Raw genomic sequence first — 57,153 nt, 5'->3', positions numbered from 1 at the left:
ACAAAGGCGGAGCCATTATTAACGCCGTCGTAAGTGGCCAGCGCGGACTGTTCTCCACGTTGGATGGTGTACTGTAATGGCGTCACTCGCAGATGCTCATCCAGGGCTTTGACTGCCTTGGCGGCAAGCTCCTGGGAATCGAACTGCACACTGTACGCTGCCTTTCGATTGATCCTGGCCCAAAGCTCCTTGAATTCCTGCCTTTCGAAGTTGGCGTTGGGCTCCAGCTTCTTCGCCTTGCGGCCATCTTCGGGCTGCAAGATTTGGCTTTCGCTGAACACGCTGTCGATCAGCTGGAAAACCTGTTCGGCGTGCGGCAGCAGTTCTTCCGGTAACGCTTGCAGCGTGCCGTCCTTCTTGGACTGATGGTACTTCTCGGTGATGTTGCGCTTCTTATCGACGTAACCGTTCTGGATCAGGTAGAACTCGATGTCCGTGGCTTGATCGTCGGAAACTGTGATCGGCCCTTCGGCTGTGTTGAGTACCTTACCGGTGAAGTAAGCCTTATCGGCCGCACGCGGACGAGCCGATAGAGATTCGCGGATGTCCTTCTGCAAGGCCGCAACGAAGTCCTTGTAGCTCTCACTCGCCACAACGGTCAGCACGTTAATGTCGTGAACGATGGATGAATGATCCATCCGGTCGCCATGCTGGTTTACTGAAAGACGCAAGCCACGCCCCACTTCCTGACGGCGTGAAATCGTGTTGTCACTGTGCTTGAGGGTACAGATGACAAACACGTTCGGGTTGTCCCAACCTTCACGCAGGGCCGAATGCGAGAAGATGAAGCGGACAGGCTCGCTCAGGGACAGCAGGCGCTCCTTGTCCTTCAGGATCAGGTCATAGGCGTCAACATCGTTCGACAGGCCGGCGTTTTCGCCACGTTTCTCTACATCAGGGTCAGCCAATCTTTTGGTTTTCTTGTCGATTGAGAAGTAGCCGCTGTGGGTTTTCTCGACTGCAATGCCCTTGAGGTGCTTGATATAGGGCGTTTCGTCCAGATCCAGCACTTCGTTCAGGTAGAGCTGGTATTCCTCTTCGAACACGCGGGCGTGCTCGCCCTTCTCGTCGGAAGCGCTGTAGTCGCGATACTTGGCGACTTCATCGATGAAGAACAGCGTAAGCACCTTGATGCCCTGCTGGAACAGAGCCTGTTCCTTGTCGAAGTGGGCCTTGATCGCTTCTCGAATCTGGATGCGGCGCAGCGCGGCCTCGTTCACGTCGCCGTCTGCTTCGCCTACCTGCAGCTCGATGCCGTTAGTGAAGCTCAGGGTGTCGGTAATGGCATTGATGTCTGACACCACATAGCTACGGTACTGGTCCAGCTCATTCGACAACACAAAGAGGTTGTCACCCTTGGACAGCTTGCGCACCACGCGCTTGATTTGGCCGCTGGCCAGCTTCTGCTCGAACTCCACACGCGCCTCAGGCGGCTTCTTGGTGGAAACATCAATGCCTTGCAGGTAAAGGTAAGCATTGGTGCCGGCTAAGCCTTTCACCGAGATACCGCGCACGGAGATCTTCTTGACCAGCTTTTGGTTGTAGGCGTCCAACGCGTCCAGGCGGTGAATCTTGTTGTGCGTGGTCTTGTGTGTCGCGGAGTAGCGCAACACCATCAATGGTTTGAAATTAACCAGCGAATCCAGCGTCTTGCCGCCTTCCATCTTCTGGGGTTCGTCCAGGATGAGGATGGGGTGATTGGCGCTGATCACATCGATTGGCTTACGTGACTGGAAGTTGTCGAGGGCTTCGTAAATGCGGCGGTTATCCTTGCCCGTCGCATTGAAAGCCTGAACGTTGATAACCATCACGTTGATGCCGGCATCGGACGAAAAACTCTCTAGATGGTGCAGCGCCTTCGAGTTGTAGATGAAGAAGCGGGCCTTCTTATGATACGTCTCCAGAAAGTGATCTGCCGTGATTTCTAGCGACTTCGCCACCCCTTCACGGATGGCGATGCTGGGCACGACAATGATGAACTTGCTCCAGCCGTACTGTTTGTTCAGCTCGAAGATTGTCTTAATGTAGCAGTAGGTCTTTCCCGTGCCGGTTTCCATCTCGATATCGAGATGGATTTTGGATGTAGCCTTAGCGCTGTCTGTGTACTGTTTCGTGGCAGGAACGCGTTCCTTGTTTCCGTTGATAGTGAAGTAGTCATCAAGCGATCTCGAAACAGGTAGGTTCTGCAGGCGCTGCACCTGCTGGATATTGTCCAGCAGGGCAGATTCGGACAAGGCCAAATCCGCATTACGAAAGGCTGCCTCTTGGTCAGCGACCGTTTCAGTTTCTAGATCGAGATCAGATTGAGGGCTCGCCGGTGTCGCCTTCTTCACGCCAGGGTCCAGACGATAGCGAAGTCCACCATGCTGCGGTGTTTGTCCCTTGAAACAATCCACCACTGCTTGAACGGCAGCGGTTTGGTAGGGCTGCGTCTTGAATTTCAGTTTCATTGCCACCCCCCCCTTAGATGCATTTCACTTCGGTGGAAGGGGAGAGCGATCTGAAAATCTGTTCAACATTGATCTTTATGGCGCTGTCTCTGAAGCCCGCATCGCGGAAAACCACGCGCAGCGGTTGATGCTTCGCCAGTTCCTTAACGAAGCCTTCATCGATGCCACCATGGGCATCGAAGCAGGCGATCAATGCATTGCCATCGACGAAAAAGACTTCTTTCCCTTGGATCACTTGCTTGGAGATGGGCTGCGCCAGATCAACGCCCCAGTCCAGCATTACTTGGAACAGAAGGTCTTCAGGTGTGCGATCCGGCTTGATGTTGTCAACAAACATTTCGATGTTGAGCTTCTCTAACGCATCAGCCGCGTAAAAGACATCGGCCATGTTAGATGAGTCGATCTTCAGCACCCGGAAGCCTAGATCCTGCTCCCCCGTGCCATGTTGCTGTCGCAGCTCCTGGGCCACATTGCGCACGCGCTGCAGGCCCATTTCGAAGATTGAGGCCATGCCAAGCTCTGGGGTGGGCAGCGGCTCAGCGATTTGCACACCTATGAAGCGCCGGTTGCCGCCGTCTTCAGCATTTTGCTTCATTACGGCATGGGCGGTAGATGCGCTTCCGCTGAAGAAGTCGAGGACGATGTCGCCATCGCTTGGCTGTCCGGCCAACTGCAGTACACGTTGTAACAGTTCAACCGGCTTCACAGAATTCAGTACGTTTTCGGTCTGTTGGAAGTGAACATACTTCAGCAGAGTCTTCTTGGCATTCTGAGTATTGCCCACTTCCTCATGGAACCAGAGAGTTTGAGGTACGCGGCCTTGCTGAACTTCGGACAAGAACCGTTTGAGGCGCGGCATGTTGTCGCCACCTGCGCCCCACCAAATTCGATTATCCTTATCGAGCGCCGAGAAGGTTTCTTTGCTAATAGACCAATACCTTCCTGTGGGTGGGCCATCAATTATTCGACCGGAAGGACACGTGATAGGATAGAGACCCGCGTCGTAGCGGTTTCGGGCAGCTAGGTCACTCGATGTCCAAGGGCCTCGTGAATCGTTGTCCGGGTTCTTATATCGGGCAATCATTTCTTCCGTTTGCGGTAGCAAGCGCGGCGTCCAGCTATCTCCATTCTTTGCATACACTAGGACATAGTCGTGATCTTCCGAGAACCAGCGGGCGCTATTCTTTGGGGAGAATACCTTCTGCCAAATTACCTGCGCGACGAAGTTTTCCTCGCCGAACACCTCGCTGGCAACCTTACGCAGGTTGTCCACTTCGTGGTCGTCAATGGAGATAAAGATTACCCCGTCGTCCTTTAGCAGGTTGCGCGCCAGACGCAGCCGGGCGTAGATCATGCTAAGCCAGTCGGAGTGGAATCGCCCATTTGCTTCAGTATTGGCCACTAGCCGGCTTCCCGTTTCGTCCACCTGCCCGGTGGTCACTCGGTAGCCCTTGATATCCGAGCTGTAGTCATCGTCATAGATGAAGTCGCGCCCCGTGTTGTACGGTGGGTCGATGTAGATCAATTTGACCTTCGCCAAATAGGTCTCCTGTAGCAGTTTGAGCGCTTCCAGGTTGTCGCCTTCGATGAAAAGGTTCTTTGTGGTTTCGAAGTCCATGCTTTCGTCGCGACAAGGGCGAAGCGTTTTGGCAATCGGCGCATTGGCCGTCAGTAGCGCTTCGCGCTTACCCGGCCAATTCAGGTGATATCGCTCCTGAGGCCCTTCTATGATTGATTCCGATAGCTCTTGGCGCAGTTGGTCAAAATCCACGGCCAGCTTCACGCTTCCGTCTCGCACTTGGGTCTCGGTCACGCAGCCGGGGAACAGCTCACGAATACGAGCAATGTTGTCTTTCGTCAGATCGGGAGAATGCATTTTCAGTTTGTTCATATTCTTTTCTTGAACCACGGATTTCAGTGGCTCAGTTCCTCAAATTCGTTACTCAGCCGACGCAAAGTAGCATTTATCTCCACTTTGCGATTGAATTGCTTTTCCTTCGCCAGCTTGACGCGGACTTTCTCAATTTCGCGCTGCTTGGTCCTCAAAGCCTCCATGCGCTCGACCAAGGCAGCAAAGTTTTCTTGGGCACGTGGAGCCAACGGAATCAGGCGTTGCAGCAAGGCCTCGTAGAGCCCCGCCAAGTCCAGTACCACGGGCATTTCATCACGCTCGCTGTTGGCCGCTATCCATGCGGTCGAAAAGTAATCGCTGATCACCCGTTTACTGGCGTCCGCTTCACTGGGGCGCTTGTGAGCGGCGATGACCTTGATCTTGTCCTCGTGCTCCAGCTCGAACAGGATGGGGAACTGCACGGCATCATCGATGCACTTCAGCACATCGACGGACAACCCCTCCATCTTGAGAACAATGCGGAAAACCTGCACCTCCGGTACGCCAGGCTTCGCGGGGAGGTTGACGGTTTCGGGCGCGAGCTTGTACTGCCAGATGATTTGCTCGACCTGCTCCACGAACAGGTCTTTCAGGCGCGTATTAGCCCCGCTGCGTTCGTAAATTTTGCTCTTGGGCAGAACACGTCCAAAGTTCGCCTGCTTGGGATAGCTGATCAGGGCCAAGTGCTTGGCCGAAGTCACCTTTCTGTTCATCCGGCCTCCTGAATCACCAGGAAGGTGATGAGTTCGAAATCATCTAGGCCGCTGATGGTATTAGTCAGTGCCGTGGTCTTGCCCCCGCTGAACAGGCTGTCCAGGTCTTTTTCTTCCTTTACCTCAATGATGGAACGGATGGTCTTGCTCAGCAGACCGGAGTACAGCTGCATGTTCCTGCCGTCGCTCGTTTCCTTATTGAAGGATTGGCAGGCCATGGAGATGGGTTCGGGGCGGCCCTTGCAGCCGCTGCGCACAAGGTCCAGAAGGCGCTTGACCTCGGAGTGATCGCTGATCACCGCGCCGTCGTGGCCGATATAGACAAGGTAGTATGGGTGTAGCCGGTTGTGCTGGCTGACGTTCACCCCAGGGTTGCGGTTGCGCAAGGTGAAGATCACACCCGGTTCCAAGCCCAAGCTGGGATTCGCGGGGACCACGGCATGCATACCGTTAGGCACATGGCTAGGTTCATCATATGCCTTTACGTAGTTGAGCAGGTCCATGCGGAAGTCGTTGAGCCCGAGGTCGGTGATCGACACGCCAGTTTTCAGGTCTTCCAGCTCAATCACTTCCTCCTGCAAGCGGCGCAGCTGTTCCTTGCGGTAGGTGACATCGTTGGCCTGCGCGGAAAGCACGTTGTCGTCGCCTGTGGCCGTCACGTCAGCGATCATCATCCGGCTCTCGACTCGCTCTTTCAGATTGATGTACTCGTCAAGCGAGATGTCGGGCCAGTAGTTCACCAACTGGATGCTGCTGTTGGTAGAGCCAATCCGGTCAACACGCCCGAAACGCTGAATGATGCGGACCGGGTTCCAATGGATGTCGTAGTTGATCAGATAGTCACAATCCTGAAGGTTCTGTCCTTCGGATATGCAGTCCGTGCCGATCAACAGATCGATCTCCGCTGGCTCTTGAGGGAGCACTTGAGATTTCGACTTGGAGCGCGGCGAAAACAGGGTCAGCAGCTCCTGGAAGTCGTAGCTCTTCTTCAGCGTGGATTTGGGGGAGCCAGCCCCCGTGACCTTGGCACTGTGAAGTTGTTGCTGAGCCAGCAACCCCGGAGCGAGATTGGCGTAGAGGTAGTCAGCAGTATCGGCGAAGGCCGTGAAGATGATGATCTTCTTATTGCCGGGGTTGATCGGGTTAGCGATTTTTTCCAACACAAGTGCCTTAAGGTGCTGGAGCTTGGCGTCGTCCTCGGGGGTGATCTTGTTCATTGAGGCCAGCAAGGCATCGATGATCGCCAGATCAACGCTCAGGTCATGCTCCCAGGAGGGCAAGTCCATGTCAGCCAAGCTGATCTTAACTTTGCCGCCAACCTCACCGCCGTTCAGCATCGACAGATCGTCGTCTTCTGCCTCCAGGTTTTCCAAGACGTCGGTGAGGTCAGCCACCTCGGAAGAATTTGTGGCGACACCGCCGCCTTCATTGAAGCGGTGAATAGTCGCCAGCGTATTGACGTGGTTGCCACGCAGGGACTGCAATGTGAGCCGGAACGATTCGATCGAGCTTTCTAGGCGCTTGAGCAGGTTCGTAGTCATCAGTGCCTGCAGGCCCTTCTCGCGCCCGTACAAGCTGAGGTTTTCCTTCTTGTCACCCGATTGTGCGTTATACAGATCGATGTACTTCTTGACCCGGCTTTGAAGGATATAGCCGGCCGGTGTATAAACGCACAGCTTAAGTAGGGACAGTTGCTCGAAAATCTCGTTAAAGTCTAATACATCCGAGCGCTGGGTCAGCGGACAATGGAAGGAAAGCGGTTTGCGACGCTCTGGGAATTGGCCAATGTCTTTCGTGTCGTAGAAGGTCTGGATATGCTTGCGGGATCGAGCGATGGTCACACTGTCCAGCAGCTCGAAGAAATCAAAGTCCAGAGAGTCTAGGATAGCGCGAGCGGTGCGCTCCTCTGGTGGTAGCTTCGACCATACGGTGAACGCAGCTTGTGCGCTCCGGAAAATTTCTTCCACACTCGTGCTGATCTTGAGCTTCTTGCTGAGGTTTTCCGAATCACCTTCGTAGGCCAAAGCCAACTGATTGCGTAGATCGGCAAAGCGGTTGTTGACAGGGGTTGCTGATAGCATCAGCACCTTTGTCTTCACGCCTTCCCTGATGACCTTGTTCATCAGCTTCTGATAGCGCGTTTCCTTGTCCTTGTAGGCATCACTGTTGCGAAAGTTGTGAGATTCGTCGATGACCACAAGGTCGAAACCACCCCAATTGACATTGTTCAAAGGTAGGCCGAATGATTCACCTCGGGTGCGTCCCAAATCTGTATGGCACAGAACGCGGTAACTGAGGCGATCTGCCGCAAAAATATTCGTTTTGAGCGGGCTGTTATAGGTTAACCAGTTACCGGCTAGCTTCTTAGGACATAGTACTAGCACCGACTTGTTTCGCAGTTCGTAATACTTGATCACTGCCAACGCAGTGAAGGTCTTGCCCAGGCCAACGCTGTCGGCCAGGATGCAGCCGCTGTAAGTCTCCAACTTGTTGATGATGCCGGTGGCGGCATCCTTCTGATAGTTGAAGAGCTTCTGCCAGACCAGCGTGTCTTGGTAGCCAATGCGATCATTGGGGAGCACGTCTTCGTCGATGTCGTCCAAGAACTCGCTGAAGATGTTATAGAGCATCAGGAAATAGATGCTTTCGGGGGAGTTTTCTTGGTACGCCGAGGCGATGTGATCGCAGATTTGCTGCGTCACATCTTCCAGCTTCTCTGGGTCGTCCCAGATCTGGTCGAACAAGCTGAGATAAGTGGCCGCAAAGGTCGGCTCATTCATCTTGTTGACGAGGTTCGACATGGCATTGCCTTGCTGGTAGCCGAGGTCAACTGCGGTGAAACCATGCAATGGCATGTAAGCAGTATCGCCCGAGTCGCCAGCGCGGGACTGTACGCAGGCGAACTGCTGCATGGGGGCCTGAGTCCGGTTGCTCTTGAAGCGGGCTTTGCGCCGAATCCAGTCTGCACATTCCTTGGCAATTGCGCGCTGGGTCAGCTTGTTACGCAGCTGGATTTCAAACTCGCTACCATACAAGCTTCGCTCACGACCCACCTTTGGAATGTGGAACTCTCGACGCTCCTTGCGGATTTTGTCGGTGACTTCGTTAGCAACGAAGGTTGGTGAGGTGAATATAAAGTTCAGCTCCTCGAGCTTCTCGAGCTCCGCCTTCAGGGCCTCGAAGGCGTACATCGAAAAGCAGGACGCGGCGATCTTCAATCGCGCTCCCGGCCTGACCGTCTGCTTCAGGTCATCGCCAAGGAGGCGACTGATGTTATCAATGAGTTCCATCGCTTCCCTTCTTCATTCCATCCGGTGGCTGCGCATCGGCTCTGAAGCCATTCTTCTGCGCGTAGTTCAGGATCAGCACCTCGCCCATACAGCGCGATGGAGCGGCGTTTGTTTTGAACAGCCATTTGCACCGCTTGCCGCCTTATGAGCTGCGGGTAGACAGAGTCTCGTCCTAGGGGCGCTTCATGAGGCAAATGCTGGACCTATTGTCACGCAAATTTGCTGCTCTTTGCTATTGCCTAATGGCACAAGGGTGGCGAGGGGCCTGAGGGTTTGGGATAGCCCAAAGTCTTTCGTTGTCGATACTTTCTATCAGACGGCTCGCTGCCGGTTTTGAGCGCCCATGCCGTACCTGCTCTACGAGCGAGCAGTTGTATCGTGAGCATATAGTAGTACCGCGTATTTTCGCTGCGTTCGCTCAAGCGATGTTCGATAAACCAAACCAGATGCTTCCGTTTCCAACCCCAAGGCGTTTTACTCTGCCATCGCTCTGCAATTGCAGATTGGATGATTTTCGCTTGGCGCAAATGGTGTTGCCGGGTTGCGTGCGAGCCGGTCAGAACCCCAGCCAAGAACAGCTCCATGTCGAATGGCTTACTCATGCCCGCCCACCAATGTAGGCCGCGACGACGTCGATCCGACCATGCCCCAGCTCATAGCTGATTTGCCTTCTGGCCTCACGATCTAGGTGTCTATCTACCTGGCAACATTGGCCGCCACTGATTGGCGCGGGGTGTTGGGTGATTTGCTCAAAGTGCTCACCTGCGTATGCTGCTCGTAGCTGATGGAAGCCTTTGAGGTTGTGTGCATGCAGGATATCCCGCGCAGGGCCAGCACATTTACCCGCGCCGAAAAAATTATGTCCCGCCCCTCAGTTCTCTGACCCGTTCCACACTCAACCACGGACGTTTTGAGTGGATTACCCGATGGCAGTTAGCGCAAAGAAGAGCAAGCTCAGAAAGCTTCGTCCGTTCTCCGGGCTTTAAGGTGTGGACAGGCTTGGTGTGATGAACATCAATAATGCCTTCCCCTGTAGGGCCGTACGCTTCAGCGAAGTTGAAGCCACACGCTTCGCATTTCAAACATCCCTTTTTCCGCAATACCTCTTTCTTCTTGGCATCGACGAGAGCACGACTGCGCTCCCGATAACGGTGGAGGCGGGTCAGCACCTTACCTTCTTCGGCCTCCACAATATCTGGTTCGTCAGTACCGGCTAACGCTGCGGAGTCGGGCGATGCGCTTTCAATGGCATTGCGAATGGCGTTCGCTGTGGTGGCGAGCTCGTCGGGAACTCCAGCAAATTTATCCCACACCACTTTCTCGTTCTTGTTGCCTTTGGCGAGGCCCATTCTGCCGTTCTCGATGTAAATTGGGTCCCAGTGGCGGAAGTTAGCCAGCTTCATGTAAACGCCGTTGACGTTACGGAAGCTGCCTCCTTTATTGAGGCCGAGCGTCTTTCCAATCTTGCCCAGCAATTGAGAGAGCGCTTGGACCTCGGGGTGATTTTTGTCGGGCAAGGAGCGGGGATGTCTTAAATAGAGGTCAAGCGCAAGGATTAGCTCGTCGGTGGTCCAGGGAGGATTGGACTGGGATTTCTGCAGCGGCTCGTCTTGCTCCGCCTGCGGGATTGCTTCCTTGGATACCGCTTTGATTGCCACGAGTGCAGACCTTTTTCGCTGATCGATGTAGGAGTTTTCCTATCGTCGCGAAAACCGGTAAACGTTTCAATGCGAATGATGGCTTGGTGCCATTTATCTCGCAGGCCAATGGTTCGATTTCAGGCGCAAAAAAAGACGTCCGTGGACGTCTTTTCGATGGTGGTCTTGCCGTTGAGGCTCGGTGGCATGCCTGTGCTCAAAGTACTGAATTCACCATTGCAATCGCTGGCAAGCCAGCTCCCACAGTGGGCTGAACTGCGGTGCTTTCTGGGGCAGCGTTCTCGACGTAGCAGCACAGGCTAGGCGGGCAGGGCGGTTGGCTGCACTGACACGACCAATCACTTAAACCGCCGCTCCACCCCCCGCTCCACCAAAATCTTCGCCGAGATCTCCTCCACCGAAAAATGCGTGGAGTTGATATGCGGAATATTCTCCCGCCGGAACAGATTCTCCACTTCCCGCACCTCGAACTCACACTGGGCGAAGCTGGCGTAGCGACTGTTCGGCTTGCGCTCATGCCGAATGGCGGTCAGGCGATCCGGATCAATCGTCAACCCAAACAGCTTGTTCTGATGCTTTTTCAACGCCGCCGGCAGCTGCAACCGCTCCATATCGTCTTCAGTCAGCGGATAGTTCGCCGCCCGAATCCCGAATTGCATGGCCATGTACAGACAGGTCGGCGTCTTCCCGCAGCGGGACACGCCGACGAGGATCAGGTCCGCCTTGTCGTAGTAATGCGTCCGCGCCCCATCATCGTTATCCAGCGCGAAATTCACCGCCTCGATCCGCTCCATGTAGTTGGAGTTGCCGCCGATCGAATGCGATTTCCCCACGGAATACGACGAATGGGCGGTCAGCTCCTGCTCCAGCGGGGCGAGGAACGTGGAGAAGATGTCGATCATGAAGCCATTGGAGGTCGCCAGGATCTCGCGGATGTCCTGGTTGACGATGGTGTCGAAGATGATCGGCCGCACCCCGTCGCGCTCGGCCGCAGCGTTGATTTGCTGGACCATGACCCGCGCTTTTTCGACGCTGTCGATGTACGGACGCGTGAACTTGTTGAACGGAATGTTCTCGAACTGCGCTAGAAGACTTTGCCCGAGGGTCTCCGCCGTGATGCCGGTACCGTCGGAAATGAAGAAAGCAGATCGTTTCATTTGCGCCATGGGCCTTAAGCTGGTGACGATTCTTGGATATGATAGGTTCGGTTTGCCGAACGCCATCGTAACGACATCGTCGGCATTCTCACTTATTTTCCAGGTCCAGGCCACAAGCGCCCGGCCGGTCCCACGGGGGATTTGCCGGCGTCCTGAGCTTTTCCAATACAGTTAGTGGAGAGATCACCTTGGTAGAGTACGTAGTTTCCCTCGATAAGCTCGGCGTCCATGATGTGGAGCATGTGGGGGGCAAGAACGCATCCCTGGGCGAGATGATCAGTAACCTCGCGGGCGCCGGTGTATCCGTCCCCGGCGGCTTTGCCACTACGGCTCAGGCGTACCGTGATTTCCTCGAGCAGAGCGGCCTGAACGCGAAGATCCACGAGGCGCTCGACGCCCTGGATGTGGACGATGTCAACGCCCTGGCCAAGACCGGTGCGCAGATTCGCCAGTGGGTCATGGACGCCGAGTTCCCGGCGCGCCTCGACGCCGAGATCCGCACCGCCTTCGCCGAAATGGCCAACGGCAACGACAACATGGCCGTGGCCGTGCGCTCTTCCGCCACTGCCGAAGACCTGCCGGATGCTTCCTTCGCCGGTCAGCAGGAAACTTTCCTGAACATCCGTGGTGTGGACAACGTGATCCGCGCCGCCAAGGAAGTCTTCGCGTCGCTGTTCAACGACCGCGCCATTTCCTACCGCGTGCACCAGGGCTTCGACCACAAGCTGGTGGCCCTGTCGGCCGGCGTGCAGCGCATGGTCCGTTCGGAAACCGGAACGGCGGGCGTGATGTTCACCCTCGACACCGAGTCGGGCTTCCGCGACGTGGTGTTCATCACCGGTGCCTATGGCCTGGGTGAAACCGTCGTGCAGGGCGCGGTGAACCCGGACGAGTTCTACGTCCACAAGAACACCCTCGAAGCCGGCCGTCCGGCCATCCTGCGCCGCAACCTGGGCAGCAAGGCCATCAAGATGGTCTACGGCGAAGAAGCCAAGGCCGGTCGTTCGGTCAAGACCGTCGATGTCGACAAGGCCGACCGCGCCCGTTTCTGCCTGAGCGACGCCGAAGTGGCGGAGCTGGCCAAGCAGGCGATGATCATCGAGAAGCACTACGAGCGCCCGATGGACATCGAGTGGGCCAAGGATGGTGACGACGGCAAGCTGTACATCGTTCAGGCCCGTCCTGAAACCGTGAAGAGTCGCGCCAGCGCCAACGTGATGGAACGCTACCTGCTGAAAGAGAAGGGCACCGTCCTGGTGGAAGGCCGTGCCATCGGCCAGCGCATCGGCGCCGGCAAGGTCCGCGTGATCCACGATGTGTCCGAGATGGACAAGGTCCAGCCAGGCGACGTGCTGGTCTCCGACATGACCGACCCGGACTGGGAACCGGTGATGAAGCGCGCCAGCGCCATCGTGACCAACCGCGGCGGCCGTACCTGCCACGCGGCAATTATCGCCCGTGAGCTGGGCATTCCGGCCGTGGTCGGTTGCGGCAACGCCACCCAGGTGCTGAAGGACGGCCAGGGCGTGACCGTTTCCTGCGCCGAAGGCGACACCGGTTTCATCTTCGAAGGCGAGCTGGGCTTCGATATCCGCCAGAACTCGGTGGACGCCATGCCTGATCTGCCGTTCAAGATCATGATGAACGTCGGCAACCCGGACCGCGCCTTCGACTTCGCCCAGCTGCCTAACGCCGGTGTCGGCCTGGCCCGTCTGGAATTCATCATCAACCGCATGATCGGCGTGCACCCCAAGGCGCTGCTGAACTACGCGGGCCTGCCGCAAGAGCTGAAGGACAGCGTCGACAAGCGCATCGCCGGCTACAACGACCCGGTCGACTTCTATGTCGAGAAGCTGGTCGAAGGCATCAGCACCCTGGCCGCAGCATTCTGGCCGAAGAAGGTCATCGTGCGTCTGTCGGACTTCAAGTCCAACGAATACGCCAACCTGATCGGCGGCAAGCTGTACGAGCCGGAAGAAGAAAACCCGATGCTGGGCTTCCGTGGTGCGTCGCGTTACATCAGCGAGTCGTTCCGTGACTGCTTCGAGCTGGAATGCCGTGCGCTGAAGCGCGTGCGCAACGAGATGGGCCTGACCAACGTCGAAATCATGGTGCCGTTCGTCCGTACCCTGGGCGAAGCCAGCCAGGTGGTCGACCTGCTCGCCGAAAACGGCCTGGGCCGTGGCGTAAACGGCCTGCGTGTGATCATGATGTGCGAACTGCCGTCCAACGCCATCCTGGCGGACGAGTTCCTCGAGTACTTCGATGGCTTCTCCATCGGCTCCAACGACCTGACCCAGCTGACCCTGGGCCTGGACCGTGACTCGGGCATCATTGCGCACCTGTTCGACGAGCGTAACCCGGCGGTGAAGAAGCTGCTGGCCAACGCCATCCAGGCGTGCAACAAGGCCGGCAAGTACATCGGCATCTGCGGTCAGGGCCCGTCGGACCACCCGGACCTGGCCAAGTGGCTGATGGAGCAGGGCATCGAAAGCGTTTCGCTGAACCCGGACTCGGTACTGGAAACCTGGTTCTTCCTGGCCGAAGGTCAAGGCGCGATCTGATCGCCGTTGCGGGCGCGGTCGTCTGTCGGACTCCGGCAACGACCGCCCCAACCGTTTCATTCAGGGCGTGTCCATTGAAGGACGCGCCCTTTTTCGTACAAGAACACCTATGCAAAGCAGCAGCACTCTCTTTCCCGTGGCCTTGCTCAGGGCCGAACGTTGCGGCGACCTGAGCGAGGACGTCTACCGCCTGAAGGCCGGCAACAGCCCCGACCGGAGTGTCGAGCTGGCGCTGACCCGGCTGGGCCTGGCCGATCAGGGCGAAGTCCGTGGCGTGCCGGTCATTCTGCTCCACGGCAGCTTTTCCAACCGGCGCTTCTGGTTTTCGCCCAAGGGCATCGGCCTCGGCGCGCATCTGGCGCGGGCCGGCTTCGATGTGTGGATTCCGGAAATGCGCGGCCACGGCCTGTCGCCGCGCAACCGCGACTACCGCTACAACCGCGTCGCCGACTACGCCAGCTACGACCTGCCGGCGATTGCCGCCTTTGTCCATGAAAAGACCGGGCAACTGGCGCACTGGGTCGGCCATTCCCTGGGCGGCACGACCCTGGCGGCGGCGCTGGGCGGGCGGTATCTGAATGAAGAACTGATCGCCAGCGCGGCGTTTTTCGGCACTCAGGTCAGCCGCACCTACTGGCCGCTGAAGATTCCACCGGTGGAGTGGGGTGGTCGCCTGTTGCTCAAGCGCTTCGCTCATCTGTCTGGCTCGCGGCTCAAGCGCGGCCCGGAAGACGAGCCGATCGGCCTGGCCATCGAGAGCATGCGCTGGTTTGGCCTGTTCGGGCGCTTTGGCGACAAGGAGCGTGACTGGTGGGCGGGGCTCGCCGAGGTACGGGTGCCGGTGCTGGCGGTGGGCGGGGCGGGCGATCATCAGGATCCGGTGTGGGCCTGCCGCAAGCTGTTCGAGCAGATCGGCAGCGAGCGCAAGCGTTTTGTGCGGCTCGGCCAGGAAGAGGGATTCGACAACTTCGGCCATGTGGATATGCTGGTCAGCAAGCCTGCGCAGACTCAGGTCTGGCCGCTGGTGGAGCGCTGGTTGCGCGATCCCTTGTCGATGGTGGAGCAGCCGGCGGTGCCGGACGTTTCGCCTGAGCCGGTTAGCGGCTAAGATGTGACGCTTTTCGGTCTTGTGGTCACTTTGTGTTTTATGGGCCTTTGCCATGTTCGTGCCGCTTGAGCGTCTGATCAATCTTGAAGAGGGCTACCGCAAGACCTTTCGGGTGAACGGTCAGGCGCTGTTGCTGCTGGTTGTGGATAACCGTCCGGTGTTGATCGAAGACCGTTGTCCGCACCAGGGCGCGCCCCTCGGGGCCGCTACGCTGGAAGGTGACGTGTTGCGCTGTCCACGGCATGGTCTGGCGTTCAGCCTGTCTTCGGGCCGCTCGTTGCAACCGGGCTGCGCGGGGCTGAACCTGTTCAGGCTGGCCTATGAAGGTGACCGTATTGGCATCGACGTGTAGCCTCAGTGGTGCTAAAGCCGCATTGCCAGGCTTCGTCTGATCCTTGATCGTGTGAGTTGCGACATCCATTTCTTGGCTACTGACAGGAGTTTCCCATGCATTACGTAACGCCCGATTTGTGCGACGCCTACCCTGAGCTGGTGCAGGTGCTGGAGCCGATGTTCAGCAACTTCGGCGGTCGCGATTCGTTCGGCGGCGAGATCGTCACCATCAAGTGCTTCGAAGACAACTCGCTGGTCAAGGAGCAGGTCGACCTCGATGGCAAGGGCAAGGTCCTGGTGGTGGATGGCGGTGGCTCGCTGCGCCGCGCGCTGCTGGGCGACATGCTCGCCGAGAAGGCCGCGAAGAATGGCTGGGAAGGCCTGGTGATCTACGGCTGCGTGCGTGACGTGGATGTCCTGGCACAGACCGATGTCGGCGTCCAGGCCCTGGCCAGCCACCCGATGAAGACCGACAAGCGTGGCATCGGCGACCTCAACGTCGCGGTGACCTTCGCCGGCGTGACCTTCCGCCCGGGCGAGTACATCTACGCTGACAACAATGGCGTGATCATTTCCCCCAGCCCGCTGAAGATGCCCGAGTAAGTTTCGTAGACAGGTCGATGGAGTCAGGATGTTCGAGGAAGAAAACGCGCAGTGGGGGCTGGTTCATGCCCTGGTGCTCGATGGCAGGGGCGGTGCGCGTTCCATCGCACGGACGGAACTGGACGACCTGGTCCTGCAGCCGGAGGAAAGCCTCTGGCTGCACTGGGACCGCGGCCATCCGCAGACCCAGACCTGGCTGCGCCAGGACAGCGGGCTGAGCCAGTTCTCCTGCGACCTGTTGCTCGAAGAAAACACCCGGCCGCGGCTGTTGCCGCTGCCGGATGCGCAGATGCTGCTGTTTCTGCGCGGTATCAACCTCAATCCCGGTGCCGAGCCTGAAGACATGGTCTCGGTGCGCATCTTTGCCCAGGCCGAGCGGGTCATCTCCCTGCGACTGCGGCCGCTTCGCGCCACCGATGAACTGCTGCAGCAACTCGACGAAGGGCGCGGACCCAAGACCGCTTCCGAATTGCTGCTCACCCTCGCCCAGTTGCTCACCGACAAGATCCAGGCGGTGGTGTCCGACCTCTCCGAGCTGGTGGACAACGAAGAGGAAAAACTCGAGGCCGACGAACGCTACACCCCCGAACACGGCGATCTGCAGCAGATGCGCCGGCGTGCGGCGGGGCTGCGGCGGTTTCTTGCGCCGCAGCGGGAAATCTACGCGCAACTGGCGCGAAACAAGTGGCCCTGGTTCGTCGAGGACGACGCCGACTACTGGAACGAGCTCAACAACAGCCTGATCCGCTACCTCGAAGAGCTGGAGCTGACCCGCGAGCGGGTGGCGCTGGTGCTGGAAAGCGAGGATCGCCGGCTCAACGAGCGGATGAACCGGACCATGTACCGTTTCGGCATCATCACCTGCATCTTCCTGCCGATGAGCTTCCTGACCGGGCTGCTGGGGATCAACGTTGGCGGCATTCCCGGCTCCGAAAGCCCCTACGGGTTCCTGTACGCCAGCCTGCTGGTGCTGGCGCTGGCCCTCGGGCAATGGTGGCTGTTCCGCCGCCTGCGTTGGGTCTGAACGCCATGTCCTATACCGCTGGTGGGAGCCAGCTTCATCCGAGGCCGGAAAATGTTCATGTGACCGATGGCACGGGCGTCTCGTCTTTGACTGACACTGCGCGAGGTGCCCATGCACGATCCGTTTGAACAATCCCTGCGAGACATGCTGAAAGCGTCGCCATCCGGCCAGGACCGCGATGATGACGCTTGCCTCGGGCGTGTCCTGAAAACCGCCAACCGCCAGGTCGGCGCCGGCGACCTGTTCAGCCTGCTTGGCCGTTGGAGCCAGGCGCTGATGATCGCCATCAACAATGGCTCGGCGCACGTTGCGCCGGTTCGCCGCACCGCTTCCGTCCGTAAAGCTGATAAGGCCGATTGAATATGGAACTTGATCTCTGGACCCAGAGCCTGGTCACCGCGATGACCGCGTTGTGGACCAAAGTCGCGAATTTCATCCCCAACCTGTTTGTCGCGCTGATACTCGTACTGCTCGGCTTCGTGGTCGCCAAGCTGCTCGACACCCTGTTGTCGAAGCTGCTGGCCAAGCTCGGCCTCGACCGGCTGATGGCCGGTACCGGGCTGACCAAGATGCTCGGCCGTGTCGGCATCCATGTGCCGATCTCCACCCTGGTGGGCAAGATCGTCTACTGGTTCATCCTGCTGGTGTTCCTCGTCTCGGCCGCCGAGGCGCTGGGGCTGGAGCGTGTGTCCTCGACCCTGGACATGCTGGCGCTGTACCTGCCCAAGGTGTTCGGCGCGGCTCTGGTGCTGCTGGCGGGCGTGCTGCTGGCCCAGGTCGCCAATGGCCTGACCCGCGGCGCCGCCGAAGGCATCGGCCTGGAATATGCCGCTGGCGTCGGGCGTATCGTCCAGGGCCTGGTGATCATCATCAGTATTTCGGTGGCCATCAGCCAGCTCGAGGTCAAGACCGACCTGCTCAACCATGTGATCGTCATCGGATTGATTACCGTTGGTCTGGCCGTTGCGCTGGCCATGGGCCTGGGCAGCCGCGAGATCGCCGGCCAGATTCTCGCCGGGATCTATGTGCGTGAACTCTATCAGGTGGGCCAGCAGGTGCAGATTGGCGAGGTCGAAGGCCAGATCGAAGAGATCGGCACGGTGAAGACAGTGGTGCTGACCGATGACGGCGAACTGGTTTCGCTGTCCAACCGCGCGCTGCTGGAACAGCGAGTCACTAGCCGCTGACCGGGCAAATCCTGCTAATGTATGCCGCCGCAAAATCTGCCCCCAGGGGCAGGCGGCGTCGAATACCTGACTGTCGGCCTGATTTGTTTTGAATAAAGTCTCCCCGCTGCCCATGCGTTACGACCCCCGCGAGCTCACCGATGAGGAGCTGGTGGCGCGTTCGCATGAGGAGCTATTTCATGTTACCCGCGCCTATGAAGAGCTCATGCGGCGCTATCAGCGCACCCTTTTTAACGTTTGCTCACGATATCTGGGGAACGATAGGGACGCCGATGATGTCTGTCAGGAGGTGATGCTGAAGGTGCTCTACGGCTTGAAGAACTTCGAGGGCAAATCGAAGTTCAAGACCTGGCTCTACAGCATTACCTATAACGAATGCATAACCCAGTATCGCAAGGAACGGCGTAAGCGTCGGTTGATGGATGCCCTGAGCCTCGACCCGGTCGAAGAAGCCTCGGAAGAGAAATCTCCGAAGCCGGAGGAGAAGGGCGGGCTGGATAGATGGCTGGTTCATGTGAACCCCATCGACCGTGAAATTCTGGTGCTACGATTTGTCGCGGAGCTGGAATTTCAGGAGATCGCCGACATCATGCATATGGGCTTGAGCGCGACGAAAATGCGTTACAAGCGTGCGCTGGACAAGCTGAGAGAAAAATTTTCCGGTCAGATTGAAACTTAGTCTGTCGGAAAATTCTCTGACGAACTGGCGAGTTCTGCTAAACTTGCCGTCGAGTTGTCCCCCGGAATTTGTGGGACTGCTTAACAATCACCAGATGGGGATTTAACGGATGAAATTGAAAAACACCTTGGGCTTGGCCATTGGTTCTCTTGTTGCCGCTACCTCCTTCGGCGCTCTGGCACAAGGCCAAGGCGCAGTTGAGGTTGAAGGCTTCTACAAGAAGGAATACTTCGACAGTCAGCGCGACTTCAAAAACGACGGCAACCTGTTCGGTGGCTCGATTGGTTACTTCCTGACCGACGACGTCGAACTGCGTCTGGGCTACGACGAAGTTCACAACGCCCGTGGCGAAGACGGCAAGAACATCAAGGGCTCTAACACCGCCCTGGACGCTCTGTACCACTTCAACAACCCAGGCGACATGCTGCGTCCGTACGTATCCGCTGGTTTCTCCGACCAGAGCATCGGCCAGACCGGCCGTGGCGGTCGTAACGGCTCCACCTTCGCCAACCTGGGCGCTGGTGCCAAGCTGTACTTCACCGACAACTTCTACGCCCGTGCTGGCGTTGAAGCTCAGTACAACATCGACCAGGGCGACACCGAGTGGGCTCCTAGCGTCGGTATCGGCCTGAACTTCGGCGGTGGCGGCAAGGCTGCTCCTGCTCCAGCACCGGCTCCGGTTGCTGAAGTCTGCTCCGACAGCGACAACGACGGCGTGTGCGACAACGTCGACAAGTGCCCTGACACCCCAGCCAACGTTACCGTTGACGCTGATGGCTGCCCGGCTGTTGCCGAAGTCGTTCGCGTTGAGCTGGACGTCAAGTTCGACTTCGACAAGTCGGTCGTCAAGCCAAACAGCTACGGCGACATCAAGAACCTGGCTGACTTCATGAAGCAGTACCCATCGACCAGCACCACTGTTGAAGGTCACACTGACTCCGTCGGTACTGACGCTTACAACCAGAAGCTGTCCGAGCGTCGCGCTGCTGCCGTGAAACAGGTTCTGACCCAGCAGTACGGTGTTGAATCGAGCCGCGTTCAGTCCGTCGGCTACGGTGAGTCCCGTCCGGTTGCTGACAACGCCACCGAAGCTGGTCGCGCTGTCAACCGTCGCGTTGAAGCTCAAGTAGAGGCTCAAGCCAAGTAATTGGTCTGACGCTACTGAAAAACCCGGCCTCGGCCGGGTTTTTCTTTGCCTGCGATTTGTGCCTCAGCCGGCTTCGCGCTGCAGCCCGAGGCTGGCGACAGCGCCGCCGGCAACCTCGCCGATCACCAGGATGGCCGGGCTTTTCAGCTCGAACGCAGCGGCATCCAGGTCCATGTGCCGAAGCACGCTGCGGCACTCGCGCTGTTGTGGCAGCGAGGCGTTTTCGATCATCGCCACCGGCGTCCCGGGCGCCATGCCGCCGTCCAGCAATCCTTGCTGGATCTCCTTCAGACGGGCGACGCCCATGTACACCACCAGCGTCATGCCGCTTTGCGCCAGGCCCTGCCAGTTCAGGCTGCTGTCGTCCTGGGTGTGGGCGGTGACCAGCGTCACGCCACGGCTGACGCCGCGCAGGGTCAGCGGAACGCCGCAGCGTGTGGCACCGGCCAGGCCGGCGGTGATGCCGTTGACCAACTCCACCTCGACGCCACGGGCCTGCAGCCATTCGGCTTCTTCGCCGCCGCGGCCGAAGATGCACGGATCGCCGCCTTTGAGGCGGACCACGCAGCGGCCCTGGCGGGCGTGGCGCAGCATCAGGCGCTGGATGAAGGCTTGCGGCGTCGATCGACAGCCACCGCGTTTGCCAACCCGGATCACCCGGGCGTGCGGGCAGTGTTCGAGGATGGCCGGGTTGACCAGGTCGTCGAGCATGACCACCTCGGCCTCGCCCAGTGCCCGTACCGCTTTCAGGGTCAGCAGCTCCGGATCGCCGGGGCCTGCGCCTACCAGCCAGACTTTCGCGCTCATGATGGTTTCCTCGTCAGGTCAGGCGCCGTCAGCCTTTTAGCAGGCCGATCAGCAGAATCAGGTTGAGTAGCAACGACAGCAGGGCCAGCCCGCGCCAGACCTTCAGCGGCTCGCGCTCCAGCAACGGGCGCGGACGCAGGGCCTGGGGCTGGTGTTCGCCCTGTTCCAGCAGCAACAGCCATTGCTCGGCTGTTTCGAAGCGTTGCCGGGGATCGGCGCTCACGGCCTGGGCTAGGTTGCGCTCCAGCCATTCCGGCAGGTCCGGGCGCAGTCGCGCCGCGCTGGCGGGCGTGCCGAAGCGCGGGTGCTGGAAGGCTTCGATCTCGCCGTAGGGGTAGTGCCCGGTGAGCAGATAGAACAGGGTCACGCCGACGGCGTAGAGGTCCTGCTGCACCGCCGGTCCCTGGCCCTGGAAGGCTTCCGGGGCAATGAACGACGGGGTGCCGGGCAGGTCGTGGGCGCTGTCCTCGGAAAGTCCGGGGCAGTACGCCAGGCCGAAGTCCAGCAGGCGCACCTGGCCGTCGGTGCCCAGGTGAAGGTTGTCCGGCTTGATGTCGCGGTGCAGGATGTTGCGCCGGTGCAGCATGCCCACCGCCCGCAGGGTCTGCCGGGCGATGTCCAGCCATTGCGGCAGGCTCAGCGGGCCGTGTTGCTCGAACAGCTGCGCCAGGGGCTGGCCCGGATACTCACGCATCAGGTAATAGAGGTGCTGGCGCTGGCTGCCGGGATGCACCTCGGGAAAGCAGCGCCCGGCGACCCGGCGCAGAAACCATTCTTCCAGCAGCAGGCCCTGCTGCGCCGCCGTGTCCTGCTCGCGGCTGGCCGGCAATGTCTTGAGCAGCCACGGCTGTTGCTGGCGGTCGAGCACCCGGTACAGCAGCGACTGCCGGCTCTGGCCGAGCACGGACTCTACCTGCCAGCCTTCGAAGGCCTGACCGCTGCGCAGTGCCGGGGGCAAGGGCCATTGCTGCAATTGCGCCAGGGTATCGCCGAGGCTGGTCGCGCCCAGTTGCTCGATGCGTACCAGCACGGCGCTGGCGTTGTCCTGGCTGCCGGCCAGATGGGCCATGCGCACCAGGGTGCCTGCGGCTTCTTCCAGGTCCGGGGTCTCGCGCAGCACGCCCGCGATCTGGCGTTCGTCGAGTGCGCTCCAGATACCGTCGCTGAGCAGGACGAAGCTGTCGTTCGGCTGCAGCTCGCCCTCCAGGTAGTCCACCAGCAGGTGCTCGTCCAGGCCGAGGGCGCGCTTGAGCACATGCTGCATGCCGGGCTGGTCCCAGACGTGGTCCTGGGTCAGGCGGTGCAATTGCCCGTCGCTCCAGCGATAGGCCCGGCAGTCACCGACATGGGCCAGGGTGAAGCGCTGGCCCCGCAGCACCAGGGCGCTGAGGGTGGTGAGCAGGGGCTGGCCGCCGCCGTTGGCCCGCAGCCAGCGGTTCTGTGCCAGCAGCAGGCGGTCCAGGGCCTGGGCCACGCCCCAGGTGGGCGGCGTGGCGTAATAGTCGAGCGCCAGGGCCTGCAGGCTGGCCCGGGCCGCGAGGCCGCCGTCGGCGCACTGGCTGACGCCGTCGGCGAGGGCGAGCAGATAACCCTTGCTGGCGGCCAGTTCTGCCGCGGGGGTGACCAGGCGCGTGGCGTCCTGGTTTTCCTCCCGCGGACCGCTGGCGCTGGCTTGGGCGAGGCTCAGTTGCAGGGCCATGGCGTCGCCTCAGACCCGCGCCGCAGTGACGGCTGCCGAGCCCCAGGTGGTGCGCCAGCGACGCTTGACACCGTGCAGGCCGAACCAGGCCAGCACGCCGAGGCTGGCGAACAGCCACAGCCCGAGCTGGTAGTCGCCAGTGTGCTGCTTGATGGTGCCCAGGCCCGCGGCCAGCAGGAAGCCGCCGATGCCGCCGGCCATGCCGATCAGCCCGGTCATCACGCCGATTTCCTGGCGAAAGCGTTGCGGTACCAGTTGGAACACCGCGCCATTGCCGGCACCCAGACCGAGCATGGCGGCCACGAACAGCGCCAGTGCCGCCACCGAGCTGGGCAGGTTGAAGCCCACCGCGGCGATGCAGATGGCCGCCACGCTGTACATTCCCAGCAGGGTGCGGATGCCGCCGAAGCGGTCGGCCAGGGCGCCGCCCAGCGGGCGCATCAGGCTGCCGGCGAAGACGCAGGCGGCGGTGTAGTAGCCGGCCTTGACCGGGTCCAGGCCGTACTGGTCGTTGAAGTAGCCGGGCAGGGCGCTGGCCAGGCCGATGAAGCCGCCGAAGGTGACGCTGTAGAAGAACATGAACCACCAGCTGTCGCGGTCGCCCAGCGCCTTGAGGTAGTCGGCCATGGCCTTGGGTTTTGGCCGCTCCGGCGCGTTGCGGGCGAGCAGGGCGAACAGGACGATGGTCAGCACCAGCGGCAGCACCGCGAAGCCGAACACGTTGTTCCAGCCGAAGCTCGCGGCCAGTACCGGTGCCAGCAGGGCGGCGAACACGGTGCCCGAGTTGCCGGCTCCGGCGATGCCCATGGCCTTGCCCTGGTGCTGCGGCGGGTACCACTGTGAGGCCAGTGGCAGCGATACGGCGAAGGACGCGCCGGCCACGCCGAGGAACGCGCCGAGCAGCAGCGCTTGCTCATAGCTGTTGACCCCCAGCTTCCAGGCGCAGAACAGGGCGACGATCACGATCACCTGGCCGATCAGGCCGGCGGTCTTCGGCGACAAGCGATCCACCAGGATGCCCATGACAAAGCGCAGCACCGCACCGGCGAGGATCGGCGTGGCCACCATCAGGCCGCGCTGCTGCGCGGTGAGTTGCAGGTCGGTGGCGATCTGCACCGCCAGCGGGCCGAGCAGGTACCAGACCATGAAGCTCAGGTCGAAATACAGGAAAGCGGCAAACAGGGTCGGGACATGCCCGGATTTCCAGAAGCTCGTATTCATGGGACACCTCACGGGGGCTGAAACAAAAAAACGCCGCTTCCCGGCTCGCATGGGGGCGAGGGGGAGAGCGACGTCTTTGTCGTATGTTCGGGGGCAACCGCCGTTGGCTACCGGGATGAATCAAAGCAAGAGGTGGGCCAGATTGGGTCGGTGGGAGCGAATCGCAAGTGATCCGGCGCCCGAGCAACACCTCAGCCCGATATCTACACCCTCCGCAAGTGGGAGCGGCTTCAGCCGCGATTGGCCGCATGGCGGCCATAAAACCTGTATTCCCGGTATTCCAGAAACATCGCGGACTCAGGTTCTACGACGGCAGCGCCGCCGATCGCGGCTGAAGCCGCTCCTGCAAGGATTGCAGGTGGCTTTCAGCTCAGCCCAGCAGGTCGTGCATGGCAATGATCTGCTCCGCCACCTGGATCAGTTTCTGCTGCTTGCTCATGGCCTGCCGGCGCATGAGGGTGTAGGCCTGTTCCTCGTCGCAGTCCTTCATTTTCATCAGCAACCCCTTGGCCAGCTCGATGCGCTTGCGCTCCGCCAGTTGCTGGTCGCGGGCCTGGAGCTGGGCCTTGAGCGCCTGGTCACTTTCGAAGCGGGCCATGGCCACGTCGAGAATCGGCTGCAGCCGTCGGGCATGAATGCCTTCGACGATGTAGGCACTGACGCCGGCCTGGATCGCCTGGCGCATCACGCCGGGGTCGTGTTCGTCGGTGAACATGACGATCGGTCGTGGCAGATCGCGGCTGACCAGTACCACCTGGTCCATCACGTCGCGGCCCGGTGACTCGGTATCGATCAGAATCACATCCGGACGCACCGTTTCGACGCGCGCAGGCAGGTCGATGGTCAGGCCGGAGGCTTCGATCACTTCGAAGCCCGCTTCCACCAGGGCCGCCTTGAGCCGGCCGACTTTCTTTTCGGTGTCGTCGATCAACAGAATTCGCAGCATGCGCGCAGCCCTCTCAGCGACCGGTCCGCGCCACTGGCTGGTCGGCCAGGGCGTGCAGGCGGAATCCGTGGGCATAGCCCTGTGGATCGGAGCCGTCCCAGACCGTTCCGTCGATCAACTGGCTGCTGCGCATCGACGCCTCTGGGCACGCGACGCCGACGCTGGCGGCGGCATCGCGGTAGAGGCTGAGCTGTTGCACCTGGCTGGCGACGCCGAGGTAATCCGGGTCTTCGCGCAGCAGGCCCCAACGGCGGAACTGGGTCATGAACCACATGCCGTCGGACAGATAAGGGAAGTTCGCCAGCCCGTTGTTATGCAGGCTCAGGCCGTGGGCGTCGTGCCACTGGTTGCCGAGGCCGTCCTGGTAGTCACCCAGCATCCGCGGCTGGATGTTCTCCACGGGCGTGTCCAGGTAGTTGCCGGCGCTGATCAGGTGCGCAGCGGCCTGGCGGTTCTCCGGGCTTTCCTCGATGAAGCGGCTCGCCGCCAGCACCGAGGCCACCAGCGCTCGTGCGGTGTTGGGATACTGCTCGACGAAGGCACGGGTGGTGCCCAGGACCTTTTCCGGATGGTCCGGCCAGATCGACTGGCTGCTCGCCAGCGTGAAGCCCATGCCTTGGTTCACCGCGTCGGCCGACCAGGGTTCGCCGACACAGAAGCCGTCGATCCGTCCGGCACGCAGGTGGGCCAGCATCTGCGCCGGCGGCACCACGACGCTGTCGACGTCTCGCAGGGGATGAATGCCCTGGCTCGCGAGCCAGTAATACAGCCACATGGCGTGGGTGCCTGTGGGAAAGGTCTGGGCGAAGGTGAGTTTTGACCGGCTTTGGTGCACGCGGCGTTCCAGTGCCTCAGGATTGGTCACGCCTTTGCTCTGCAGCGCCGGCGACAGGTTGATCGCCTGACCGTTGTGGTTCAGCCCCATCAGCACCGCCATCGGTGTGGCGCCGACGCCACCGATGCCCAGATGAACCGCGTAGGCCAGCCCGTACAGGCAATGGGCAGCATCCAGTTCGCCGCTGAGCAGGCCGTCGCGCAGGCCGGCCCAGGAACTCTGGCGTTTCAGGTTCAGGGTCAGGCCGTGGGGCTGGGCAAAGCCCTGGGTCGCGGCCACCACCAGCGAGGCGCAGTCGCTCAGGGCCATGAAGCCGATGTTGAGGCTGGTTTTTTCCGGCGCATCGCTGCCGTGAACCCAGGCCAGGGGAGAGGAGGGAAGGTCAGTCATTGCAGGAGGTCGCCAAGGCAGATGAAGCGGTGGCCCGCGCCGGTTTGCGCAGCGGGCCCTGTGGTCGGGTCCAAGCAACGCATATGCCAAGGCCCTGTCGCGCAACCCCCGGGCTGGCTATAATCGCCGCCTCTCCAAATCTTGAGCCAAGCCCGCCCATGTATAACCTGGCCCGCCAGCTGTTGTTCAAACTGTCCCCGGAAACTTCCCACGACCTGTCGCTGGACCTGATCGGTGCCGGCGGCCGCCTGGGCCTCAACGGGCTGTTGACCAAGGCCCCGGCGCGCTTGCCGGTGACAGTCATGGGCCTGGAGTTCCCCAACCCGGTCGGGCTGGCGGCGGGCCTGGACAAGAACGGCGCGGCCATCGACGGCTTCGGCCAGCTGGGCTTCGGTTTCGTCGAGATCGGCACCGTGACCCCGCGTCCGCAGCCGGGCAACCCCAAGCCGCGGATTTTCCGCCTGCCGGAAGCCACGGCCATCATCAACCGCATGGGCTTCAACAACCTCGGTGTGGACAACCTGCTCAACCGCGTGCGGGCGTCCAGCTACCAGGGCGTGCTCGGCATCAACATCGGCAAGAACTTCGACACCCCGGTCGAGCGCGCCGTGGACGATTACCTGATCTGCCTGAACAAGGTCTACGACCAGGCCAGCTACATCACCGTCAACGTCAGTTCGCCCAATACTCCGGGCCTGCGCAGCCTGCAGTTCGGCGACTCGCTCAAGCAGTTGCTGGACGCCCTGGCCGCCCGCCGCGAAGAACTGGCCCAGGCCCACGGCAAGCGTGTGCCGCTGGCGATCAAGATCGCCCCGGACATGACCGACGAGGAAACCGCACTGGTGGCCTCGGCCCTGCTGGAGTCGGGAATGGATGCGGTGATCGCCACCAACACCACCCTCAGCCGTGAAGGCGTCGAAGGCCTGAACCACGCTGACGAGGCGGGCGGTCTGTCGGGCGCGCCGGTGCGGGAGAAGAGCACCCACACGGTCAAGGTGCTGGCGCAGGAGCTGGGGGGCAAGATGCCGATCATCGCCGCAGGCGGTATCACCGAAGGTCGTCACGCTGCCGAGAAGATTGCGGCGGGTGCCAGCCTGGTGCAGATCTACTCCGGCTTCATCTACAAGGGCCCGGCGCTGATCCGCGAGTCGGTGGACGCCATCGCCGCCATGCCGGCGCGCTGAAGGGCGGCAGAACGAGGCGCATAAAAAAGGGCCCCGCTAAGGGGGCCCCTGGGCCGCAGCCCGCCGCCCGGATAGGGCGCGCATGTTAACTCGGTTCAGCTCCTCGTTCAGCCAACGGCGTGAAGTTCGTTGAGTCTATGGATACCTGCGGTGCCGGTCATGCCATCCCAGTTGTCGCCTCGTCCCTCACGCCAGCCATTGATCCATGCCTGGCGTACGGACGGTAAGGTAAAGGGGCAAAGCTCGCGGGATTTGCCGGTGACCCCGTATTGGTAGCCACGTGAAAATGCTCTTTCCAACGGATCACGCTTAAGTCTTCTCATAGGGTACTGCCCTCATTTGTTGACTGTAATGTCCCGTCGACCCGGTGTGGGTCGGGCAGATTCTTTCTGCCGGTTATGCGCTCGCTGCCGGCGTCGCGAGCGGAAGTGTTGTCCCGTTGCGGTGACAACCTGAGTTGAGTTCTACCCATTGAAGCGAGGCCTGTGAACAAACGAATTGTCATAAGCACGTAACCTTTCCATGGGTGAGGGGATAAGTAAAAAATTGATTCAAGGCCGGGACGGGATTAAAGCCAGCTATGATCAGCACTTGCCTGACCTGTGAATCAAAACGCCACTGTTGAGAATGATTTCCGACACCTGTCGATAAAACGACGAAGGGTCACGGATGTGGCGTTTTGCCATAGAATTTTTCGATCTGCCCGACGATCAAAGCCTTTTTGCCATTGCGGCCGAAGGATTCGTCGGGTGGCCCGGCACGTTCGTCGTGCCACTCGGGTGCTTGCCGAAGGCACCCGATCAAACTTCGAAGGGCGATGCGCTCGCACCTTCACTGATGCTCAAGGCTGAATCACTCATGTCGGACCGTTTCGAACTCTACCTCACCTGTCCCAAGGGCCTCGAAGGCCTGCTCGCCGATGAAGCACGCGGCCTCGGGCTCGAGGATGTGCGCGAGCACACCTCGGCGCTGCGCGGCTCGGCCGACATGGAAACCGCCTACCGCCTGTGCCTCTGGTCACGCCTGGCCAACCGTGTGCTGCTGGTGCTCAAGCGCTTCAACATGAAGAACGCCGATGACCTGTACGACGGCGTGCACGACGTCGACTGGCAGGAGCACCTCGACGCTGCCGGCACCCTGGCGGTGGAATTCAGCGGCCATGGCTCGGGCATCGACAACACCCATTTCGGCGCCCTGAAGGTGAAGGACGCCATCGTCGACAAACTGCGCAACGCCCAGGGCGAGCGGCCGTCCATCGACAAGCTCAATCCCGACCTGCGGGTGCACCTGCGCCTGGAGCGCGGTGAGGCCATCCTGTCCCTCGACCTCTCCGGCCACAGCCTGCACCAGCGCGGCTACCGCCTGCAGCAGGGCGCCGCGCCACTGAAGGAAAACCTTGCCGCCGCCGTGCTGATCCGTGCCGGCTGGCCGCGTATCGCTGCCGAAGGCGGGGCGCTGGCCGACCCGATGTGCGGCGTCGGTACCTTCCTGGTGGAAGCGGCGATGATCGCCGCCGACATCGCGCCAAACCTCAAGCGCGAGCGCTGGGGCTTCACCTCCTGGCTCGGCCATGTGCCGGCGCTGTGGCGCAAGGTCCACGACGAAGCCAAGGCCCGTGCCGAAGCCGGCCTTGCAAAGCCGCCGCTGTGGATCCGTGGCTACGAAGCCGATCCGCGGCTGATCCAGCCGGGCCGCAACAACGTCGAGCGCGCCGGCCTGAGCGACTGGGTGAAAATCTATCAGGGCGAAGTTGGCACCTTCGAGCCGCGTCCGGACCAGAACCAGAAAGGCCTGGTGATCAGCAACCCGCCCTACGGCGAGCGTCTCGGCGACGAAGCCAGCCTGTTGTACCTCTATCAGAACCTCGGCGAGCGCCTGCGCCAGGCCTGTCTCGGCTGGGAGGCCGCGGTATTCACCGGCGCCCCGGACCTTGGCAAGCGCATGGGCATCCGCAGCCACAAGCAATACGCCTTCTGGAACGGTGCGCTGCCGTGCAAGCTGCTGCTGATCAAGGTCCAGCCCGACCAGTTCGTCACCGGTGAGCGTCGTTCCGCCGAACGCAACCAGGAAGACGAGCGTCCGCCGCAGGCGCCGGCCAGCGAGCCGGCGCGCCTGAGCGAAGGCGGGCAGATGTTCGCCAACCGCCTGCAGAAGAACCTCAAGCAACTGGGCAAGTGGGCGCGCCGCGAGCACATCACCTGCTACCGCGTGTACGACGCCGACATGCCGGAATACTCGCTGGCCGTCGACCTGTACCAGGGCTGGGTGCATGTGCAGGAATACGCCGCGCCGCGCTCGGTCGATCCGGAAAAGGCCCAGGCCCGCCTGTTCGATGCCCTGGCCGCGATTCCGCAGACCCTTGGCGTCGACCAGAGCAAGGTCATCCTCAAGCGCCGCGAGCGCCAGACCGGCACCCGCCAGTACGAGCGGCAGAACAGCCAGGGCCAGTTCATGGAAGTGAGCGAGGGTGGCGTCAAGCTGCTGGTCAACCTCACCGACTACCTCGACACCGGCCTGTTCCTCGACCACCGGCCGATGCGCATGCGCATTCAGCGCGAGGCGGCCGGCAAGCGTTTCCTCAACCTCTTCTGCTACACCGCCACGGCCAGCGTGCACGCGGCCAAGGGCGGGGCGCGCAGTACCACCAGCGTCGACCTGTCGAAAACCTACCTCGACTGGGCGCGGCGCAACCTGTCGCTGAACGGTTTCTCGGACAAGAACCGCCTGGAACAGGGCGATGTGATGGCCTGGCTGCAGGGCGACCGCGAGCAGTACGACCTGATCTTCATCGACCCGCCGACCTTCTCCAACTCCAAGCGCATGGAAGGGGTGTTCGACGTGCAGCGCGATCATGTCGAATTGCTCGACCTGGCGGTGGCACGCCTGGCGCCGGGTGGCGTGCTGTACTTCTCCAACAACTTCCGCAAGTTCCAGCTCGACGAGCGCTTGCAGGAGCGCTACGCCATCGAGGAAATCAGCGAGCGCACCCTCGATCCGGACTTCGCCCGCAACAGCAAGATCCACCGGGCCTGGCGCATTCAGGCGCGGTGAAGTAAATGGCGCATTCCGGGCTTTCGAGAGCGTGGCTACTGGCTATTATTGAAGAGAGCCCTGAGTGCCGTGCCGGGCCGACGTTGTGAGTCCTGACTATGTCGATCCCAAGCCTGCCCCAGAAGATGCTCGGTTTCATCAGCGAAGAGGTGTCCGCCTGGCTGGTCGCCTTCGTCGCGCTGGTGGTCGGCGGGTTGCTGACCGCTTTGCTGGCGCTGGCGGCCAACGCGTTGTACCAGCAACAACAGGCCCAGCGCTTCGAACTGCTTGCCAATGAGCGCTACAGTCGCATCGAGGAGCGCCTGCAGGACCAGACCCAGCGTCTGGACAGCCTGCGGCGCTTTTTCGTGTATGCCCAGGAAATCACCCGCGACGAGTTCGACGGTTACGTGCGGCCGCTGCTGCACCGCTCCCAGGCGTACTCGTGGGCGCCACGGGTCACCCAGGCCGAGCGTGCCGACTTCGAGCAGCGCACGCGGACACTGCTGGGCCGCGACTTCAGCATCCGCGAGCTGGGCGAGGGCGGTATCCTGCAGCCTTCGCGGCAGCGTCCGACCTACTATCCGGTGCTGTTCAGCCAGACCCTGAACCAGTTGCCGCCGCCGCTGGGCTTCGACCTGCTGTCGCAAGCGGTGCGCCGTGACGCGCTGGAGCGGGCAATGACGCCGGGCTCGCTGGCGGTGTCGGCACCCTTCGATCTGCTGGGGGTGGACCCCGCCTACGCCCGCGGCATGTTGATGGTGGCGCCGGTGTTCGCCGCGCAGCAGCCCGATAGCGAGCCCAAAGGCTTCGTGATGACCGTGCTGAGCATGCGCCAGTTGATGGCCGACGGCTTGCCCAGCGCCGAGGAAGACAATCTGGCGGTGCGCATCACCGACCTGTCTGCGCAGAGTCAGGCCGAGGTGCTGTTCCAGTCCGGCAATGTGCCTGGCGAATCGCCGCTGGTGATCCACAAGACGCTGCATCTGGCCGACCATGCCTTCCAGCTCGATATGTATCCCAGCCAGACCTTCCTGCGCGGCGACCGCTCTTCGGCGACGGCGGTGGCGTTTCTCGGCCTGTTGCTCAGCCTGTTGCTCAGTGCGTTGCTGTTCAGCCTGTTCAGTCAGCGCCAGCGTGCCCTGACCCTGGTCGAGCAGCGCACCGCGGAGCTGCGCATCAGCGAGGAAAGCCTGCGCGATACCCACAACCAGTTGCGCAGCGTGCTGGAGGCCGCCACCCAGGTCGCCATCATTGCCACCGACCTGCACGGGGTTATCAGCACCTTCAATGCCGGAGCCGAGCGCATGCTCGGCTACAGCAGTGAGGACGCGGTGGGCAAGCTGACCCTGGAGCAATTGCTGCTGCCCCGCGAAGTGCAGGAGCGCGCCCGGCTGATGAGCCTGCGCTTCGGTCGCGAGATCAGCAGCAGCCAGGCGGTGCTGGTGGACAGTGTGCCGAATGTCGACGAAGAACCCAGCGAGTGGACCCTGCAGCGCAAGGACGGCAGCCATCTGTCGGCGAACATGCTGGTGACCGCGGTGCTCGACGAGTACGGGTTGTGGGTCGGCCATCTGGCGATCTGCATCGACATCACCGAGCGCAAGCGCGTCCATGAAGCGCTGGAGGCCCGCGACCGGCTGCTGGAAAAGCTCACCGCCCAGGTGCCGGGTGGCATCTATCAGTTCCGCCTCGATCCGGATGGCCGTTCCTGCTTCAGCTATTCCAGTGAAGGCCTGCGGGACATCTACGAGGTGGACCTGGCCCTGCTGCGCCAGGACGCCACCACGGTGTTCGAGCGCATCCATCCGGACGACCTGGCCCGTGTGCGGTTTTCCATTCGCGAGTCCGCCGAGCAGCTTACGCCGTGGCGCGAAGAGTACCGGGTGCAATTGCCCAAGGCCGGGCTGCGCTGGGTGCGTGGCGAGGCGACGCCCGAACCGCTGGCCGACGGTGGCACCCTGTGGCACGGCTACCTGACGGACATCTCCGATCTGAAGCGGGTCGAGGAAGAGCTGCGGGCGCTGTCGGTCACCGACTCCCTGACCGGCATCCACAACCGCCGCTATTTCCAGGAGCGGCTGAAAGTCGAACTGGAACGGGCGCAGCGCGACGGTCAGGCGCTGGCTGTGATCATGCTGGATATCGATCACTTCAAGCAGATCAACGACCGCTTCGGCCACGCCATGGGCGACCATGTGCTGCAGAGCATCTGCCAGCGCATCAGCCATCGCCTGCGACGCACCGATGTGTTCTGCCGCCTGGGCGGTGAGGAGTTCATGGTGCTGTGCCCGGGCAGCAACGCCGAACAGGCGCATTCGCTGGCGCTGGAGCTGTGGCAGGGTGTGCGCAGTGTGCCGGTGGACGGCGTGGGACGGGTTACCGCCAGTTTCGGCGTGGCTGGCTGGCGCCCCGGAGAGGGCGCCGATGCCTTGTTGCTGCGCGCCGACTCAGGTGTCTACCTGGCCAAGCAGGGCGGGCGGGATCGGGTCGAAGCCGAGCAGCTCTGACCCGCTCCGGTCAGTTGGTGCTGGCCAGCTTCGGCTGCTTGTACAGATCCAGCAGCACCTGGTCGAGCACCGCCGAGGCGCCCCACGGCCGTGGATCGTTGAGGATCGCGGCGACTGCCCAGGTGGTGCCGTTGCTGTCGCGGCTGAAGCCGGCGATGGCGCGGACGGTGTTCAGGGTGCCGGTCTTGATGTGGGCTTCGCCGGCCATGGCGGTGCGCTTGAGGCGCTTGCGCATGGTGCCGTCCATGCCGGTCAGCGGCATCGAACTGATGAACTCGGCGGCGTAGGGGCTCTTCCACGCGGCTTGCAGCAGGGCCGCCATTTCCCGCGCGCTGACCCGCTCGGCACGGGACAGGCCGGAGCCGTTTTCCATGACCAGGTGCGAGGCGGTGATGCCTTTCTTCGCCAGCCACTGGCGTACCACGCGTTGTGCGGCACGGGCATCGTCGCCATCGGCGTCGGTGCGGTAGCGCGCGCCGAGGCTGAGGAACAACTGCTGGGCCATAGTGTTGTTACTGTACTTGTTGATGTCGCGGATGATCTCGACCAGATCCGGCGAGAAGGCCCGGGCCAGCAGGCGTGCGCTCTTCGGCACTTCCTCGACGCGGTCGCGGCCCTGGATGGTGCCGCCCAGCTCGTTCCAGATCGCCCGCACTGCACCGGCGGCGTAGGTCGGGTGGTCGAGCAGCGACAGGTAGGTCTGCGAGTTGCAGCCTTCGCCCAGTTGGCCGCTGACCGTCACGCTGACGCCGTCGGCCTGGACCACTGGGTTGTAGCGCACTTCACCGGTGCATTGCTTGCCCGACACGGCCTTGACCTGGTTGTCGATGCGGATGCTGGCGATCGGTGGCTCTACCGAGACCAGCACCCGGCCGCCGTCGTTGCGCGCCACGAAGCGCAGGGCCTTGAGGTTGACCAGCAGCGAATCGGGCTTGACCAGGAATGGCTTGTTCTCGTCGCCGCCGTCGTCGTTGAACTGCGGCAGTTGCGGCTGCACGAAGTGGCTGCGGTCCAGCACCAGATCGCCGGTGATGGTCTGGACGCCGTTGGCGCGCAGGTCGCGCATCAGCAGCCAGAGTTTTTCCATGTTCAGCTTGGGATCGCCGCCGCCCTTGAGGTACAGGTTGCCGTTGAGCACGCCGTTGCTCAGCGGGCCGTCGCTGTAGAACTCGGTTTTCCACTGGTAGGTCGGGCCGAGCATTTCCAGGGCCGCGTAGGTGGTCACCAGCTTCATGGTCGAGGCCGGGTTGACGGAAACGTCAGCATTGAAAATGGTCGGGGTGCCCGGGCCGTTGAGCGGCAGCATCACCAGCGAAAGGGCGGAGTCCTGCAGTTTGTTGGCCTTGAGGGCGGCCTGGACCTTGGGCGGCAGCGAGGTATTGGCGGGTTCGGCATGAGCCGGCAGCGCGAAAGGCAGAAGCAGGCCGGCGAACAACAGCGAGCGAAGGGATGGAGTCATAAGCACTGAAACCCTGCAGGCGAGGGGTGAAAAGAACGGGGCTGAACAGGATGATGGCCCCGGCTTGAAAAATGATAGCGCGCATTATGCCCCAAGCCTGTGCCGGCGTGCGCCGTGAATACGCGTCCGTGTGGCGGTTTATCGGCTTTTCCCGGGCAGGCTGCCGGCGAAACTGCTAAAGTGCCGCGCGTTATTACTCAAGAGGATTGTTTCATGGCTACCAACCGTTCCCGCCGTCTGCGCAAAAAGCTCTGTGTAGACGAATTCCAGGAACTGGGTTTCGAGCTGAACCTGGATTTCAAGGAAGACCTCAGCGATGAAGCCATCGACGCCTTCCTCGACGCATTCCTGGCAGACGCCATGGATGCCAACGGCCTGGACTATGTCGGCGGCGAAGACTTCGGTCTGGTCTGCTCGGCCAAGCGTGGCTCGGTCACCGAAGAGCAGCGCGCTACTGTTGAAGCCTGGCTCAAGGGCCGCAGCGAACTGACCAAGATCGAAGTCAGCCCGCTGCTGGATGCCTGGTACCCGGAAAACCCGGTCAACAAGGCCTGATGCAACGAAAACGGCAGCCCTCGGGCTGCCGTTTTCGTTTCAGTCTTTCTCTTCTTCAGCGCTGTCCTGAGCGGGCGGCAGGCTGGCGAGGGCTCGATCCAGGGTCTGCTCGACCCGTTTCATTTGCGCCAGCACCTGCCGCTTGCGGCGCCTGAGCACAGGCTCCGGTGCATGGCGTTCGCAGGCGTCCTCCAGTACCTCGCAGGCCTGCATCAGCGCCTCGGCCTGAACGATACGCGCGACCCCGAGGATCTGGTGGGCGGCACTCTTCAGTGCCTGCGGATCCCCTTGGGTCTCGGTCGCCTGCAAGCGTTGCTGGTCTTCCGGGCTGCTGCGCAGCAGCGTTTCCAGCAGGCGCCGCAGCTCCTGCGGGCAGTCGCCGATAATGGGCTCCAGCCCCTTGAGATCGAGCAGCGAAGCGTTGGCGCTAGCGGCGTTCGCCGTCACGCTGGCCAGGCGCTGGCCGAGGCTGTGCAGGCCGATCGGCTTGAGCAGACAGTCGTTCATGCCGGCCTGCAGGCAGCGCTGATGCACTTCCGGCTGGGCGTTGGCGGTGTAGCCGAGGATGGTGCACGGGGTGTGGCCTTGTTGCCGCTCGCGTTCGCGTATCGCCTGGGTGAACTGATAGCCGTCCATGCCGGGCATGTTGCAGTCGACGATCAGCACATCGAAGCGATTCGACGCCCACAGGTCCAGGGCCTTGGTCGCGTTGTCGGCGCATTGGTACTGCACGCCGAGAAACTCCAGTTGCTGCGCCACCAGCAGCAGGTTGGCCGGGTGATCGTCCACCACCAGCACCTTCAGGTCGGCGCCGGGCATTGGCGGCGCCGGCTCTTCGACCTGGGGCGCAGGGCACTCCGGCAGGCTGCGCAGCGGCAGGCTGACACGGATCTCGGTGCCCTCGCCAGGTTTGCTGAACAGGTTCAGGCGTCCGCCCATCATCTCGCACAGGCTGCGGCTGATGACCAGGCCCAGGCCGGTGCCGCTGCGGGCCTGGGGGCTGTCGGGCTCGACCTGGGCGAACGGCTGGAACAGGCGTTGCTGGTCTTCCGGGGTGATGCCGACGCCGGTGTCGCAGACCGACAGTTCGAGCTGCAGGTCGCCGCTGTGGGTGTCGCCGGAAGAGGGCACGCTGGAAATGACCAGGTCGATCTTGACCTGGCCCCAGGTGGTGAACTTGATGGCGTTGCTGAGCAGATTGGACAGGATCTGCTTGAAGCGCATCGGGTCGAGCAGGACATCCCGGTGGGCGGTGCGGGAAATGGCAAGGGTCAGTTCGAGGCCCTTTTGCCGGGCCAGGCCTTCGAAGATGTGGGTGGTGGACTGGACCAGCGTCGCCGGGTTGACCCGCTCGGGGCTCAGGTTGAGGTGGCCCGACTCGATGCGGGCAATGTCAAGAATGTCGCCGATCAATGCCAGCAGGTCCTTGGCCGAGTGATAGGCGACTTCGATCGCCGGCCGGTCCATCGGCCGTTCGGCGGGGCGCTTCAGGGCCAGTTCGAGCATGCCGATCAGGGCATTCATCGGTGTGCGGATCTCGTGGCTCATGGTCGCCAGGAAGGTGCTTTTGGCGCGGTTGGCGGCGTCCGCCTGTTCCTTGGCCAGGCGCAGGTCCTGCACCAGTTGCCGGCGTTCGCTGATGTCCAGCCAGCCGCCGATGATGCCTTTCACCTCGCCGAGAGAGTCGCGGTAGGGAAGGATCCAGTGATAGATGGTCAGGTCGGTATTCTTGAGCTTGAGCGGGCGGTCCTTGATCAGGGGGCGGCCCTCGTTCATCACCCGCAGGTAATCCGAGCGGATGCTGCCGGCATCGTCGTTGCCGGCCAGCGGGGCATCATCGATGGACTTGCCGAGCACTTCCCCAGGATCGGCCCCCAGCGCCCGCAGGTAGCTTTCGTTGCAGGTCTGCAGCAGGCCGTCGCGGTCACGGACGTAGATCGGATGCGGCGTGCCGTTGACCATCGCCCGCATGAACTCCAGTTGGTCGCTGAGGGCGCGTTCGGCGGTTTCCCGTTGCTTGATCTGGCGCCGCATCCAGGCATTCCAGGCCAGCGACAGCAGCAACAGGACCAATGTGCCGAGGATGATCTTGAGGATGGTGTGCTGGTGGGTCTGCCAGTACGAATGGGTGTTGCCGCTGTAGCCGCGCCAGCGGCTGTTGATGATGCCCATTTCCTCGGGAATGATGCTGGTCAGCGCCTTGTCGAGGATCGACGCGAGTTCGGGTGAATGGCGCGAGGTGGCCAGGGAGAAGGTGGCGGATATGTCGCTGACGGTGGAGCGGATCACCAGGTCGCGCTGGGTGGTGAGGTTGAAATTGGCGTTGATCAGGGCCATGACCATGCCGTCTACCTGCCGGTGCGCCAGCAGCGAGGCGGCCGCGGCGACATCTTCGGTGGCGACCAGCTGGATGTCGGGATAGCGCTGGCGAATGCTTTCGTTGAGCAGGTTGCCGCGGGTCACCGCCAGGCGCCGGCCCTTGAGTTGCTCCAGGGTGAGGGGCGCGTCCTTGCCTTCGCGGGTCACCAGGACGTAGGAGTTTTCCAGATACGGCCGACTGATGTTCAGCGTGGTTTCGCGCTGCGGGCTCGACGAGATCGCCGCGATCAGGTCGGCGTGTCCGTGGTTGATCTGGTCGATCATGTCGCTGATGCCGCTGCTGCGGCCGATCTCGAAATGCAGCCCGGTGCGCAGGCGGATCAGTTCCAGCAGGTCGGCGGCGATGCCCCGCAGGTTTCCGGCCTTGTCGAAGAAGGTCAGCGGTGCCGCGTGCTCGTCGACGGTGACCCGCACCACCGGGTTCTTCGCCAGCCACTGTTCTTCGCTGGGCGAGAGTTGCAGCTTGCGATCGGTCATCAGCACGCTGCTGCCGGCGCTCCAGCGACGGAAAATGTTGGCGCGGGTCGTGCTGGTCACCGCTTCGAGGGTCTTGTTGATCAAGGTCAGCAGCACCGCGTTGCTCTGGTGCACGGCGAAGCCGAAGCCCATGGATTCGTGCTTGGCGAAGTTGGCCATCTTGAGGTTCTGCAGGTGGCTCTGGTTCAGCAGGTAGTGCGTCGACACGGTGTCGCCGAGGAACACGTCGGCCTGGTCGAACGCGACGGCGTTGAGGGCGTGATGATAGGAACTGTAGGTGCGGATCGTGGCGTAGGGGTAGGTGGCGCGGACCTCGGCGAGGGGCAGGTAGTGTTCGATCATGCTCAGGCGCAGGCCATGCAGGCCGGTGTCCAGCGGGCGGGTCTCGTTCTCGCGGGTCACCAGTACCGGCTGGTCTTCGGCATAGGCATGGGACAACACCACACCGGCGGTGGCGACGTCGTAGCTGTTGGCGCTGCCGAGCAGGTCGATCCGGCCTTCCACCAGCGCCTGCAAGGCAAGGTTGCGGCTGGGAAAACGCTTGATCCTGACGGGAAGCCCGAGCGTGGCGCCGAGCAGGCCGGCGTAGTCGGCAGTGAGGCCCTCGTAGTCGCGGCCGCTGGCGGTCAGGTCGAACGGAGGGTAGTCGGGCGCCGAGGTGCCCAGCACCAGTTCGCGGCGGGTCTGCAGCCAGGCCTGTTGGGCCGGTGCCAGGGAAATCCGCAACGGGAACTGCACGCTTCGGCTGAGCAGTTTGTAGTTGACCGCGCCGTCCTCCTCCGCTGCCACCGGGCTTATCCAGGCCGCGAGCAGCAGCACGCAGAACAGCATAGGCTTGAGCATGGTTACCTTCACACCAGTTCGTTGCGTTTGGCCATTTCGATCAGTTCCACCAGAGAACGGGCCTTGAGTTTCTGCATCAGGCGCTTCTTGTAAGTGCTGACGGTTTTATTGCTGAGGAACATACCTTCAGCAATTTCCTTATTGCTCCGACCCTGGGCGAAAAGTTGCAGAACCATGAGTTCGCGGTCATTTACCAGTTTGAACCGCTCGATCTCTTCCGGTGTTTCGAACGGATGACGCAGCGGTGCAATGGCCTGACTGGGGAAATAGTTATAACCGGACAATACTGCCTTGATTGCACTCAGCAATTCAGTGAGGTCTTCCTGTTTGCAGACATATCCGCAGGCACCGGACAACATGCAGCGAATGGCGAAAAGCGCCGGTGACTGTGCGGTCAGCACCAGGATCTTCAGCGGCAGCGACATGGTGTTGAAGCGCGACAGCACCTCGAGGCCGTCGAGCCTGGGGATGCCGATGTCGAGAATGATCAGGTCCGGCGGGCATTCGCGGACCATCTGCATGGCATCGACACCGTTATCCGTTTCCCCGGTAATCTTGTAGCCCTCGTTCTCCAGCAGCATTCGCAAGGCGAGGCGTATGACAGGATGGTCATCGACAATAAAAACAGAGTGCATGCTCATCTTCCCAAAGCGAGTGGTGTAGAGGCCGCACCATAGCCTAGATAAGAAGCGCGTACATAAAATGAGTGGTGTTGAAGCTTAATATAGGAATTTTCCTACTTGTTATTTGGTAAATGACTACAAAGTTGTTTATAGGATTGCTTGGGATATGCAGTGGGATATGTCGTAAGACTGTCTGGGCATTGTCTTTTGTCGGGTTCAGCAGGCGCGGGAGTGGTCTCCCGCGCCGATGTTTCTACACCGGGCTGGAACGCCCGGTCATTTCCCGTGCCATCTCGCTGGCGTAGCTGTCGGTCATGCCGGCGATGAAGTCGATCATGCGCAGGAACGCCGCGTGCAGGGAGCCGTCGGGGTCGGGCGCGTTGTTGCCGAGCAGGTCGAGGATGCGCCGGTGCTTGAACGACGGCGTACGCCCGCCATGCTGCTCCAGTGCCGCGCCGCAGAAGGAGTTGAGCAGGATCTCCAGGGTGGTGTAGGCGCCGATTTCATGCAGCGTCTTGCGCTTGTCCTGAAAGATTTTCTTGCGGGCGATGTCCTTGGCCTGCAGCACGCAACGTTTGGCCGGACCATCCATGTGCTCCACCAGGTCGCCCTGCAGCGTGCCTGCCAGCAGCGCCTTCTGCTGATCGACGAAGGCCCGTGCGGCGGCATTGGTCAGGTGCTCGATGGCCTTGCCCCGCAGGATCGCCAGCTTGCGTCGGCGCGAGTCCTGCGGGCCGAGCTGGCGATAGGTTTCCGGCAGGTCGTCGCCCACCAGGCCGAGCAGCAGTGCCTCCACCTCGGCGTAGTCCAGCAGTTCCATTTCCAGGCCGTCTTCCAGGTCGATCAGGGCATAGCAGATGTCATCTGCCGCTTCCATCAGGTAGACCAGCGGATGGCGTGCCCAGCGCTGGTTATCCAGCAAGGGCAGCCCGAGCTTGTGGGCGATCTGCTCCAGTAGCGGCAGCCTACTACGGGCAATTAAACAACCATTCTGACTAATCGCTAACTATCTGATTTTATTGAATAAAATTGAAATTGGCATGAAGCGTCGATGCAGGCTGTAACCAACCTCGCTGGTGTTTTTCACTTGGCATTGGCACTGAGATTGGTTGCTCGGCAAATGAAGCTTAGAGATACTGGCGACGTGCCTCCATTCCGTGGGGCGAGAGAGTCACGCTTGGAGACAGGGATGAAGATGAAGCTAGCACTCGGCTTGGTTTGCTGCCTAGGGATCAGCGGTGCAATTGCCGCTCCGCTTAAATTTGAGCAGCAAGAGCTACCACCAGATCGCACGAGCATGGAGTACGGAACGCAAATTTCTGACTTCTCTGAGAAGGTCTTAGGGCATAAATGGGTTTCTGCCAACGGTGTGGGTTTTGTTTTCTATGAGAAAGAAAATTTAAAAAGAAAAGACCCTTCCGCCGAGCGATGGGTTAAAGATGGTTATTTCTTTGAAATCGATAAATATATGTATCGGACAAAAATCAAAGAATATAATAATGGGCTGTTCGCAAGGCAAAGTGCTCGCGTAGGGTTTATTGAATTTACTGATACCGGTGATCAGAGCTTACATTTCAAGCTCATTGATGACAAAACCCTGGAGTGGGTGCCTTACGCAAATACGGCTAGCACTCAAAGTCAACTTATCCTCAAGCGAGTTGAGGAATTTCCGGAAAACCCAAATCCTGTTCGTTTGAAAAGTGCAAAAGAGCGTGGAACATTCCAGTGATCTGTGGTTTGAGTTTTTAACTTATATCGATTTGATCTTGCCCAGTCCCAGTGGACACCCCGTTAAGCGATAAACTGCAACGAGGTGAATCATGGCAAGACAAGCAACCCCAATGAAACAGACCCGCACCCGCCATTCCCAAGCCTACAAGGACGAAGCGCTGGCTTTGGCCGAGCGCATTGGCGTCAGCAAGGCTGCCGAACAGCTCGGCCTGCATGCTTCCCAGCTCTACGGCTGGCGGAGCAAGAAGCACCAGACTCAGTCCGGCAGCGAGCGCGAGCAGTCGCTGGCCGACGAGAATGCCCGACTCAAGCGGCTGTTGGCCGAGCACGCCGAGGAGCTGGCCATCGTAAAAAAGGCCGCCGCGTACTTTGCCAAGAGCCTCAAGTGAAGTACGCCTTCATGAGGACTCATACCGCGCATTTCTCGATCCAGGCCATGTGTCGCGTGTTGGGCGTTGCCCGCAGCGGTTACTACGCTTGGTGCTCTCGCAGGCCGTCAATGCGCCAGCGGCGAAGAGCCGAACTGGATCGGCAGGTCGCTCAGGCATACAGCGCACGCAAGGGCCGCAGCGGGGCTCCACGGCTTTGCCACGACCTGCGGGAAGCCGGCCTACCCTGCAATCGCAAGACGGTAGCCGCCTCGATGCAACGGCAAGGACTGCGTGCCAAGGCCGCCAAGAAGTTCAAGGCCACGACCAATTCTCAGCACTCCCTGCCAGTGGCAGAGAACTTGCTCAAGCAGGATTTCAAGGCATCTGCGCCAAATCAGAAATGGGTGGGTGACATCACCTACCTGTATACGGAGGAAGGCTGGCTGTATCTGGCAGTGGTCATCGATCTGTATTCACGGATGGTGATCGGCTGGGCCATGAACGAACGCATGACGGCCGACTTGGTTTGCGATGCCTTGCACATGGCGCTGTGGCGACGTAGGCAGCCTAATGACGTGATCGTGCATAGCGACCGCGGCAGCCAGTACTGCTCAGCGGCTTACCAGGAGCTGATCCGCGCCCATCACTTGCGATGCAGCATGAGCGCCAAAGGCAACTGCTACGACAATGCCTGTGCAGAGAGCTTCTTCCACAGCCTGAAGGTCGAGTGCATCCACGGCGAGCGCTTCACGAGCCGCGCCCAGATGCGTGAAACCGTGTTTGAATACGTCGAAACCGATTACAACCGCCAGCGGCGACACAGCACGCTGGGGCACATCAGCCCAGAGGCCTTCGAGGCCAGGATGTGTGCTTAAACCCGTGTCCACGGCTGCTGGGCAAGATCAATTTTTATGAAAGTTTTGGCTGGTAGGAGAAGTGATGAAAATACGGATGATTGCTGGTGCTTTGCTGTTTTTAAGCTTTTCTGGCATTAATGCCGCTCCATTAAAGTATCAGGAAGTAGATCTCCCACCTGATCGCACGAGCATGGAGTACGGAACGCAAATTTCCGACTTCTCTGAGAAGGTCTTAGGGCATAAATGGGTGTCCGATAAAGGTGTCGGCTTCGTCTTCTATGAAAAAGAAAATCTGAAGCGGAAAGATCCTTATGCTGAAAGGTGGGTTAAGGATGCCTATTTCTTTAAGGTCGATAAGTACATGTATCGAACAAAAATTAAAGAATATGATAATGGCTTGTTTGCAAGGCAGAGTGCTCGGGTAGGGTTCATTGAGTTCACGGATACGGGTGACCAGAGCCTACACTTTAGACTGATTGACGACAAAACTCTGGAGTGGGTGCCTTACGCAAATACGGCCAGCACTCAGAGTCAGCTTATTCTGAGGCGAGCTGACGAGTTTCCTGAGAATCCAAAACCAGTGAAGTTAGAAAGTGCTAGCGAGCTTGGGATATTTAAGTAATCGGGAAGATTGGCAGTCCAGATATGTTTCGGCTGGACTATATGTAGTTATGCAGGAGGCGTGATGAATTTTAAAATCATAGTTGGTGCAACGTTAGTATTGAGCTTTGGTGGGGTTAATGCTGCTCCATTGAAGTATGAAAAAATCGACCTCCCTTCAGATCGAACTAGCATGGAGTATGGGACGCAAATCTCTCACTTTTCAGAGAAGGTCTTAGGGCATAAGTGGGTATCCGATAAAGGCGTTGGCTTCGTTTTCTATGAAAAAGAAAATCTGAAGCGGAAAGATCCTTATGCTGAAAGATGGGTTAAGGATGGCTATTTCTTTAAGGTCGATAAGTACATGTATCGAACGAAAATTAAAGAATACGACAACGGATTGTTTGCAAGGCAAAGTGCTCGGGTAGGTTTCATTGAGTTTACGGATACGGCTGACCAAAATCTACAATTCAGATTAATCGATAACAATACTCTGGAGTGGGTGGCTTATGATAATACTGCTACCACTCAAGATCAGTTGATCTTAAAAAGAGTGGAAGAGTTTCCTGAAGGTCCTAAGACGCAAGGCAAGCGTCTGGAAAGTGCTGAAGAACGTGGATTGATTTATTAAGGAATGGTCATGAATGATTCCCCGGTTTTTAAGTGTCTTCCTGTTACTGTTCGGGATAAGGTTGTAAGTTCTCATACCTCCGGCTCGGTAACCGCTAGCGGACAAGGCAGAAATGTATCCGTTAGTAATACCGTCAGCACCGACGTGATTTTGGATGTAGTGCTTGAGTTTCCTGATGGGGATCTTTTGCCGATCAAGCTTGTCAATGAAAGTCTCCACGCACCGGTAGGGCAAAAGATTTTAATGGCATTCAAGAGCGGCGAGCCAATTGCCTATCAGGTTACCCCTATGGGTAAGGTATATCCATTAGGATACGCTGCAGGTGTGAGTGAGTTTACTTTAAAAGATTTTGGTTATCTTGCATGTTTCGGTTCTGGAACGCTTTTTAGCGGAGCTATGATATTTATGGATCAAAGCTACTACGAAGATGGGAAGATGAAAGTATTTAGTGCTACCAAGATTGTATCAGCAGTATGCTTGGCTGGAGTAGGCTTGGCAACCTATATAACAAAGGGATGGCTTGGCTATATAGGTGGAACCGCTGTGGCATCGATTCCTATAATGATCTCCTGTCTGATTTACAACTCAAAGGAGAATGCAGGTCGTAAGTTGATGTTGCAAGATGCGGCTAAAAAATTTGAGGAATTGAAATCGTCGTTTCAACTGAAGGGGGCGATTGTTGAAGGATAGCTTAATAGTCTCGGTCGGAAGTATTTTGCAAATCTTTTGATTTTAAGGCCATCTTGTAAGGTGGCCTTTTTTGTGCTCGTCAACTTAATTTTTTTGACTTCAAATGTCTGTATTGTTTATGTCAGACACTTGTTCTATAGTAATTTGCTGGCATGATTGTTATGGGGTATTTATGAAGTCGATGAGTTGGGATAGCTTGTTGAACACCACTCGCTTAGGCGGGCGGCCCCCGAAGTCGGAGCTTGGTCGTTCCCCTTTCCATTCGGACCACGATAAAGTCATTTTCTCCGGTGCGTTCAGACGCCTTGCAAGAAAGACTCAGGTACATCCTCTGGCGACCAATGACCATGTGCATAATCGCCTGACCCATAGTTTGGAGGTGGCTTGTGTAGGTAGGACGCTCGGAGTCCGAGTTGGGCAGGAGCTTTTGAAGGAAAAGCTAATACCTGATTACTATTCAGCTTCTGACATTGGCGATATCGTACAGACTGCATGTCTCGCTCACGATATTGGCAACCCGCCTTTTGGACACACTGGTGAAGAGGCAATACGTCATTGGTTCACTAATGACGTAGGTGCGAAGATGATTGAGCACTTGCCTTTCAATGAGGCTACTGACTTTCGTAGATTTGAAGGGAACGCCCAAGGGTTCCGAGTGTTAACAACTTCAGAGTATCATCCGTATGATGGGGGTATGCGTCTAACTTATGCATCATTGGGGGCTTTTATAAAGTATCCGTGGATGGCTGGTGATGCTGTTAATCAGTTGCGACCTATTAAAAATAAATATGGTGTTTACTGCTCGGAACTTGGTTTTTTCGATGAGGTGGCGGATGCGACGGGGTTGTTAAAGCTTGGTGATGGCTGGCGTTGCCGCCATCCATTAGCTAACTTGATGGAGATTTCAGATGACTTTTGCTACGCCATCCTTGATCTGGAGGACGGTGTGGAGATGGGTATTCTCGAATGGGATAAGGTTTTTGATATTTTGTGCCTCGTTCTCGGTGAGCAACAACGAGACCAGTTGGCAAAAGAAGCTCAAGGCATGAAGGTTGGGCGTAGATTATCTATGGCTCGCGGTAAGGTTATCTCCGCATTCGTCGATGCAGGGGTGGCTGCTTTTATGAGTAATTATGATGAAATTATGGCTGGGAAGGCTCTTGGTATATTTGAACTCTGTAGTAATAATGTGCGTGATTGCGTGATTTCTGCTAAAATTCTTGCACGCGAAGAAATTTTCCAGCATCCCCGTAAGGTAGAACTTGAGATTGGGGCATACAGCACGATTTCTACTCTGCTGAATGTAAGCTGTGCTGCTGCCTTGAACTTCGTCAGAAGTGGTGGTGTTACTGATTCTAAGACAAAAAGGGTAGTGGACCTTTTGGGACTTGACCTTAATGCTTTGGGCGATAGCAAGGGCGTTTCAAGTGATTATGCGGCTATTATGCAGGTTTTGGATTATGTCAGTGGAATGACTGATAACTACGCGATACATCTGGCCCGCCAGTTTAATGGAATGGGTATGGAGCGGTAGAAGTATAATTTATATCAAGGGAGCGACGGGGATGGGCTGGCTGGATTTTTTCAAAGGAAAAAAAGAAGAAGTGGTGGTTCAAAGTGCCGTTGAATTCAAGGCGGGCGAGAAACCAAAGGCGAAAGAGGTGGTTCAACCAAAGCAACCGTTAAGGCTTTGTGGTGTTGAGTTGGAGAGAATGCCAGCGAACGCTGATGAGCTTAATAGAATGATGGCTAGGACGGCGGTTTCTATCATGCCACACCTGCCGACTGAGCAAGATGTTTATTGGTTTGTTATTGAGCAGTACGACCGGATAATTTCGTGTGGGGAAACTGTCGCATCAATAATGGCTACATATCCTTTTCATATGTATGAAATTGAGTTCTTGAATAGGAAGTCGGAGGAGTCATACGTGGGTCATAAAAATCCCGGCGTTGTGTATGTTCTCAATGTTATCTTGCCTGACTTGGTTAGGCATTATGGGGCGGTCCCGGCTCAAACGATGTTGGCTTTTATTTTTGGTGCATATTTACATGGGAATGCTCAACTGATTCAAGAATTGCGTTTGAAATATGCGGTGCATTACCACAATAATTGTATTTCAGCCGGAAGCTTCCATGCTGCGGATAAATGGGGTGAAGTGATAACGGCTTTAGATAAATAGCTAAACGCTTTGCTTGAAATTATATTAATAGTTATGGTGGATTATTATATTGCTCGATTATGAATTTATGTTATCAAGTCCGGTTTGACCACGGCTTGACTGTATGAAAGGGCGAAAAATCTAGGTGGATTGACTCTTGTGTTTGGTGGTATAGTAGCCGTCTAGCAAGATTCTTCTTATTCTTTTTTTGAAGATCAATAGCGGTTTTTATTCCAAAATAGTTTTGCTTATAACTTTTTGGCTGTTGATTTTCAAAAAATGTCTTTTTTGGCTGTTTTCTATAGCCACAGTTCGCTCTGGTAGCAGCCGAACTTGTGTTTCTTGTAGCCCAGCGAATCGGCATGACGCGCGGTCCAGGGGTACTTGAGGTAGGTGCCGAGGGTGGCGTAGGTCAGCCGGGTACCGCCGTCGAACTGGTGGTACTCCAGTTGGGTGAGCACACGGAAGCCCTGGGCATTGCCTTCGAAGTTGAGGAAGTCGGCACGCTCGGCGTCGTTCATCGCGTCCAGCCAGCCGCGCCCGGCGGCCTGCTGGAACCAGTGGCGGATGGCATCCTCGCCGGAATGGCCAAAGGGCGGGTTGCCGATATCGTGGGCCAGGCACGCCGACTGCACCACCATGCCCAGGTCGCTCGGCTCGCACCAGTCTGGCAGGGCATCGCGCAGGGTTTCGCCCACGCGCATGCCCAGCGAGCGGCCGACGCAACTGACTTCCAGCGAATGGGTCAGGCGTGTGTGGATATGGTCGTTGCTGGTGACCGGGTGAACCTGGGTCTTGCGCCCGAGGCGGCGGAAGGCGCCGGAGAAGATAATGCGGTCATGATCCTTGTGGAACGGGCTGCGACCCAGCTCTTCGGAGCTGTGCAGGGTTTTGCCAAGGCGTTCGCGAGTGAGCAGTGTGTGCCAGTCCAAGGCCGGTTCTCCATATCAAGGGCAGGCGGCTAGCTTCCCGTGTCGGCCGCCTTGCCGCAAGCTCAAAGTCCGGCAGCGTCCACGTCGATCAACAGCAGGCGGCGCCCGTCGTCGAAGAATTGCCCGGCAGTCAGGCAGTACTGGTTGGTGGTGGCATCGCGGTAGGTGCTGGAGAGAATCAGCCGGCGTTCGTTCCAGCCTTCGGCCAGCAGGTGATAGAAGTAGGGGCGCCACGACCAGTTGTGGCCCAGGTAGCTGGAGTCGACATGCCAGCTTTGCTGGCGCCACTCCAGGTTGGGCGTCAGTTGCGTGCCGTGGCGGTCGCACAGGAAAAAGCGCAGCAGCCAGGGATAGGCCCTGAGATCGGGCAGCGCTTCGATGGGCGCCTTGGCCAGGGCCCAGTGCTGCAACTGCGGCATCAGTTCCACCAGTTGCTGGCGACGCTGCATGAGCCGCCCGCGCTCGGCCAGCTTGCTCTGCACGTACTGCTCACGCAGTTGGGCGAAACGGCCGGCGAAGGTCTGCGCGGGAAAGAAGCCCGGCTCGGCCCCGGCGAAGAGAAAACCCTGCAGGTAGCGGGCGCCGCATTCGAGGGCGAAATTCAGTTCGGCCTCGGTTTCCACCCCTTCGGCGATGATCCAGCAGCCGGTTTTCTCGGCCATCTGCGCCAGTGCCTTCACCACCTCGCTGCTCGGTCCGCCGCGGGCGGCGGCCTGGAACAGGCGCATGTCCAGCTTGAGGATATCCGGCTGCAGCGACAGCACCCGGTCCAGTTGCGAATAGCCGGCGCCGAAGTCGTCGATGGCGATGCGGGCGCCGGCATCGCGGTAGTGACGGGTGACCATGGCCAGGCGCTCGCGGTCGCCGCCCAGTTCGGTGATCTCGAACACCACCCGCTGCGGATCGATGCCCTGTTGCTGCAGTTGCATCAGGCTCGGCAACGACTGGCCGGGCTGCAGTTCGCTGACCCAGCGTGGCGAAATGTTCAGGCTCAGGAACCAGTCTTCCGGGGCTTCGCGAAATTTTTTCAGGGCCTGTTCCCGCAAGGTCCGGTCGAGCTGCAGCAGATCGTCGGAGGGTATCCGCGGATCACTGAACAGCGGCCCCACCGAACGCAATTGACCATCGCTTCGGCGCAGGCGCCCCAGGGCTTCGACGCCAGCGATACGGCCTGTGGCAGTGTCGATGAACGGCTGGAAACAGGCGAGCGGTTGCTCGTCGGACACGGCGGCTCCTTGTTGTTCTTGAAGTCAGGCGCGAAACGCTTCGGGCGGGCCTGCGCCCGCCTTGAAGGGTTTCGTTCTGCAAGAATGCCGCCAGTTCCCTCAGCGCGGAGGGGGTGGCGGCTGGATGAACAGGCGAATAAGTGGCAAAAGGCTACCGGCGAGCTTGGTCATGCGGCCCAGGCCGTCGCCGCGCGCCCCTTTGCCGGTGAGGAAACCCAGCAGTACCACGGCTCCCATGCCCCATAGCGGCGCGTGCTTGATGCCGAAACCGCCCTGCAGGCTGCTTTGCAGGTTGTCGCCCATGCTGCGCAGGCGGGTCAATGGCTTGAGCGCCTGGTCCAGGGCCTGGCCGCCTTCGTGGCGGATTTCCTGACGGTGCATTTCCATGCGCAGGCGCACCAGCGCCTTGCGCAGCTCCCGGCGATCGGTGGTCTGAGGCAGTTCAGGCAGGCTCATGGCAACAGGCGCTCCCGGTCCTTGGCAAGTTCTTCGAGGGTGCCGCTGAACGGCGAACGCTCATCGTGCACCGCCGCTTTGAGGCGCACGGCGCAGAACAGCGCCGCCAGGCTGTAGAACACACAGAGCCCGACGATTCCGGCGAGGCGGTAGCTGTCCCACAGCAGCACCAGCAGCAACGCCGACAGTGCCGTGAGCAGCAGCAGGGCGAAGACCAGGGCCAGGCCGGCGAACAGCAGCAGGTTCAGGGTGCGCGCTTTCTGCTCTTGCAGCTCGATGCCGAACAGTTCCACATGGCCGTGCAGCAGGCCGAGAACGGCGGCACCCAGGCGGCGGGTGGAAGAGCCGGTGGTGTGATTTTCCATTGCCCGGCCCTCAGCGGCGGCTGGCCAGGAGACCGATCAGGAAGCCCACCCCGGCGGCGATGCCGATGGACTGCCAGGGGTTGCTCTGCACGTAGTCTTCAGTGCTGGTCAGGGCCGCCTGGCCGCGCTGGCGCAGGTTGTCTTCGGTTTCCTGAAGGGTTTCCCGGGCGCGCAGCAGGCTGTCGCGAATCTGCGCGCGAAGCTCGTCGGCCTGGTCGCCGGCGAGGGTGGCGGTGTGCTCCAGAAGTTTTTCGGTATCGCGTACCAGTGCCTGGAAATCGGCCTTGAGGATGTCCTGGGCGGTCTCTGCGGTTTTACGGGCCATACGGTTCTCCCTGAGGGGTTGGCAATCTGAAGTTTCGAGTGCGGGGCGGCGCCGAAGGTTCACTGGATGTGGCTGGTACAGCATTTGCTTCGCAGTGGTGCGCCGGCTTGGGCGCCTGCGCCGTTTCCGGGCGCGGGCCGCTCTGGATGGCGTTTCAACCATAACTCAATTCAAGACGAACCCTGGAAAAATCATCACGCAGCGGTTTTTCCGCCCATGGATGGGTGGCCAACTGATCCAGGTTGGTGCGCCCCGGAGGGCTCGCGAACTGCTTTGGTGCTTTTTCCCTTGTGCAGGCCTGCCGACCCGATGGAAAACTTGCAAAGCGCCGTGGACTCCCTGGTCCAGGGCTCCAATACCCTGTTCATTCTGCTTGGCGCGGTCATGGTGCTGGCCATGCACGCCGGTTTCGCCTTCCTTGAAGTGGGCACCGTGCGCCACAAGAACCAGGTCAATGCACTGTCGAAGATCCTCAGCGACTTTGCTGTCTCGACCCTGGCCTACTTCTTCATCGGCTACTGGCTGTCCTACGGCACGCATTTCCTGCACCCGGCCGCGACCCTGGGCGCCGAGCACGGCTACGGGCTGGTGAAGTTCTTCTTCCTGCTGACCTTCGCCGCGGCGATTCCGGCGATCATCTCCGGCGGTATCGCCGAGCGGGCACGCTTTGCCCCGCAACTGTGCGCGACGCTGCTGATCGTCGCCTTCGTCTATCCGTTTTTCGAAGGCATCGTCTGGAATGGCAACTTCGGGGTGCAGGCCTGGCTGCAGGAGCGCTTCGGTGCCGGCTTCCACGACTTTGCCGGCTCCGTGGTGGTGCACGCCATGGGCGGCTGGCTGGCGCTGGCGGCGGTGCTGCTGCTCGGCCCGCGCAACGGCCGCTACCGCGACGGTCGCCTGGTGGCCTTCGCGCCATCGAACATTCCGTTCCTGGCGCTGGGGTCGTGGATTCTCATCGTCGGCTGGTTCGGCTTCAACGTGATGAGTGCCCAGACCCTCTCGGCGGTGAGTGGCCTGGTGGCGGTCAATTCGCTGATGGCGATGGTCGGCGGCACCGTTGCCGCACTGCTGGTGGGGCGCAATGACCCGGGCTTTCTGCACAACGGCCCGCTGGCCGGACTGGTGGCGATCTGCGCCGGCTCCGATCTGATGCACCCGGTGGGCGCCCTGGTGACCGGTGCGATTGCCGGGGCTCTGTTCGTCTGGTGCTTCACCGCGACCCAGAACCGCTGGAAGATCGACGATGTGCTCGGTGTCTGGCCGCTGCACGGTATCTGCGGCGTGTGGGGCGGTATCGCCTGCGGCATCTTTGGTCAGGAGCTTTTGGGCGGCCTCGGTGGCGTGAGCCTGGCCAGCCAGCTGATCGGCAGCCTCGCTGGTGTCGCTGTGGCGCTGGTCGGCGGCTTTGCCGTGTATGGCCTGATCAAGCGCGTGCACGGCCTGCGCCTGAGCCAGGAGCAGGAGTACTACGGCGCCGACCTGTCGATCCACAAGATCGGCGCCACCAGCCAGGACTGACGGTTTCAGCGACCGGCGAGCAGCCGCGCTTCACCGGCCTCGATCGCCGCCAGCGGGCCGCACAACAGCACTGCGTCGCCGGCATGCAGGCAGGTGCCGGCCTCGGCCGGCAGCTCGTCGCCGTTGCGGTGCACGGCGCGCAGCTCGACGCCCAGGTGCTCCAGGCGCAGGTCGTCCAGCCGGCGCCCGCAGGCGTAGGCATCGGCACCGAGGTTGACCGCGTGCATCATCACTTTGGGCTGGCCTTCGCTGTCCACTGGCTGGGTCTGGGCGCCGTGGTAGAAGCCTTGCAGCAAGCGGTAGCGGCTTTGCCGCACTTCCTCGACCCGCTCGCGTACCCGCTCTTCCGGCACGCCGAGCATCACCAGTGCGTGGGAGGCCAGCATCACGCTCGATTCCAGCACCTCAGGCACCACGGCGCTGGCGCCGGCGGCGCGCAGTTCGTCGCGCAGGCTGTCGTCGCGGGTGCGCACGAGGATCGGGATCTGGCTGTTGCGCTGGCGCGCGGCCTTGAGCACGCTCATCGCCACTTCGGTGTTGTCCACGGCGATCACCAGCAGGCGCGCCCGTTCCAGGCCGATGGCTTCGAGCAGTTCGCCGCGACGGGAGTCGCCGTAGTGCACGCAGTTCTCGCCGGCGGCAGCTTCCTGGACGCGCACCGGATCATCGTCCAGGGCGATGAAGGCCAGTTGTTCGCGACGCAGGAAGCGGCCGATGGACTGGCCGACGCGACCATAGCCGCAGATCAGCACATGGCCATCGAGGTTGGCGCTCTGCGCCTCGATCTCTTCCAGGTGCACTTCTTCGTTGGGCTTGCGGTGCAGGCGCAGGGCGATGGCGGGGGCGGCGCGCAGCAGCAGCGGGGTGACCAGCATCGAGCAGAAGGTCGCCGCCAGCAGCAGGTGGCCCAGCTCTTCGGGCAGCAGGCTGCTCTGCTGCATCTGCGCCATCAGCGCGAAACAGAATTCACCGCCCTGGGCCAGGGCCAGGCCGCTGCGCCAGGCGGTTTCCGCGTCGCTGCCGCGAACCCGCACCAACGCCGCCACCACGCAGCCTTTCAACACCAGCAGGCCGAGGGTCAGGGCGAGGATTTCCAGGCCGTGGCTGGCGAACAGGTGCAGGTCGATGAGCATGCCGATGCTGACGAAGAACAGCCCCAGCAGAATGTCGCGGAACGGCCGGATATCGGCCTCGATCTGGTGCCGGTAGTTGCTCTCGCCCAGCAGCATGCCGGCGAGGAAGGCGCCGAGGGCCGGCGACAGGCCGAGCAGGTGGGTCAGCCAGGCCGTGAGCAGGACGATCACCAGCGCCAGCAGCACGAACAGTTCGGCCGAGTGCGAGCTGGCCACCTCGTGGAACAGCCGTGGCAGCAGCCAGCGACTGGCCAGCAGCAGGCCGACGAAGAGCACCACGGTCTTGGCCAGCGTCAGTGGCAGCGCCCAGTACCAGGCCTGGCCGCTTTCGCCGGCGAACACCGGAACCAGCGTCAGCAGCAATACCGCGATCACGTCCTGGAACAGCAACACGCCAATGGCGTTCTGGCCATGGCTGCTGAAGATCTCGCCGAGGCTGGTCAGCTCCTTGCTGACGATGGCCGTGGACGACAGCGCCAGGCCGCCGCCGAGCAGCAGCGCCGCGGTGCCGGGCATCCCCAGCAGCGACAGCATCCCGGCCAGCAACAGCCCGGTGCAGACCACCTGGGCGCTACCCAGGCCGAACACCACGCGGCGCAACGCCAGCATTTTCGACAGGGAGAACTCCAGGCCCAGGGAAAACAGCAGGAACACCACGCCCATTTCGGCCAGGTCCGGCAGCTCTTCGCTTTCGTTGACCCAGTCCAGCGCGGTGGGGCCGACGAACAGCCCGACGCACAGGTAGCCCAGCACCGGCGGTAATTGCAGGCGTCTGAATACCGCGATGACGACCAGCGACGATGCCAGGATGATCAGCAGGTTTGCGAACACACCACACACTCCATGTAAAAAACGGGCAAAAGTGAAAAGGTTACGGCGATCGCGGATCGGGTGAATTGATCCAGGTCAAAGGTGCCTGCGGTTGCGCGGCACGCCTCGACGGGTTTTTTTCGCCGTCCTAGAATGAAGCCTTCGCTCACTTTGTTTCGGTATTTTTCATGCTGCCTGAATGCCAACTGTACGGCACCCTGGGTTGCCACCTGTGTGAGGTCGCGGAGGCGCTGTTGATGCCATTCGTCGAGCATGGGTTGCTGGTCGAGCTGGTGGACATCGCTGACGACCAGGCCCTGTTCGAGCGCTACGGGTTGTCGATCCCGGTGCTGCGGCGCAACGACACCGGCGCCGAACTGAACTGGCCCTTCGACGGCGAGCAGGTGGTGGCGTTTCTGGGGTGAGGAGGGGATTCACATCCTGATGCACAAGCCGGGGTGCACCGATTTATCGTCGGTCGGAGAATTCAGGGTCGCTGGTGGCGACCAGCGCGGATTTTCCAGTCAAAGGAGTGGCCCCCATGTTTCTGACCCCGCATTTCACCCTTGCCGAAATGACCACCTCGCAGATTGCCAATCGCGAAGGAATCGACAATTCCCCCGACAGCCAGAGCATCGCCAACCTCGTGGAGCTGTGCCAGACCCTCGAGGCGGTGCGCAGCCTGGTCGACAGGCCGATCCTGATCAGCAGCGGCTACCGCAGCAAGGCGCTGAACCGCAAGATCGGCGGTGCGGCCAGCAGTGCCCATGTCCGTGGCCTGGCTGCGGACATCATTGCCGTTTCCCTGACTCCGCGGGAGTTGGCCCGGCGCATCATCGACAGCGGCTTGCCGTTTGATCAACTGATCCTCGAGTACGATGGCTGGGTCCATCTGGGCCTTGCTGAAACCGCGCAGCGCCAGCAAGTCCTGACCATCCGCAAGGGTACCGGCTACCTGCCGGGGCTGCAGTGAATCCCGGCGTCGATTGACGTTCATGTCGCCTGCCTTCTATGCTGTATATAAATACAGTATTGGCGGGCGTTTTTCGAGCCCGGAGAAACAGTGATGGTCAACGTCGAACAATTGAAATACAGCGTCAACCACATGCCCGTCGACGAGGTGCGCGAGGCGGTGGCGGATCTGCGCGGCGACGGGCTGGTCACCGATGACCGCACGCCCTTCGGCAAGGTCCACTTCAATACCTGCTTCGCCGAGATCGAGGCGCTGTTCCAGCGGGCCGGGTTTCACCGGCCGCTGGATGTGGTCGGCTACCAGGGCCAGGCCTATGCGCTGTACGACGCCAGTCGCTGGGAAGCGGTGGAGGTGCTGCGCTGGCTGAAAAGCGCCTGCGACGGAGCGTCCGCCGAGGCTGGCTGAGGCGGGCGCCATGCGGGATAATCGCCGGCCATTTGGCTGTGAGCGTTTCCATGAGTGCTACCTTCGACCCGGCCCGGCATCAGGCCAGTACGGTGTGTCTGCCGCCGGGCAACTGGGCCAGCGTGCTGGACTGCCTGTGTGACCACTTCAAGGCGATCAGTCGCGAGCAATGGCTCGACCGCTTTGCCCGTGGGCGGGTGCTGGATGCCCAGGGGCAACCGCTGCGGATCGATCACCCGTACCGGCAGGGCCTGCGGGTTCACTATTTCCGTGAAGTGCCCAATGAGAAGCCGATTCCGGTGCAGGAGCACATCCTGTATCACGACGAGCACCTGGTGGTGGCGGACAAACCGCATTTCCTGCCGGTGACGCCCACCGGCGAGTATGTCGAGCAGACCTTGCTGCGCCGCCTGATCCGGCGTCTCGACAACCCGCACCTGGTGCCGCTGCACCGCATCGACCGGCACACCGCCGGCCTGGTGCTGTTCTCCGCCAATCCTGAAAGCCGTACCGCCTACCAGCAACTCTTTCCCACACGGCAGATCGACAAGCATTACCAGGCTATTGCGCCTGCCTTGCCGGATCTGGATTTTCCGCTGGTGCACAAGAGCCGGATGGTCAGCGGCGAACCCTTCTTCCGCATGCAGGAAGTGGAGGGTGTGAGCAATAGCGAGACCATCGCCGACGTGCTGGAGAAAAAGGGCGAGCTGTGGCGTTACGCCTTGTCGCCGGTGACCGGCAAGACCCACCAGTTGCGCGTGCACATGGCGGCCCTGGGCGCACCGCTGTGCAACGATCCGTTTTATCCGGACGTGGTGCGGGGCGAGGATGATTATTCGAAGCCGCTGAAGTTGCTGGCGCGCAGCGTGCGGTTCAACGACCCGCTGACGGGCGAGGAGCGGTATTTCGAGAGTCGCCTGGCGCTCGACTGATAGCCCGGTCGCTGCAATCCCCGTAGGAGCGGCTTCAGCCGCGATTGGGCGCGCAGCGGCCACAAAACCTGTCTCTACGGGTGTGTCAGGCTGATCGGGGGCTCAGGTTTCCAATGAAAAGGCCCGGAAACTCAGGTTTCCGGGCCTTTGCGTTTTCGCGATCAAGCTTCAGCGGTTGAACCGCTCCACCAGCGAGTACTGGGTGGTCGCGGTCTGCGTCAGTTCTTCGCTGAGCAGGGCGGAATGCTGGGCCTGCTCCGAGGTCTGGTCCGCCAGCGCCGCGATGGTGCTGATGTTGCGGCTGATCTCTTCGGCCACCGAGGTCTGCTGTTCGGTGGCCGCGGCGATCTGGGTGGCCATGTCGGTAATGTTGGCCACCGCTTCGCTGATGCCCACCAGTGCCTGGTCCGCTTCCATTACTCGCGCCACGCCTTCTTCGGCCTGGCGGTGACCGGTTTCCATGGTCTGCACGGCATTGTTCGCGGTTTGCTGCAGCTTGGCGATCAGGCCGTGGATCTGCCCGGTGGATTCGCTGGTACGCTGTGCCAGTTGCCGTACTTCGTCGGCCACCACGGCAAAGCCGCGACCCATCTCGCCGGCGCGGGCCGCTTCGATGGCGGCGTTCAGTGCCAGCAGGTTGGTCTGGTCGGCGATGCCCTTGATCACATCGACCACGCCACCGATTTCGTCACTGTCGCGCGCCAGTTGGGTCACCGTCTGGCCGGTCTCGCCCACGGCGGTGGACAGGCGCTGGATGGCGTCGCGGGTTTCCCCGGCGATGCTGCGGCCACGGTCGGTGAGGCGGTTGGCGGCCTGGGTGGCATCGGCGGTGCGCTGGACGTGGTTGGCCACTTCCTGGGTGGTGGCGGCCATCTGGTTGACGGCGGCGGCGACCTGCTCGGTCTCCACGCGCTGGCGTTCCAGGCCGGAGGAGCTGTTGTGGGCAAGTGCGTCCGATTGACGGGCTTGCTCGTTGAGGTGCTCGGCGGTGTCCTGCAGGCGGGTCAGGCAGGTCTTCAGGCGGGCGTCCTGGCTGAGCATGGCCATTTCCAGGCGCGCCTGGACACCGCGGCTGTCGGTGTACATCTGTGCGATCAGCGGGTCGGAGGTGGTCTGTTCGGCCAGGCGCAGCAGGCGCTTGAGGCCGCGTTGCTGCCAGCTCAGGCCGAGCAGGCCCAGCGGCACCGACAGCGCCGCGGCCAGCGCGAAGCCCCAGGAATGACCCAGCCAGATGCCGATCAAGAAGCCGATCTGGCTGACCAGGATGAACGGCAGCCAGTCCTGCAGCACCGGCAGCCACTTGTCACGGCGCGGGATGGCGGCCTTGCCATCGTTGATGCGCTTGTACAGCGCCTCGGCACGGCGCACTTGCTCGGCGGTCGGTTTCACCCGCACGGATTCGTAGCCCACCACCTGGTTGTTCTCGAAGATCGGCGTGACGTAGGCGTTGACCCAGTAGTGGTCGCCGCTCTTGCAGCGGTTCTTGACGATGCCCATCCACGGCAGGCCTTGCTTGAGCGTGCTCCACATATGCGCGAACACCGCCGGCGGCACATCCGGGTGGCGAACCAGGTTGTGCGGGGCGCGCATCAACTCTTCGCGGGAGAACCCGCTGATCTCGATGAAGGCGTCGTTGCAGTAGGTAATGACACCCTTGGCATCGGTAGTGGAGATCAACCGTTGTTGGGCAGGGAAAGTCCGTTCGCGCTGGGTAATCGGCTGGTTGTTACGCATAAGCTGTTCAATCCGCAAGGCTTTCGCGTGATATCGGCAATCACGGGAAATTATTGAATGAATATTTGGGTTTTATTGATCTTGCTCAATATCCGCCGACACCGCCTGAGCTAAGCGAAATCCGCACGTTCAGGTAATTTGCGCGCATTCTTTCACATTTTCGCAACATAAGTCAGTGAGTGACTGATGGTTCATGCGCAAGTGAACCGGGTGGGCCCAGAACCTTGTGGGAGTGGCTTTAGCCGCGATTGGGCGCGCAGCGGCCATAAAACCTGTATCCCGGATGCGGCAGTATGGCCGGGGACTCAGGTTCTACGACGGCTGCGCCGCCGATCGCGGATGAATCCGCCACCTCCGTGGTTTCAGCGCCCGATCAGTTGCCGCAACACGTAGTGCAGGATCCCGCCGGCCTTGAAGTACTCCACCTCGTTGAGGGTATCGATGCGGCACAGCACGGCGATGGTTTCCTCGCTGCCGTCCTCGCGAACGATGCGCAGGTGCAGGCTCATCCGCGGCTCGATCCGCGTGCCCGTGAGGCCGAGG

Annotated in this window: 48 protein-coding genes and 3 pseudogenes (2 of these 51 running past the window's edge); 25 read left to right on the top strand and 26 right to left on the bottom strand. The window is 60.5% G+C overall.

Annotation, left to right across the window (positions count from 1 at the left end):
* The 8 genes and pseudogenes from AC05QJ_RS23160 to ppsR all read right to left on the bottom strand — a co-directional run.
* Positions 1–2,450, bottom strand: the 5' portion of a protein-coding gene (locus tag AC05QJ_RS23160; protein ID WP_476743590.1) for a type III restriction-modification system endonuclease. 691 nt of this gene lie to the left of the window's left edge; 2,450 of the gene's 3,141 nt are visible here — the first part of the coding sequence; its start codon is at positions 2,448–2,450; its stop codon lies off the left edge, out of view.
* A gap of 13 nt (positions 2,451–2,463) precedes the next feature.
* Positions 2,464–4,341, bottom strand: coding sequence for a site-specific DNA-methyltransferase (locus AC05QJ_RS23155; protein WP_476743589.1), 1,878 nt, complete (start codon positions 4,339–4,341; stop codon positions 2,464–2,466).
* 23 nt (positions 4,342–4,364) lie between these two features.
* Positions 4,365–5,054, bottom strand: coding sequence for a DUF4391 domain-containing protein (locus AC05QJ_RS23150; protein WP_476743588.1), 690 nt, complete (start codon positions 5,052–5,054; stop codon positions 4,365–4,367).
* A complete protein-coding gene (locus AC05QJ_RS23145) occupies positions 5,051–8,344 on the bottom strand; it encodes a helicase-related protein (RefSeq protein WP_476743587.1) in 3,294 nt (1,097 codons plus the stop codon). The genes AC05QJ_RS23150 and AC05QJ_RS23145 overlap by 4 nt, the downstream gene beginning before the upstream one ends.
* Positions 8,345–8,583: 239 nt before the next feature.
* Entirely contained in the window at positions 8,584–8,946 is a 363-nt protein-coding gene (locus AC05QJ_RS23140; RefSeq protein ID WP_476743586.1) for a hypothetical protein, read from the bottom strand.
* Positions 8,943–9,173, bottom strand: a pseudogene (locus AC05QJ_RS23135) (integrase domain-containing protein); the annotation flags it as partial. The pseudogene AC05QJ_RS23135 and the gene AC05QJ_RS23140, both read right to left, overlap by 4 nt.
* Positions 9,174–9,201: 28 nt before the next feature.
* Positions 9,202–10,002 (bottom strand): HNH endonuclease, encoded by an 801-nt coding sequence (locus AC05QJ_RS23130; protein WP_476743585.1) that lies wholly within the window; start codon positions 10,000–10,002, stop codon positions 9,202–9,204.
* Positions 10,003–10,340: 338 nt separating this feature from the next.
* Positions 10,341–11,159: a posphoenolpyruvate synthetase regulatory kinase/phosphorylase PpsR gene (gene ppsR, locus AC05QJ_RS23125; RefSeq protein ID WP_075804000.1), complete on the bottom strand. Its 819-nt coding sequence runs from the start codon at positions 11,157–11,159 to the stop codon at positions 10,341–10,343.
* Between the two features lie 188 nt (positions 11,160–11,347).
* On the opposite strand from ppsR, the gene ppsA reads away from it, so the two are divergent.
* The 9 genes from ppsA to AC05QJ_RS23080 all read left to right on the top strand — a co-directional run bounded on the left by ppsA (position 11,348) and on the right by AC05QJ_RS23080 (position 19,804).
* A complete protein-coding gene (ppsA, locus tag AC05QJ_RS23120; protein WP_476743584.1) occupies positions 11,348–13,723 on the top strand; it encodes a phosphoenolpyruvate synthase in 2,376 nt (791 codons plus the stop codon).
* 109 nt (positions 13,724–13,832) lie between these two features.
* Complete coding sequence (locus tag AC05QJ_RS23115) at positions 13,833–14,831, top strand: alpha/beta fold hydrolase (RefSeq protein WP_476743583.1); 999 nt, start codon at positions 13,833–13,835, stop codon at positions 14,829–14,831.
* A gap of 52 nt (positions 14,832–14,883) precedes the next feature.
* Positions 14,884–15,183, top strand: coding sequence for a Rieske (2Fe-2S) protein (locus tag AC05QJ_RS23110; RefSeq protein WP_476743582.1), 300 nt, complete (start codon positions 14,884–14,886; stop codon positions 15,181–15,183).
* Between the two features lie 95 nt (positions 15,184–15,278).
* On the top strand, positions 15,279–15,767 hold the full coding sequence (gene rraA, locus AC05QJ_RS23105; RefSeq protein WP_476743581.1) for a ribonuclease E activity regulator RraA: 489 nt from the start codon (positions 15,279–15,281) through the stop codon (positions 15,765–15,767).
* 28 nt (positions 15,768–15,795) lie between these two features.
* Positions 15,796–16,791 (top strand): zinc transporter ZntB, encoded by a 996-nt coding sequence (locus tag AC05QJ_RS23100; RefSeq protein WP_476743580.1) that lies wholly within the window; start codon positions 15,796–15,798, stop codon positions 16,789–16,791.
* Between the two features lie 111 nt (positions 16,792–16,902).
* Positions 16,903–17,151 (top strand): CrfX protein, encoded by a 249-nt coding sequence (locus tag AC05QJ_RS23095; RefSeq protein ID WP_476743579.1) that lies wholly within the window; start codon positions 16,903–16,905, stop codon positions 17,149–17,151.
* 2 nt (positions 17,152–17,153) lie between these two features.
* On the top strand, positions 17,154–17,978 hold the full coding sequence (locus tag AC05QJ_RS23090; RefSeq protein WP_476743578.1) for a mechanosensitive ion channel family protein: 825 nt from the start codon (positions 17,154–17,156) through the stop codon (positions 17,976–17,978).
* Between the two features lie 112 nt (positions 17,979–18,090).
* A complete protein-coding gene (sigX, locus tag AC05QJ_RS23085; protein ID WP_476743577.1) occupies positions 18,091–18,657 on the top strand; it encodes an RNA polymerase sigma factor SigX in 567 nt (188 codons plus the stop codon).
* 109 nt (positions 18,658–18,766) lie between these two features.
* Positions 18,767–19,804: an OmpA family protein gene (locus AC05QJ_RS23080; protein WP_476743576.1), complete on the top strand. Its 1,038-nt coding sequence runs from the start codon at positions 18,767–18,769 to the stop codon at positions 19,802–19,804.
* A 63-nt stretch (positions 19,805–19,867) separates the two neighbouring features.
* Here the strand turns inward: AC05QJ_RS23080 and cobA are convergent, their stop codons facing one another.
* The 5 genes from cobA to AC05QJ_RS23055 form a co-directional block, all read right to left on the bottom strand.
* Positions 19,868–20,611, bottom strand: a complete 744-nt coding sequence (cobA, locus tag AC05QJ_RS23075; RefSeq protein ID WP_476743575.1) for a uroporphyrinogen-III C-methyltransferase — start codon at positions 20,609–20,611, stop codon at positions 19,868–19,870.
* Positions 20,612–20,639: 28 nt separating this feature from the next.
* A complete protein-coding gene (locus tag AC05QJ_RS23070) occupies positions 20,640–22,310 on the bottom strand; it encodes a bifunctional protein-serine/threonine kinase/phosphatase (RefSeq protein ID WP_476743574.1) in 1,671 nt (556 codons plus the stop codon).
* A 9-nt stretch (positions 22,311–22,319) separates the two neighbouring features.
* On the bottom strand, positions 22,320–23,531 hold the full coding sequence (locus AC05QJ_RS23065) for a nitrate/nitrite transporter (RefSeq protein ID WP_476743573.1): 1,212 nt from the start codon (positions 23,529–23,531) through the stop codon (positions 22,320–22,322).
* A 370-nt stretch (positions 23,532–23,901) separates the two neighbouring features.
* Positions 23,902–24,477, bottom strand: a complete 576-nt coding sequence (locus AC05QJ_RS23060) for an ANTAR domain-containing response regulator (protein ID WP_476743572.1) — start codon at positions 24,475–24,477, stop codon at positions 23,902–23,904.
* Between the two features lie 13 nt (positions 24,478–24,490).
* The gene (locus AC05QJ_RS23055) at positions 24,491–25,702 is read right to left on the bottom strand and encodes a CmpA/NrtA family ABC transporter substrate-binding protein (RefSeq protein ID WP_476743571.1); all 1,212 of its coding nucleotides are present in this window, start codon (positions 25,700–25,702) and stop codon (positions 24,491–24,493) included.
* A gap of 158 nt (positions 25,703–25,860) precedes the next feature.
* On the opposite strand from AC05QJ_RS23055, the gene AC05QJ_RS23050 reads away from it, so the two are divergent.
* A complete protein-coding gene (locus tag AC05QJ_RS23050; RefSeq protein ID WP_476743570.1) occupies positions 25,861–26,886 on the top strand; it encodes a quinone-dependent dihydroorotate dehydrogenase in 1,026 nt (341 codons plus the stop codon).
* 107 nt (positions 26,887–26,993) lie between these two features.
* Here the strand turns inward: AC05QJ_RS23050 and rmf are convergent, their stop codons facing one another.
* Positions 26,994–27,209 (bottom strand): ribosome modulation factor, encoded by a 216-nt coding sequence (rmf, locus tag AC05QJ_RS23045; RefSeq protein ID WP_010223328.1) that lies wholly within the window; start codon positions 27,207–27,209, stop codon positions 26,994–26,996.
* Positions 27,210–27,744: 535 nt separating this feature from the next.
* Between rmf and rlmKL the strand changes: the two genes are divergently transcribed.
* Positions 27,745–29,937 carry a bifunctional 23S rRNA (guanine(2069)-N(7))-methyltransferase RlmK/23S rRNA (guanine(2445)-N(2))-methyltransferase RlmL gene (gene rlmKL / locus AC05QJ_RS23040; protein WP_476743569.1) on the top strand — a complete coding sequence of 731 codons (2,193 nt, stop codon included), beginning with the start codon at positions 27,745–27,747 and terminating at the stop codon, positions 29,935–29,937.
* A gap of 98 nt (positions 29,938–30,035) precedes the next feature.
* Positions 30,036–32,426: a sensor domain-containing diguanylate cyclase gene (locus tag AC05QJ_RS23035; RefSeq protein ID WP_476743568.1), complete on the top strand. Its 2,391-nt coding sequence runs from the start codon at positions 30,036–30,038 to the stop codon at positions 32,424–32,426.
* 10 nt (positions 32,427–32,436) lie between these two features.
* Here the strand turns inward: AC05QJ_RS23035 and dacB are convergent, their stop codons facing one another.
* Positions 32,437–33,885, bottom strand: coding sequence for a D-alanyl-D-alanine carboxypeptidase/D-alanyl-D-alanine endopeptidase (gene dacB, locus AC05QJ_RS23030; RefSeq protein ID WP_476743567.1), 1,449 nt, complete (start codon positions 33,883–33,885; stop codon positions 32,437–32,439).
* A 213-nt stretch (positions 33,886–34,098) separates the two neighbouring features.
* Between dacB and AC05QJ_RS23025 the strand changes: the two genes are divergently transcribed.
* Positions 34,099–34,440: a YggL family protein gene (locus AC05QJ_RS23025; RefSeq protein WP_476743566.1), complete on the top strand. Its 342-nt coding sequence runs from the start codon at positions 34,099–34,101 to the stop codon at positions 34,438–34,440.
* Positions 34,441–34,479: 39 nt separating this feature from the next.
* Here AC05QJ_RS23025 and AC05QJ_RS23020 read toward each other — a convergent pair whose 3' ends face one another.
* From AC05QJ_RS23020 to AC05QJ_RS23010, 3 genes and pseudogenes are all read right to left on the bottom strand, one after another.
* Positions 34,480–38,139 carry a transporter substrate-binding domain-containing protein gene (locus tag AC05QJ_RS23020; protein WP_476743565.1) on the bottom strand — a complete coding sequence of 1,220 codons (3,660 nt, stop codon included), beginning with the start codon at positions 38,137–38,139 and terminating at the stop codon, positions 34,480–34,482.
* An 8-nt stretch (positions 38,140–38,147) separates the two neighbouring features.
* Positions 38,148–38,774: a response regulator gene (locus AC05QJ_RS23015; RefSeq protein ID WP_476743564.1), complete on the bottom strand. Its 627-nt coding sequence runs from the start codon at positions 38,772–38,774 to the stop codon at positions 38,148–38,150.
* A gap of 241 nt (positions 38,775–39,015) precedes the next feature.
* Positions 39,016–39,732: pseudogene (locus AC05QJ_RS23010) on the bottom strand (deoxyguanosinetriphosphate triphosphohydrolase); the annotation flags it as partial.
* Between the two features lie 81 nt (positions 39,733–39,813).
* On the opposite strand from AC05QJ_RS23010, the gene AC05QJ_RS23005 reads away from it, so the two are divergent.
* From AC05QJ_RS23005 to AC05QJ_RS22975, 7 genes are all read left to right on the top strand, one after another.
* Positions 39,814–40,491 (top strand): hypothetical protein, encoded by a 678-nt coding sequence (locus tag AC05QJ_RS23005; protein ID WP_476743563.1) that lies wholly within the window; start codon positions 39,814–39,816, stop codon positions 40,489–40,491.
* 91 nt (positions 40,492–40,582) lie between these two features.
* A protein-coding gene (locus AC05QJ_RS23000) for an IS3 family transposase (RefSeq protein ID WP_105446839.1) occupies positions 40,583–41,739 on the top strand; the annotation gives its coding sequence in 2 pieces (ribosomal slippage) (positions 40,583–40,841 and positions 40,841–41,739; 1,158 coding nt in all).
* Positions 41,740–41,803: 64 nt separating this feature from the next.
* Complete coding sequence (locus tag AC05QJ_RS22995; RefSeq protein WP_476743562.1) at positions 41,804–42,343, top strand: hypothetical protein; 540 nt, start codon at positions 41,804–41,806, stop codon at positions 42,341–42,343.
* Positions 42,344–42,406: 63 nt separating this feature from the next.
* Positions 42,407–42,952, top strand: coding sequence for a hypothetical protein (locus tag AC05QJ_RS22990; protein ID WP_476743561.1), 546 nt, complete (start codon positions 42,407–42,409; stop codon positions 42,950–42,952).
* A gap of 9 nt (positions 42,953–42,961) precedes the next feature.
* On the top strand, positions 42,962–43,642 hold the full coding sequence (locus AC05QJ_RS22985) for a hypothetical protein (RefSeq protein ID WP_476743560.1): 681 nt from the start codon (positions 42,962–42,964) through the stop codon (positions 43,640–43,642).
* Positions 43,643–43,814: 172 nt separating this feature from the next.
* On the top strand, positions 43,815–45,176 hold the full coding sequence (locus AC05QJ_RS22980; RefSeq protein WP_476743559.1) for a deoxyguanosinetriphosphate triphosphohydrolase: 1,362 nt from the start codon (positions 43,815–43,817) through the stop codon (positions 45,174–45,176).
* A 31-nt stretch (positions 45,177–45,207) separates the two neighbouring features.
* Positions 45,208–45,822 (top strand): hypothetical protein, encoded by a 615-nt coding sequence (locus AC05QJ_RS22975; RefSeq protein WP_476743558.1) that lies wholly within the window; start codon positions 45,208–45,210, stop codon positions 45,820–45,822.
* Positions 45,823–46,109: 287 nt separating this feature from the next.
* Here the strand turns inward: AC05QJ_RS22975 and dgt are convergent.
* The 5 genes and pseudogenes from dgt to AC05QJ_RS22950 form a co-directional block, all read right to left on the bottom strand.
* Positions 46,110–46,733: pseudogene (gene dgt, locus AC05QJ_RS22970) on the bottom strand (dGTP triphosphohydrolase); the annotation flags it as partial.
* A 62-nt stretch (positions 46,734–46,795) separates the two neighbouring features.
* Positions 46,796–47,959 (bottom strand): EAL domain-containing protein, encoded by a 1,164-nt coding sequence (locus tag AC05QJ_RS22965; RefSeq protein WP_476743557.1) that lies wholly within the window; start codon positions 47,957–47,959, stop codon positions 46,796–46,798.
* 99 nt (positions 47,960–48,058) lie between these two features.
* Complete coding sequence (locus AC05QJ_RS22960; RefSeq protein WP_476743556.1) at positions 48,059–48,415, bottom strand: hypothetical protein; 357 nt, start codon at positions 48,413–48,415, stop codon at positions 48,059–48,061.
* Positions 48,412–48,780: a phage holin family protein gene (locus tag AC05QJ_RS22955; RefSeq protein WP_476743555.1), complete on the bottom strand. Its 369-nt coding sequence runs from the start codon at positions 48,778–48,780 to the stop codon at positions 48,412–48,414. The genes AC05QJ_RS22960 and AC05QJ_RS22955 overlap by 4 nt, the downstream gene beginning before the upstream one ends.
* Positions 48,781–48,790: 10 nt before the next feature.
* Positions 48,791–49,105, bottom strand: coding sequence for an ElaB/YgaM/YqjD family protein (locus AC05QJ_RS22950; protein WP_476743554.1), 315 nt, complete (start codon positions 49,103–49,105; stop codon positions 48,791–48,793).
* A gap of 309 nt (positions 49,106–49,414) precedes the next feature.
* On the opposite strand from AC05QJ_RS22950, the gene AC05QJ_RS22945 reads away from it, so the two are divergent.
* A complete protein-coding gene (locus tag AC05QJ_RS22945) occupies positions 49,415–50,623 on the top strand; it encodes an ammonium transporter (RefSeq protein ID WP_476743553.1) in 1,209 nt (402 codons plus the stop codon).
* A gap of 5 nt (positions 50,624–50,628) precedes the next feature.
* Here the strand turns inward: AC05QJ_RS22945 and AC05QJ_RS22940 are convergent, their stop codons facing one another.
* The gene (locus AC05QJ_RS22940) at positions 50,629–52,587 is read right to left on the bottom strand and encodes a monovalent cation:proton antiporter-2 (CPA2) family protein (RefSeq protein ID WP_476743552.1); all 1,959 of its coding nucleotides are present in this window, start codon (positions 52,585–52,587) and stop codon (positions 50,629–50,631) included.
* 167 nt (positions 52,588–52,754) lie between these two features.
* On the opposite strand from AC05QJ_RS22940, the gene AC05QJ_RS22935 reads away from it, so the two are divergent.
* The 4 genes from AC05QJ_RS22935 (at position 52,755) to AC05QJ_RS22920 (ending at position 54,876) form a co-directional block, all read left to right on the top strand.
* Positions 52,755–52,991, top strand: a complete 237-nt coding sequence (locus tag AC05QJ_RS22935) for a glutaredoxin family protein (protein ID WP_476743551.1) — start codon at positions 52,755–52,757, stop codon at positions 52,989–52,991.
* A 116-nt stretch (positions 52,992–53,107) separates the two neighbouring features.
* A complete protein-coding gene (locus AC05QJ_RS22930) occupies positions 53,108–53,539 on the top strand; it encodes a D-Ala-D-Ala carboxypeptidase family metallohydrolase (protein WP_476743550.1) in 432 nt (143 codons plus the stop codon).
* Between the two features lie 93 nt (positions 53,540–53,632).
* Complete coding sequence (locus AC05QJ_RS22925) at positions 53,633–53,944, top strand: transcriptional regulator (protein WP_476743549.1); 312 nt, start codon at positions 53,633–53,635, stop codon at positions 53,942–53,944.
* Between the two features lie 50 nt (positions 53,945–53,994).
* A complete protein-coding gene (locus AC05QJ_RS22920) occupies positions 53,995–54,876 on the top strand; it encodes a pseudouridine synthase (protein ID WP_476743548.1) in 882 nt (293 codons plus the stop codon).
* 168 nt (positions 54,877–55,044) lie between these two features.
* On the opposite strand, the gene AC05QJ_RS22915 is transcribed toward AC05QJ_RS22920, so the two are convergent.
* Both AC05QJ_RS22915 and acnA read right to left on the bottom strand, forming a co-directional pair.
* Positions 55,045–56,610 carry a methyl-accepting chemotaxis protein gene (locus AC05QJ_RS22915; RefSeq protein ID WP_476743547.1) on the bottom strand — a complete coding sequence of 522 codons (1,566 nt, stop codon included), beginning with the start codon at positions 56,608–56,610 and terminating at the stop codon, positions 55,045–55,047.
* Positions 56,611–56,972: 362 nt separating this feature from the next.
* On the bottom strand, positions 56,973–57,153 hold the 3' portion of the coding sequence (gene acnA / locus AC05QJ_RS22910; RefSeq protein WP_476743546.1) for an aconitate hydratase AcnA. Its footprint extends 2,513 nt past the window's final position; the window shows 181 of its 2,694 coding nt (coding positions 2,514–2,694); its start codon lies beyond the right edge, outside the window — the gene reads right to left on this strand; the stop codon is at positions 56,973–56,975.

It is taken from the genome of Pseudomonas sp. TUM25319 (genome assembly GCF_056388475.1).
The sequence above is the reverse complement of the archived record's forward strand: the minus strand, read 5'-3'. Positions and strand labels throughout refer to the sequence as shown.

What these genes read in the sequence shown, in the direction of transcription:
- AC05QJ_RS23155 (WP_476743589.1), bottom strand. Translation starts at nt 4,341, where the DNA reads ATGAACAAACTGAAAATGCATTCTCCCGATCTGACGAAAGACAACATT.
- AC05QJ_RS23150 (WP_476743588.1), bottom strand. Translation starts at nt 5,054, where the DNA reads ATGAACAGAAAGGTGACTTCGGCCAAGCACTTGGCCCTGATCAGCTAT.
- AC05QJ_RS23145 (WP_476743587.1), bottom strand. Translation starts at nt 8,344, where the DNA reads ATGGAACTCATTGATAACATCAGTCGCCTCCTTGGCGATGACCTGAAG.
- AC05QJ_RS23140 (WP_476743586.1), bottom strand. Translation starts at nt 8,946, where the DNA reads ATGAGTAAGCCATTCGACATGGAGCTGTTCTTGGCTGGGGTTCTGACC.
- ppsR (WP_075804000.1), bottom strand. Translation starts at nt 11,159, where the DNA reads ATGAAACGATCTGCTTTCTTCATTTCCGACGGTACCGGCATCACGGCG.
- AC05QJ_RS23115 (WP_476743583.1), top strand. Translation starts at nt 13,833, where the DNA reads ATGCAAAGCAGCAGCACTCTCTTTCCCGTGGCCTTGCTCAGGGCCGAA.
- AC05QJ_RS23110 (WP_476743582.1), top strand. Translation starts at nt 14,884, where the DNA reads ATGTTCGTGCCGCTTGAGCGTCTGATCAATCTTGAAGAGGGCTACCGC.
- rraA (WP_476743581.1), top strand. Translation starts at nt 15,279, where the DNA reads ATGCATTACGTAACGCCCGATTTGTGCGACGCCTACCCTGAGCTGGTG.
- AC05QJ_RS23100 (WP_476743580.1), top strand. Translation starts at nt 15,796, where the DNA reads ATGTTCGAGGAAGAAAACGCGCAGTGGGGGCTGGTTCATGCCCTGGTG.
- AC05QJ_RS23095 (WP_476743579.1), top strand. Translation starts at nt 16,903, where the DNA reads ATGCACGATCCGTTTGAACAATCCCTGCGAGACATGCTGAAAGCGTCG.
- AC05QJ_RS23090 (WP_476743578.1), top strand. Translation starts at nt 17,154, where the DNA reads ATGGAACTTGATCTCTGGACCCAGAGCCTGGTCACCGCGATGACCGCG.
- sigX (WP_476743577.1), top strand. Translation starts at nt 18,091, where the DNA reads ATGCGTTACGACCCCCGCGAGCTCACCGATGAGGAGCTGGTGGCGCGT.
- AC05QJ_RS23080 (WP_476743576.1), top strand. Translation starts at nt 18,767, where the DNA reads ATGAAATTGAAAAACACCTTGGGCTTGGCCATTGGTTCTCTTGTTGCC.
- cobA (WP_476743575.1), bottom strand. Translation starts at nt 20,611, where the DNA reads ATGAGCGCGAAAGTCTGGCTGGTAGGCGCAGGCCCCGGCGATCCGGAG.
- AC05QJ_RS23070 (WP_476743574.1), bottom strand. Translation starts at nt 22,310, where the DNA reads ATGGCCCTGCAACTGAGCCTCGCCCAAGCCAGCGCCAGCGGTCCGCGG.
- AC05QJ_RS23065 (WP_476743573.1), bottom strand. Translation starts at nt 23,531, where the DNA reads ATGAATACGAGCTTCTGGAAATCCGGGCATGTCCCGACCCTGTTTGCC.
- AC05QJ_RS23060 (WP_476743572.1), bottom strand. Translation starts at nt 24,477, where the DNA reads ATGCTGCGAATTCTGTTGATCGACGACACCGAAAAGAAAGTCGGCCGG.
- AC05QJ_RS23055 (WP_476743571.1), bottom strand. Translation starts at nt 25,702, where the DNA reads ATGACTGACCTTCCCTCCTCTCCCCTGGCCTGGGTTCACGGCAGCGAT.
- AC05QJ_RS23050 (WP_476743570.1), top strand. Translation starts at nt 25,861, where the DNA reads ATGTATAACCTGGCCCGCCAGCTGTTGTTCAAACTGTCCCCGGAAACT.
- rmf (WP_010223328.1), bottom strand. Translation starts at nt 27,209, where the DNA reads ATGAGAAGACTTAAGCGTGATCCGTTGGAAAGAGCATTTTCACGTGGC.
- rlmKL (WP_476743569.1), top strand. Translation starts at nt 27,745, where the DNA reads ATGTCGGACCGTTTCGAACTCTACCTCACCTGTCCCAAGGGCCTCGAA.
- AC05QJ_RS23035 (WP_476743568.1), top strand. Translation starts at nt 30,036, where the DNA reads ATGTCGATCCCAAGCCTGCCCCAGAAGATGCTCGGTTTCATCAGCGAA.
- dacB (WP_476743567.1), bottom strand. Translation starts at nt 33,885, where the DNA reads ATGACTCCATCCCTTCGCTCGCTGTTGTTCGCCGGCCTGCTTCTGCCT.
- AC05QJ_RS23025 (WP_476743566.1), top strand. Translation starts at nt 34,099, where the DNA reads ATGGCTACCAACCGTTCCCGCCGTCTGCGCAAAAAGCTCTGTGTAGAC.
- AC05QJ_RS23020 (WP_476743565.1), bottom strand. Translation starts at nt 38,139, where the DNA reads ATGCTCAAGCCTATGCTGTTCTGCGTGCTGCTGCTCGCGGCCTGGATA.
- AC05QJ_RS23015 (WP_476743564.1), bottom strand. Translation starts at nt 38,774, where the DNA reads ATGCACTCTGTTTTTATTGTCGATGACCATCCTGTCATACGCCTCGCC.
- AC05QJ_RS23005 (WP_476743563.1), top strand. Translation starts at nt 39,814, where the DNA reads ATGCAGGCTGTAACCAACCTCGCTGGTGTTTTTCACTTGGCATTGGCA.
- AC05QJ_RS22995 (WP_476743562.1), top strand. Translation starts at nt 41,804, where the DNA reads ATGAAAATACGGATGATTGCTGGTGCTTTGCTGTTTTTAAGCTTTTCT.
- AC05QJ_RS22990 (WP_476743561.1), top strand. Translation starts at nt 42,407, where the DNA reads ATGAATTTTAAAATCATAGTTGGTGCAACGTTAGTATTGAGCTTTGGT.
- AC05QJ_RS22985 (WP_476743560.1), top strand. Translation starts at nt 42,962, where the DNA reads ATGAATGATTCCCCGGTTTTTAAGTGTCTTCCTGTTACTGTTCGGGAT.
- AC05QJ_RS22980 (WP_476743559.1), top strand. Translation starts at nt 43,815, where the DNA reads ATGAAGTCGATGAGTTGGGATAGCTTGTTGAACACCACTCGCTTAGGC.
- AC05QJ_RS22975 (WP_476743558.1), top strand. Translation starts at nt 45,208, where the DNA reads ATGGGCTGGCTGGATTTTTTCAAAGGAAAAAAAGAAGAAGTGGTGGTT.
- AC05QJ_RS22960 (WP_476743556.1), bottom strand. Translation starts at nt 48,415, where the DNA reads ATGAGCCTGCCTGAACTGCCTCAGACCACCGATCGCCGGGAGCTGCGC.
- AC05QJ_RS22955 (WP_476743555.1), bottom strand. Translation starts at nt 48,780, where the DNA reads ATGGAAAATCACACCACCGGCTCTTCCACCCGCCGCCTGGGTGCCGCC.
- AC05QJ_RS22950 (WP_476743554.1), bottom strand. Translation starts at nt 49,105, where the DNA reads ATGGCCCGTAAAACCGCAGAGACCGCCCAGGACATCCTCAAGGCCGAT.
- AC05QJ_RS22945 (WP_476743553.1), top strand. Translation starts at nt 49,415, where the DNA reads ATGGAAAACTTGCAAAGCGCCGTGGACTCCCTGGTCCAGGGCTCCAAT.
- AC05QJ_RS22935 (WP_476743551.1), top strand. Translation starts at nt 52,755, where the DNA reads ATGCTGCCTGAATGCCAACTGTACGGCACCCTGGGTTGCCACCTGTGT.
- AC05QJ_RS22930 (WP_476743550.1), top strand. Translation starts at nt 53,108, where the DNA reads ATGTTTCTGACCCCGCATTTCACCCTTGCCGAAATGACCACCTCGCAG.
- AC05QJ_RS22925 (WP_476743549.1), top strand. Translation starts at nt 53,633, where the DNA reads ATGGTCAACGTCGAACAATTGAAATACAGCGTCAACCACATGCCCGTC.
- AC05QJ_RS22920 (WP_476743548.1), top strand. Translation starts at nt 53,995, where the DNA reads ATGAGTGCTACCTTCGACCCGGCCCGGCATCAGGCCAGTACGGTGTGT.
- AC05QJ_RS22915 (WP_476743547.1), bottom strand. Translation starts at nt 56,610, where the DNA reads ATGCGTAACAACCAGCCGATTACCCAGCGCGAACGGACTTTCCCTGCC.